48 protein-coding genes, 2 tRNA genes and 4 pseudogenes (1 of these 54 running past the window's edge) are annotated in these 57,671 nt (G+C 55.3%); 36 read left to right on the forward strand and 18 right to left on the reverse strand.

The features are described 5' to 3' along the window. On the reverse strand, positions 1 to 264 hold a 264-nt coding region (locus tag AC2FNB_RS05935), incomplete at its 3' end, for a thiamine phosphate synthase (protein WP_496745070.1). A 160-nt stretch (positions 265 to 424) separates the two neighbouring features. Here AC2FNB_RS05935 and AC2FNB_RS05940 point away from each other — a divergent pair. Genes AC2FNB_RS05940 through AC2FNB_RS05950 form a run of 3 tightly spaced genes read left to right on the forward strand, consistent with a single transcriptional unit; the run spans position 425 to position 3,849 of the window. After that, a complete protein-coding gene (locus AC2FNB_RS05940) occupies positions 425 to 1,168 on the forward strand; it encodes an RNA methyltransferase (protein ID WP_480750942.1) in 744 nt (247 codons plus the stop codon). 60 nt (positions 1,169 to 1,228) lie between these two features. Then, on the forward strand, positions 1,229 to 2,374 hold the full coding sequence (ctaA, locus tag AC2FNB_RS05945) for a heme A synthase (RefSeq protein WP_496745073.1): 1,146 nt from the start codon (positions 1,229 to 1,231) through the stop codon (positions 2,372 to 2,374). Positions 2,375 to 2,379: 5 nt separating this feature from the next. Beyond that, positions 2,380 to 3,849 carry a carboxypeptidase M32 gene (locus AC2FNB_RS05950; RefSeq protein ID WP_496745075.1) on the forward strand — a complete coding sequence of 490 codons (1,470 nt, stop codon included), beginning with the start codon at positions 2,380 to 2,382 and terminating at the stop codon, positions 3,847 to 3,849. 71 nt (positions 3,850 to 3,920) lie between these two features. On the opposite strand, the gene AC2FNB_RS05955 is transcribed toward AC2FNB_RS05950, so the two are convergent. Then, positions 3,921 to 4,325: a hypothetical protein gene (locus AC2FNB_RS05955; protein ID WP_496745076.1), complete on the reverse strand. Its 405-nt coding sequence runs from the start codon at positions 4,323 to 4,325 to the stop codon at positions 3,921 to 3,923. Next, the gene (gene gyrA, locus AC2FNB_RS05960; RefSeq protein ID WP_496745078.1) at positions 4,322 to 7,057 is read right to left on the reverse strand and encodes a DNA gyrase subunit A; all 2,736 of its coding nucleotides are present in this window, start codon (positions 7,055 to 7,057) and stop codon (positions 4,322 to 4,324) included. Before gyrA ends, AC2FNB_RS05955 begins: the two co-directional genes overlap by 4 nt. Before the next feature lie 193 nt (positions 7,058 to 7,250). Here gyrA and AC2FNB_RS05965 point away from each other — a divergent pair, with 193 nt between their 5' ends. Then, complete coding sequence (locus AC2FNB_RS05965; protein ID WP_496745080.1) at positions 7,251 to 7,520, forward strand: usg protein; 270 nt, start codon at positions 7,251 to 7,253, stop codon at positions 7,518 to 7,520. Positions 7,521 to 7,532: 12 nt separating this feature from the next. Here the strand turns inward: AC2FNB_RS05965 and AC2FNB_RS05970 are convergent, their stop codons facing one another. Next, on the reverse strand, positions 7,533 to 9,068 hold the full coding sequence (locus AC2FNB_RS05970; protein WP_496745082.1) for a caspase family protein: 1,536 nt from the start codon (positions 9,066 to 9,068) through the stop codon (positions 7,533 to 7,535). Between the two features lie 313 nt (positions 9,069 to 9,381). Here AC2FNB_RS05970 and AC2FNB_RS05975 point away from each other — a divergent pair. Further along, positions 9,382 to 9,543 (forward strand): annotated as a pseudogene (locus tag AC2FNB_RS05975) (transposase); the annotation flags it as partial. A gap of 221 nt (positions 9,544 to 9,764) precedes the next feature. Next, positions 9,765 to 9,890 (forward strand): annotated as a pseudogene (locus tag AC2FNB_RS05980) (IS6 family transposase); the annotation flags it as partial. 110 nt (positions 9,891 to 10,000) lie between these two features. On the opposite strand, the gene AC2FNB_RS05985 reads toward AC2FNB_RS05980, so the two are convergent. From AC2FNB_RS05985 to AC2FNB_RS05995, 3 genes are all read right to left on the reverse strand, one after another. Further along, complete coding sequence (locus AC2FNB_RS05985) at positions 10,001 to 11,923, reverse strand: multiheme c-type cytochrome (protein ID WP_496745127.1); 1,923 nt, start codon at positions 11,921 to 11,923, stop codon at positions 10,001 to 10,003. Positions 11,924 to 11,991: 68 nt separating this feature from the next. Beyond that, positions 11,992 to 13,671 carry an alkaline phosphatase family protein gene (locus tag AC2FNB_RS05990; protein WP_496745084.1) on the reverse strand — a complete coding sequence of 560 codons (1,680 nt, stop codon included), beginning with the start codon at positions 13,669 to 13,671 and terminating at the stop codon, positions 11,992 to 11,994. Positions 13,672 to 13,808: 137 nt separating this feature from the next. Then, positions 13,809 to 15,401, reverse strand: a complete 1,593-nt coding sequence (locus AC2FNB_RS05995) for an arylsulfatase (protein ID WP_496745086.1) — start codon at positions 15,399 to 15,401, stop codon at positions 13,809 to 13,811. Positions 15,402 to 16,207: 806 nt separating this feature from the next. Here AC2FNB_RS05995 and AC2FNB_RS06000 point away from each other — a divergent pair. From AC2FNB_RS06000 to AC2FNB_RS06025, 6 genes are all read left to right on the forward strand, one after another. After that, the gene (locus tag AC2FNB_RS06000; protein WP_496745088.1) at positions 16,208 to 17,569 is read left to right on the forward strand and encodes a hypothetical protein; all 1,362 of its coding nucleotides are present in this window, start codon (positions 16,208 to 16,210) and stop codon (positions 17,567 to 17,569) included. Positions 17,570 to 17,677: 108 nt separating this feature from the next. Next, complete coding sequence (locus tag AC2FNB_RS06005) at positions 17,678 to 18,970, forward strand: ABC transporter substrate-binding protein (protein ID WP_480750956.1); 1,293 nt, start codon at positions 17,678 to 17,680, stop codon at positions 18,968 to 18,970. A 39-nt stretch (positions 18,971 to 19,009) separates the two neighbouring features. Beyond that, entirely contained in the window at positions 19,010 to 19,891 is an 882-nt protein-coding gene (locus tag AC2FNB_RS06010) for a branched-chain amino acid ABC transporter permease (protein WP_480750957.1), read from the forward strand. Beyond that, entirely contained in the window at positions 19,888 to 20,829 is a 942-nt protein-coding gene (locus AC2FNB_RS06015) for a branched-chain amino acid ABC transporter permease (protein WP_496745089.1), read from the forward strand. The genes AC2FNB_RS06010 and AC2FNB_RS06015 overlap by 4 nt, the downstream gene beginning before the upstream one ends. Further along, complete coding sequence (locus AC2FNB_RS06020) at positions 20,817 to 21,527, forward strand: ABC transporter ATP-binding protein (RefSeq protein WP_496745091.1); 711 nt, start codon at positions 20,817 to 20,819, stop codon at positions 21,525 to 21,527. Before AC2FNB_RS06015 ends, AC2FNB_RS06020 begins: the two co-directional genes overlap by 13 nt. After that, a complete protein-coding gene (locus AC2FNB_RS06025) occupies positions 21,528 to 22,223 on the forward strand; it encodes an ABC transporter ATP-binding protein (protein ID WP_480750962.1) in 696 nt (231 codons plus the stop codon). 70 nt (positions 22,224 to 22,293) lie between these two features. Here AC2FNB_RS06025 and AC2FNB_RS06030 read toward each other — a convergent pair. The 3 genes from AC2FNB_RS06030 to AC2FNB_RS06040 form a co-directional block, all read right to left on the reverse strand. After that, a tRNA-Asn gene (locus tag AC2FNB_RS06030) sits at positions 22,294 to 22,368 on the reverse strand. Between the two features lie 90 nt (positions 22,369 to 22,458). Beyond that, entirely contained in the window at positions 22,459 to 23,211 is a 753-nt protein-coding gene (locus tag AC2FNB_RS06035) for a porin family protein (protein WP_496745093.1), read from the reverse strand. A 413-nt stretch (positions 23,212 to 23,624) separates the two neighbouring features. Next, positions 23,625 to 25,676 carry an ASKHA domain-containing protein gene (locus tag AC2FNB_RS06040; protein ID WP_480750965.1) on the reverse strand — a complete coding sequence of 684 codons (2,052 nt, stop codon included), beginning with the start codon at positions 25,674 to 25,676 and terminating at the stop codon, positions 23,625 to 23,627. Between the two features lie 249 nt (positions 25,677 to 25,925). Between AC2FNB_RS06040 and guaB the strand changes: the two genes are divergently transcribed. The 3 genes from guaB (at position 25,926) to AC2FNB_RS06055 (ending at position 31,043) form a co-directional block, all read left to right on the forward strand. Next, positions 25,926 to 27,374: an IMP dehydrogenase gene (guaB, locus tag AC2FNB_RS06045; RefSeq protein WP_480750966.1), complete on the forward strand. Its 1,449-nt coding sequence runs from the start codon at positions 25,926 to 25,928 to the stop codon at positions 27,372 to 27,374. 105 nt (positions 27,375 to 27,479) lie between these two features. Next, positions 27,480 to 28,652 (forward strand): RsmB/NOP family class I SAM-dependent RNA methyltransferase, encoded by a 1,173-nt coding sequence (locus tag AC2FNB_RS06050; RefSeq protein WP_496745096.1) that lies wholly within the window; start codon positions 27,480 to 27,482, stop codon positions 28,650 to 28,652. Positions 28,653 to 28,763: 111 nt separating this feature from the next. Next, the gene (locus AC2FNB_RS06055; protein WP_496745129.1) at positions 28,764 to 31,043 is read left to right on the forward strand and encodes an ATP-binding protein; all 2,280 of its coding nucleotides are present in this window, start codon (positions 28,764 to 28,766) and stop codon (positions 31,041 to 31,043) included. A 21-nt stretch (positions 31,044 to 31,064) separates the two neighbouring features. On the opposite strand, the gene AC2FNB_RS06060 is transcribed toward AC2FNB_RS06055, so the two are convergent. Then, positions 31,065 to 31,499, reverse strand: coding sequence for a gamma-glutamyl kinase (locus tag AC2FNB_RS06060; RefSeq protein ID WP_496745098.1), 435 nt, complete (start codon positions 31,497 to 31,499; stop codon positions 31,065 to 31,067). Positions 31,500 to 31,851: 352 nt separating this feature from the next. Between AC2FNB_RS06060 and recA the strand changes: the two genes are divergently transcribed. The 4 genes from recA (at position 31,852) to AC2FNB_RS06080 (ending at position 36,934) form a co-directional block, all read left to right on the forward strand. Further along, positions 31,852 to 32,919, forward strand: a complete 1,068-nt coding sequence (recA, locus tag AC2FNB_RS06065) for a recombinase RecA (protein ID WP_480750969.1) — start codon at positions 31,852 to 31,854, stop codon at positions 32,917 to 32,919. 179 nt (positions 32,920 to 33,098) lie between these two features. Next, positions 33,099 to 35,771: an alanine--tRNA ligase gene (alaS, locus tag AC2FNB_RS06070; RefSeq protein ID WP_496745100.1), complete on the forward strand. Its 2,673-nt coding sequence runs from the start codon at positions 33,099 to 33,101 to the stop codon at positions 35,769 to 35,771. A gap of 1 nt (position 35,772) precedes the next feature. Then, positions 35,773 to 36,060 (forward strand): DUF1330 domain-containing protein, encoded by a 288-nt coding sequence (locus tag AC2FNB_RS06075; protein ID WP_480750971.1) that lies wholly within the window; start codon positions 35,773 to 35,775, stop codon positions 36,058 to 36,060. A 319-nt stretch (positions 36,061 to 36,379) separates the two neighbouring features. Then, positions 36,380 to 36,934, forward strand: a complete 555-nt coding sequence (locus AC2FNB_RS06080) for a transglutaminase-like cysteine peptidase (RefSeq protein WP_480750972.1) — start codon at positions 36,380 to 36,382, stop codon at positions 36,932 to 36,934. A gap of 66 nt (positions 36,935 to 37,000) precedes the next feature. On the opposite strand, the gene AC2FNB_RS06085 is transcribed toward AC2FNB_RS06080, so the two are convergent. The 7 genes and pseudogenes from AC2FNB_RS06085 to AC2FNB_RS06115 all read right to left on the reverse strand — a co-directional run bounded on the left by AC2FNB_RS06085 (position 37,001) and on the right by AC2FNB_RS06115 (position 43,000). Then, positions 37,001 to 38,038: a hypothetical protein gene (locus AC2FNB_RS06085; RefSeq protein ID WP_496745102.1), complete on the reverse strand. Its 1,038-nt coding sequence runs from the start codon at positions 38,036 to 38,038 to the stop codon at positions 37,001 to 37,003. A gap of 281 nt (positions 38,039 to 38,319) precedes the next feature. Further along, positions 38,320 to 40,137 (reverse strand): translational GTPase TypA, encoded by a 1,818-nt coding sequence (typA, locus tag AC2FNB_RS06090; RefSeq protein ID WP_496745104.1) that lies wholly within the window; start codon positions 40,135 to 40,137, stop codon positions 38,320 to 38,322. 76 nt (positions 40,138 to 40,213) lie between these two features. After that, positions 40,214 to 40,549 carry a DMT family transporter gene (locus AC2FNB_RS06095; protein ID WP_496745105.1) on the reverse strand — a complete coding sequence of 112 codons (336 nt, stop codon included), beginning with the start codon at positions 40,547 to 40,549 and terminating at the stop codon, positions 40,214 to 40,216. Positions 40,550 to 40,941: 392 nt separating this feature from the next. Then, complete coding sequence (locus AC2FNB_RS06100) at positions 40,942 to 41,562, reverse strand: HD domain-containing protein (protein ID WP_496745131.1); 621 nt, start codon at positions 41,560 to 41,562, stop codon at positions 40,942 to 40,944. Between the two features lie 75 nt (positions 41,563 to 41,637). Beyond that, positions 41,638 to 42,105, reverse strand: a pseudogene (locus AC2FNB_RS06105) (HD domain-containing protein); the annotation flags it as partial. Then, positions 42,102 to 42,347 carry a hypothetical protein gene (locus AC2FNB_RS06110; protein WP_480750980.1) on the reverse strand — a complete coding sequence of 82 codons (246 nt, stop codon included), beginning with the start codon at positions 42,345 to 42,347 and terminating at the stop codon, positions 42,102 to 42,104. The pseudogene AC2FNB_RS06105 and the gene AC2FNB_RS06110, both read right to left, overlap by 4 nt. Continuing rightward, positions 42,347 to 43,000: an alpha/beta hydrolase gene (locus AC2FNB_RS06115; protein ID WP_480750982.1), complete on the reverse strand. Its 654-nt coding sequence runs from the start codon at positions 42,998 to 43,000 to the stop codon at positions 42,347 to 42,349. Before AC2FNB_RS06115 ends, AC2FNB_RS06110 begins: the two co-directional genes overlap by 1 nt. Before the next feature lie 177 nt (positions 43,001 to 43,177). On the opposite strand from AC2FNB_RS06115, the gene iscR reads away from it, so the two are divergent. The 17 genes and pseudogenes from iscR to AC2FNB_RS06200 all read left to right on the forward strand — a co-directional run. After that, on the forward strand, positions 43,178 to 43,636 hold the full coding sequence (gene iscR / locus AC2FNB_RS06120) for a Fe-S cluster assembly transcriptional regulator IscR (RefSeq protein WP_480750984.1): 459 nt from the start codon (positions 43,178 to 43,180) through the stop codon (positions 43,634 to 43,636). 91 nt (positions 43,637 to 43,727) lie between these two features. Continuing rightward, the gene (locus AC2FNB_RS06125) at positions 43,728 to 44,807 is read left to right on the forward strand and encodes a cysteine desulfurase family protein (RefSeq protein WP_496745108.1); all 1,080 of its coding nucleotides are present in this window, start codon (positions 43,728 to 43,730) and stop codon (positions 44,805 to 44,807) included. Positions 44,808 to 44,825: 18 nt separating this feature from the next. Beyond that, positions 44,826 to 46,346: a Fe-S cluster assembly protein SufB gene (sufB, locus tag AC2FNB_RS06130; protein ID WP_480750986.1), complete on the forward strand. Its 1,521-nt coding sequence runs from the start codon at positions 44,826 to 44,828 to the stop codon at positions 46,344 to 46,346. Positions 46,347 to 46,397: 51 nt separating this feature from the next. Continuing rightward, positions 46,398 to 47,003: a hypothetical protein gene (locus AC2FNB_RS06135; protein WP_496745110.1), complete on the forward strand. Its 606-nt coding sequence runs from the start codon at positions 46,398 to 46,400 to the stop codon at positions 47,001 to 47,003. Positions 47,004 to 47,062: 59 nt separating this feature from the next. Next, a complete protein-coding gene (gene sufC / locus AC2FNB_RS06140; protein WP_496745112.1) occupies positions 47,063 to 47,818 on the forward strand; it encodes a Fe-S cluster assembly ATPase SufC in 756 nt (251 codons plus the stop codon). Then, positions 47,818 to 49,098 (forward strand): Fe-S cluster assembly protein SufD, encoded by a 1,281-nt coding sequence (gene sufD / locus AC2FNB_RS06145; RefSeq protein ID WP_496745113.1) that lies wholly within the window; start codon positions 47,818 to 47,820, stop codon positions 49,096 to 49,098. The genes sufC and sufD overlap by 1 nt, the downstream gene beginning before the upstream one ends. Further along, entirely contained in the window at positions 49,098 to 49,583 is a 486-nt protein-coding gene (locus AC2FNB_RS06150; protein ID WP_496745115.1) for a YIP1 family protein, read from the forward strand. The genes sufD and AC2FNB_RS06150 overlap by 1 nt, the downstream gene beginning before the upstream one ends. Next, positions 49,580 to 50,173 (forward strand): YIP1 family protein, encoded by a 594-nt coding sequence (locus AC2FNB_RS06155; RefSeq protein WP_480750994.1) that lies wholly within the window; start codon positions 49,580 to 49,582, stop codon positions 50,171 to 50,173. Before AC2FNB_RS06150 ends, AC2FNB_RS06155 begins: the two co-directional genes overlap by 4 nt. Beyond that, positions 50,166 to 51,386 (forward strand): cysteine desulfurase, encoded by a 1,221-nt coding sequence (locus AC2FNB_RS06160; RefSeq protein ID WP_496745117.1) that lies wholly within the window; start codon positions 50,166 to 50,168, stop codon positions 51,384 to 51,386. The genes AC2FNB_RS06155 and AC2FNB_RS06160 overlap by 8 nt, the downstream gene beginning before the upstream one ends. A gap of 65 nt (positions 51,387 to 51,451) precedes the next feature. Continuing rightward, positions 51,452 to 51,528 (forward strand) — tRNA-Arg (locus AC2FNB_RS06165). A gap of 311 nt (positions 51,529 to 51,839) precedes the next feature. Beyond that, positions 51,840 to 52,597, forward strand: a protein-coding gene (locus tag AC2FNB_RS06170) for an IS5 family transposase (protein WP_496745133.1) whose coding sequence is annotated in 2 segments (ribosomal slippage) — positions 51,840 to 52,155 and positions 52,155 to 52,597 — 759 coding nt in all. Because the reading frame shifts where the segments join, the coding sequence is not laid out codon by codon here. A 68-nt stretch (positions 52,598 to 52,665) separates the two neighbouring features. Beyond that, on the forward strand, positions 52,666 to 52,806 hold the full coding sequence (locus tag AC2FNB_RS06175) for a hypothetical protein (RefSeq protein ID WP_480751326.1): 141 nt from the start codon (positions 52,666 to 52,668) through the stop codon (positions 52,804 to 52,806). A 66-nt stretch (positions 52,807 to 52,872) separates the two neighbouring features. Beyond that, positions 52,873 to 52,980 (forward strand): annotated as a pseudogene (locus tag AC2FNB_RS06180) (IS6 family transposase); the annotation flags it as partial. A gap of 305 nt (positions 52,981 to 53,285) precedes the next feature. Then, entirely contained in the window at positions 53,286 to 54,245 is a 960-nt protein-coding gene (locus AC2FNB_RS06185) for an ABC transporter substrate-binding protein (protein WP_480751327.1), read from the forward strand. A gap of 80 nt (positions 54,246 to 54,325) precedes the next feature. Then, on the forward strand, positions 54,326 to 55,363 hold the full coding sequence (locus AC2FNB_RS06190; protein WP_480751328.1) for a quaternary amine ABC transporter ATP-binding protein: 1,038 nt from the start codon (positions 54,326 to 54,328) through the stop codon (positions 55,361 to 55,363). Further along, a complete protein-coding gene (locus AC2FNB_RS06195; RefSeq protein WP_480751330.1) occupies positions 55,356 to 56,945 on the forward strand; it encodes an ABC transporter permease in 1,590 nt (529 codons plus the stop codon). The genes AC2FNB_RS06190 and AC2FNB_RS06195 overlap by 8 nt, the downstream gene beginning before the upstream one ends. A gap of 57 nt (positions 56,946 to 57,002) precedes the next feature. Continuing rightward, positions 57,003 to 57,671: the 5' portion of an arginase family protein gene (locus tag AC2FNB_RS06200; RefSeq protein ID WP_480751331.1), read on the forward strand. It continues 312 nt past the right edge of the window; the window shows 669 of its 981 coding nt (coding positions 1-669); it begins with the start codon at positions 57,003 to 57,005; its stop codon lies off the right edge, out of view.

Raw genomic sequence — 57,671 nt, forward strand, 5'->3', positions numbered from 1 at the left:
GTCCAGATGAACGCCGTCTAACCCCAGTCTTTGCGCCAACAGGACATGGTTCGAAATCACCAAAGCGACGTCGCGCGCATGCGCGACTTCACGGCAAGCGTCAGCCGCTCGGGCAATCTGGTCTTCATCTTTTCCTGCGAGAGCCAGTCGGATGCACGCGACTTCCACACCGTCCAGAACCCGCGCAAGCGTATCAGGAAAACCGCGCAACTCGATTGACGGCGGAGTGATCAGATAGATTTGCGGCTGCTCGGGGGTGTCCATCGCTGCGTCCTTGGCTGGGGCTTTTGCGCGGTTTAGCGGATTGCGCGAGGGAAGCAAACTTTTATGGATGAATAGATCTGTTTTCCACGACGGAAGAGAGGCCACGCCTTGCCCTGCGAATTCAGGAGCATTAGAGCGGTGTGGACTTTCGGAGTATCAGATGCCCAGCGACAGATCACAGCCTTCATTTGTTCTCGTGCGCCCGCAAATGGGCGAAAATATCGGTGCAGCTGCCAGAGCCATGTGGAACTTCGGGCTGGATCGAATGCGGATCGTTGCCCCGCGCGACGGTTGGCCGAATCCAAAGGCGGTGGCCATGTCCAGCGGGGCAGGACGCTTGTTGGACGAAGCGCAGCTATTCGAGGATCTGTCAATCGCGCTGTCCGATCGATCTTTTGTCTTCGCGACAACCGCCCGCCAGCGTGGGTTGACGAAACCAGTCTACAGCCCTGAGCGTGCGATGCAGATTGCGGCTGAGAAAGTTGCGGCCGGAGAGCAGGTCGCGGTGTTATTCGGCCCAGAGCGGGCGGGGCTGGAAAACGAAGATATAGCAAAGGCGAACGCAATTATTTCCGTTCCGGTAAATCCGGAATATGCCTCTCTTAATCTGGGACAATGCGTCTTGTTGGTTGCATACGAGTGGATGCGCCAAAGCGGAGAAGTCGTGCACGAGGCAACCGATCTGGGCAAGGGCGACTGGGCGACCGGGATAGAGGTCGAAAAACTGGTCGAACACTATGAAGAACGGCTTGATGAGGCCGGTTTTTTTTATCCCCCGGAAAAGGCTGAGGGTATGAAAGTCAACCTGCGCAATCTTTGGTCACGGATGCGGATGACGCGGGCGGATGTGCAGATGCTACACGGGATCATGCGTCAGATGGTCCGGTGGAAAGAAAATAGCTGACACTGGACCAATGCGACAGACGGCCCTAGCTTGCGTTGAAATTCAGAACAAGAGGATGGAATGAGCGGTAAGCGCAGCATCTTTGAGGAAGTTTCGGGTGACAAAAAGCAGGCGGCCCTCAAGCCCGGCGTGATTGATCGCGACCAAGGTGGTGCGCGGCGTGCTATCCGTTTGTGGCTTATGGTGCTGTTTGCCATGGTCGTCGCCACGATCGTGGTTGGCGGTCTGACGCGCCTGACTGACAGCGGGCTTTCGATTACCGAATGGCGTCCTCTGACTGGGGCGGTACCACCTTTGAGCGAAGCCGAATGGCAATCTGAATTCCAGAAATACCAGCAGATTGATCAGTGGCGGATTCAGAACCAGTGGATGGATCTGGAAGATTTCAAGTCGATCTATTGGTGGGAATGGGGACACCGGCAATTGGGCCGTGCTATAGGTCTTGTTTGGGCCATGGGGTTCCTCGGCTTTCTGATGGCACGAAAGGTCCCAACAGGCTGGGCTGGTCGGTTGCTGCTGCCGGGCATCCTCGGCGGAATACAAGGCGCGGTCGGTTGGTGGATGGTGGCGTCGGGCGTGACGCAGGGCGAGGGGATGACATCGGTAGACAGCTATCGACTTGCCACCCACTTGGGGTTGGCATTTGTCATTCTGGGTTTCCTGGCGTGGTACGTTTATATGCTCGGGCGAACGGAGCGCGACTTGATGCAAGCGCGTCGGGTCAAAGAGGCAAAACTGTTTTCTCTGTCCACAGGGTTGATTCATTTCGCATTTTTGCAAATCCTGATCGGTGCGCTTGTGGCTGGTATCGACGCAGGTCGATCCTTTACAGACTGGCCTCTGATTGGGGGGCAAGTTTTGCCGCCTGATGCCACTGTGCTGGAACCCGTGTGGCGAAACTTTTTCGAAAGTCCCGGGCTGGTTCAGTTCATTCATCGCTGTGCAGGGTATCTTCTTTGGGTGTTTGCCCTGTTCGTTTGGCTGCAAGGGAGGTCGAGCGCTCATCCCAACACGAGGTTTGCCTTCAACGCGACCTTTGCGGCCCTTTCGTTTCAGGTTGTCTTGGGAATTGTCACGGTTCTTTATGGCGCCCCATGGCAGATCGCGATTTTACATCAGCTTTTGGCCGTGATCGTCTGGGCACTCATCCTGAAAGCCCGTTTTTTGTCCGCCTATCCCATTGCAACCTCACTTCGTGGAGCCTGACCAGCATGACTGCCTATGATGAATTGATGGCGTTTGAGCGGGAAACTTCGGCCCTGGGTCAGATCGCCGGACGGCTGGGCTGGGATCAGGAGACGATGATGCCGCGTGGAGCCGCGGTTCAACGGGGAGAAGAAATGGCGGCGATCGAGGCGGTTCTTCATGCCCGTCGTTCTGATCCGCGGGTTGGTGACTGGCTGGAACGGGCTGAAGCGACCTGCGACGTCAGCGCCGCGCAATTACGTGAAATCCGTCGCGCATTTGACCGCGCCGGCAAGGTGCCTGCCGATCTGGCCAAGGCGATTGCACGCGTGACGTCTCAGGCTCAGGGGAAATGGGCTCAGGCGCGCGCAGACGAAGATGTTGCAGCGTTCATCCCGGTGCTGGAAGAAGTCGTTTCGTTAAAACGTGAAGAAGGCGCAGCCCTTGCGCAGGGTAACGACGTGTACGACGCGCTGATCGAGGATTATGAACCCTACACGACAAGTGGTCAGATCGCCGAGACTTTTGATGCGATGCGGCCCAGACTCGTCGCCTTGCGGGCGACGGTGTTGGCTCAGCCAATGCCCACGGGCGTTTCCGGAAAATTTGACGAGCAGAAGCAGATGGAAATGTCGCAGAAACTAGCGGTAGCCTTTGGCTATGACCTCAGTCGTGGCCGTGTTGACAAGGCAGTGCACCCTTTCAGTTCCGGAAGCGGATCGGACGTTCGGATAACGACCCGCACATCTGTAACCGACCCGTTCAACTGTTTCTATTCCACCATTCACGAGGTTGGTCACGCCGCATATGAACAAGGGATCGACGACTCTTATGCGTTAACACCACTGGGACGCGGCGTTTCAATGGGGGTGCATGAAAGTCAGAGTCGGATTTATGAAAATCAACTCGGCCGCAGTCGCGCCTTCACTGGTTGGTTGTTTCCACAGATGACCAAAGTATTTGGCGATTTTGGCATTGGTTCTGCAGATGAATTCTATGCGGCCGTAAACCGGGTCCACAACGGGTATATTCGCACTGAAGCCGATGAGGTTCAGTATAACCTGCATATCATGATGCGATTTGACCTAGAGCGCGCGTTGATGCGAGGGGATCTGCATGTGGCTGATCTGGAAGCCGCTTGGAATGATCGGTTCAAGGCGGATTTCGGATTTGCCGTCGATAAACCCTCGAATGGATGTTTGCAGGATGTCCATTGGTCAGTCGGCCTGTTCGGGTATTTCCCAACCTATTCTTTGGGCAACGTATATGCCGGATGCCTTCATGAGGCTTTGAGAAGTGCAGTGCCCGAGTTGGACACCCAACTGGAACAAGGCGATACCAGTGGCGCAACCGGTTGGCTGCGAGACAATTTGCAACGTCACGGCGGTCTTTATGCGCCACGGGAAATCATTGAACATGCCAGTGGCCAAAAGCCGGGGCCGGAACCATTGTTGGGATATCTGGAAGCAAAGTTCTCAGAGCTTTATGGTCTATGAGGGCATTTCCGTGAAGTAAAATTGTCGACCGGAAATGATGGAGTTGACTTTTTGATACAATGTATTCCGTTTCAGCGTGCCACACAGTCCATGACGCGCCCATCCGAACGGGCAAGGCTCAGTTTTCCATCGTCTGTTCTGGTAACCCAACGCTCATCGCCATATCCATCAGATGTCAGTCGCCCATCTGCGTTGATCTCGTACTCTGCATTGACTATCTTGCCGCGTACAATGGCTGAATACGGAATTGTTTTGGAGTCCGTTTCGATGTCTTGAACAATCCATTCAAGTGGCGTTAAACCCATCATGCAGTCAAAGTGCTGACCGCTGATTGCGTCGATCAACTCTTCTCCAAGCAATTCGTCGGCCATCAGGGGCGATGCGGCAAGAACGAAAATAGTGCCCATTAGAAAGGTTAAGTGGTTCATTGTGCCCTCGGGAAAAGAGCGGCATGTCTGCCGCTCTTTGGTGGTCAACTTCCGGTGTCCGCTTCGTCCTCGTCGCCCTGATCTGCAATCCAGGCGACACTGACGACTTCTTCACCTTTTCCTGTGTTGAATACGCGCACGCCACCTGCGCTGCGTGACCGGAAGGAAATGCCATCAACCGGAACACGGATCGATTGGCCCCTAGATGTCGCCAGCATGATCTGATCGTCGATCTCAACCGGGAAAGAGGCAACCAAATCGCCGCCTCGCATGGCTTTGTCCATTGCCGCGACTCCCATGCCGCCACGTCCCCGGACTGGGTAGTCGTGGCTGGAACTGAGCTTGCCCGCCCCGCCTGTCGTGATGGTCAGGATCAAGTTTTCGGCGGCGGACATCTCGGCGTACCGTTCTTGCGGCAGCACGCTGTCCGCGTTGCCTTCGTCCTCGTCATTCTCGGTGTCTTCTGTTACACCAGCCATTAAGCGGCGCATTTTTAGATATGCGGCTCGTTCATCGGGACCGGCTTCGAAATGCCGAATAACCGACATTGAAACAACGCGATCTCCGTTAGTCAGTTTGATTCCCCGAACACCAGTGGATTCGCGTGAATTGAAGACCCGCACGTCAGTGGTGCGGAAGCGGATCGCGCGACCGGAATTGGTGACCAGCATTACGTCCTCGTCTTCAGAACAGATGCGTGCATTTACCAGTTCGACGCTTTCGGGCAATTTCATCGCAATCTTTCCGTTCCGCCGGACATTGGTGAAGTCCGACAACCGGTTGCGGCGAACATCGCCCGCGCTGGTGGCGAAAATGATCTGGAGGTTTTCCCATTCCTCATCCGGCACATCGACCGGCATGATTGCCGCAATGGAAACACCGGTCGGGATCGGCAAGATATTGACGATGGCCTTACCCTTGCCGGTGCGTCCTGACTGAGGCAAGCGCCAAGTCTTGAGCTTGTAGACCATTCCGTCGGTAGTGAAGAACAATAGTTGTGTATGTGTATTAGCCACAAAAAGGGTGGTGACCACATCCTCTTCCTTGGTCTGCATCCCTGACAGCCCCTTGCCGCCACGCTTTTGAGCACGGAAATCGGCCAATGGGGTGCGCTTGATGTAGCCGCCCGAGGTCACAGTGACGACCATGTCTTCACGTTCGATTAGGTCCTCGTCTTCCATGTCTCCGGACCAGTCGACTATCTCGGTACGGCGCGGCACGGCAAAATTCTCGCGCACTTCGCGAAGTTCGTCTGCGATGATTTCCATGATACGCTCGCGCGAGCCGAGAATTTCCAGGAATTCTTTGATCTTGGCGGCCAGGTTTTCCAGTTCGTCCGTGACTTCCTTGACGCCAAGTTGGGTTAGGCGTTGCAGACGCAGGTCGAGAATTGCGCGGGCCTGTGCTTCGGACAGGTTATAGGTCCCGTCCTCGTTCATGGTGTGGGTCGGGTCATCAATCAGCCGAATGTAGCTTGCGATGTCTGAGGCCGGCCAGCGGCGCGTCATCAGCTTTTCGCGCGCTTCAGAAGCGTCGGCAGAGCTTCGAATTGTCGCGACGACCTCGTCCACGTTGGAAACGGCGACAGCCAATCCGCACAGAATATGGCTGCGTTCGCGCGCTTTTCGCAAGTCGTAAGCAGTACGACGCGCCACCACGTCTTCACGGAAATCAATGAAGCATGTTAGAAACCGGCGCAGAGTCAGTTGCTCGGGCCGACCGCCATTCAGCGCCAGCATGTTGCAGCCGAAGGAGGTCTGCATTGGTGTAAAGCGGTAGAGTTGGTTCAGAACGACCTCGGGTGTGGCGTCGCGTTTCAACTCGACCACAACGCGCACGCCATTGCGGTCGGATTCGTCCTGAACATGGGCGACTCCTTCAATCCGCTTTTCGCGAACTGCTTCGGCGACTTTTTCGATCATCGCGGCCTTGTTCACCTGATAGGGAATTTCGTCCACAATAATGGCATAGCGGTCTTTGCGCAGTTCTTCGACCCGCGTCTTGGCGCGGATAATGACGCTGCCGCGCCCTTCCAGATAGGCTTTGCGAGCCCCCGAGCGACCCAGCATCAAACCACCTGTCGGAAAGTCGGGGCCGGGCACGTATTGGATCAGTTGCTCGCTTGTCAGATCCGGGTCATCGATCAGTGCCAGAGTGGCATCAACCACTTCACCCAGATTGTGCGGAGGAATGTTGGTTGCCATGCCGACGGCGATACCGCCAGCGCCGTTGACCAGCATGTTCGGGAATCGGGCCGGCAAAACAGTCGGTTCACGGTCCTTGCCGTCGTAGTTGTCCTGAAAATCGACTGTTTCTTTTTCGATGTCCGCCAGCAAGGCGCTCGCGGGTTTGTCCATCCGGACTTCTGTGTAACGCATAGCCGCGGGGTTGTCGCCATCCATCGAGCCAAAGTTGCCCTGGCCATCAAGCAAAGGCAGCGACATCGAGAAATCCTGAGCCATCCGTACCAGAGCATCATAGATGGCGCTGTCACCATGCGGGTGGTACTTACCCATAACGTCACCAACCGGTCGGGCCGATTTGCGATATGACTTGTCATGGGTATTTCCAGTCTCGTGCATCGCATAAAGGATGCGGCGATGTACAGGTTTCAGTCCGTCGCGCAGATCTGGGATCGCGCGGCTTACTATGACCGACATCGCATAGTCGAGATACGAATTGCGCATCTCGGATTCGATGGAAACCGTCGGGCCATCATACGCTGGGCGTTGAGGGGGATTTTCGTCGGTGTTTTCAGGGGTTTCTGGCGTATCGCTCACGTAAACTGCCCGTTCCTTGTGAAGGGTCTATATCTTGTGGCTGCATCTTATCAGAACCTGCATATAGGGTGCAAGCAAACAGCATCTGCGGCTGAAAACTCTCGATGTCGTAATGTTAACACATTGTTTTTATGAGCGTTTGAAGGAGTTTGTGTTATCATATTGTGACCGAGGTTTTTTACCGGAGGTCTGTATGGGAAAAAACGAAACTGAATTGATGCTTAAAGGCTACGGCCTGACAACGGCTGAAATCTTCTATCACATGCCTGACTATATCCATGTCCTGAACACCTTTGTGTGGCAGGACTATGATCTTGCGCCCGATCATCCAAAACTGTTCGGTTTCATCGAGTTCTGGCAACGCGAGATTGAAGGGCCGCTCCATTCTGTCCGCTTTACACATCGCAAGATGTTGTCATCCGGAGAGTGGCGAAACATTGTCGGGGAATACCGGCTCAATTGACGCCGGGAGTCGCTACTGAAGCCTTCTCGCCTGAACATTGCAGGTAGACGTGCCAACGGTTGTGTAGCTGTTTCCATCGGGTGCTAAACGCCCGGAAAAGACATTTGTTTTGCCCGGAAAGAAACTTTTCCCACTGATATCCTGTCCTGACAGATACACTTCGGCCGATCCAGTCTGTCCAAGGGAATCCGAAATCTGCCCACGAAAGAAGTTTGGCCCTGCTTGAGTATAGCTGGCTGATCCAGTGACTTTCAGAAAAGCCGCGCAGGTTGCGGAAAACGACCATGTCCCGGCCAGAGTAGGGGCAATCGATTTGCGTTCTGGAGTCGGAATAGCAACACAAACCGGCCCCGGTTTGCCCGCCAGTTCCTTAAGGGCTTTTTTACTGCCGAGATCACTTGGTTTTAGAGAAGAACCGGTGGCAGTTAAATATGCCCGAAAGCCCGTTTTGGTTCTGGGTCCTGCGATGCCGTCCGGTGACCCTACTGAGCATCCTAGTCTATTGAGTTCTACCTGGCTTTGTTCAATCAGGACCTCGATCTCAGTTTCCTTTCTTTGTGGTGAATGAGCCGCGACCGTTTTGTCGGGACTACTATCTTCCAGCGAATCCCTCAACTTCAACGCAACCTGAAAGGCGAACGCGTCGGATCGATCTGAGTATTTATCTAGAAATGCGTCATAGGCTTGGACCGTTCCGATAGCGCGGGTCAGTTCCAGATCAAGCCGAATGTCGTTAGAATTCTTGAAATCCGCCACCCCTTCCGACTGATTTCGAGGTGCAATCGCAAAGTAGAACTCACCGATCAGTTCATCATAATACGCGGGTATCTGTCGGTGCTGCACTGTGCTGGCGAGATCACGGACGCTGACCCTAAGATCCGACATCAAAGCGCGAATCTCCAGCCCCGGCTGTGAGATGAGCGGCAGCAGCGCCCGCGTGAAAACCGAGTTTTCTGCAGTGTCATCGTCGTCAAGCCGGTCCAGCGCCAGTTGGCCTGCACCGGCAGAGAAGATGACGAATGTGCCTTGTGGCGCAATGATCCGTCCCAAGCCTCTTGTTTTTCCAATGCTTCTGCCATTTGTCACCTCAAACGGGTTGTTTCGGCAAGCGTCGATAATCGCGATGGAGGCGCGTGCGCCCGTGGTGCGAATACGATCCAGCAGATCCGATAGGGCAATCGCCTCGGATCTGACGAAATCGCTTTCTCCGTTTGAGGGAACAATGATGTCGGTCGGTAACAAATAGTTCTCACCGTCGATCTCGACGCCGTGCCCGGCAAAGAACAAAAGCGCAATGTCACCCGGATTCAATCGAGACGTGAACTGCGAGATTTGGCGGTTCATCCCGCGCCGCCCCAAATCGGTGGCTAAATGAGTGTCAAACCCGAGAACATCAAGCGTCTGGGACAGTGACAGCGCGTCGGCAACTGCCTTATCCAGCTTTTCGACTTCTTCATAATCGTTGTTCCCGATTATCAGGGCACGGCGTTCCTGTGCCCAAACCGGTTCGGTTGAAATTAGTAGTGCAAGTATCATCAACCAACGCATGAAGACCCTCGACACCAATTTGATCTCGCAAATTTATTGAGATTTTGCATGTCATCGCAACAATGCCAATTTTAAGCCGGTTTGGCTATCGTTTGTATTTTGTCGAGCTACAGAGGGATCCTATGCTGAGTATCTTTGTGATTTTGGCGGTTGTGTCTGATCACTCAGCTGACGTGTCCAAAAGATGGTTGTTTCTGCCCCGTAGGTTCGTCAAGCCGACGAAATGCCCGCGCAGTGACGAGGTGCGCAGTGACCTAGCCCCCTGAAATCAGGCCACCGGGGTGTTGCAATCCGTCCAAGCAAAGGATGGACTGTGAAATGCAGATTTAGCGACGAACTGATCATTGGAATAATTAAGGGATACGAGGCTGGGGTCAAAGCTCAGGAGCTGTGCCGTAAATACAGGATCAGCGATGCGACGTTTTACAAATACAAAGTCAAGTTTGGCGGGATGGGCGTGGCGAACGCGAAAAAGTCGCGAGCGCGACTTTCGCCTTGAACTCGGGCGAGAGGTTCTTCCGTTTCGACATCTCTGATCTCCTCTTCGTGGAAGACCAGTGACAACTAATCATAGCTTACTTCAGTGTCCGAATTTCAGGAGATAGCTCACAAGATCACGCGACTCGACGGACTCATGCCAGGGCGTTGCGCTGCTTAAGCAGCATAACAGAAGTCCCTTCAACCGTGCCATAGCGCTCTGACCGAACGGCTACTGCGCTTCGCAATCTGGGGCGTGATGGACTGCCGGCGTGTGGTCGCTGTCTCGACAACCGGGTAGAGAATTCGCACCTGCCATTTCGACGACGAGAACGGGTAATGCAGCACCTCTGATGAATGCGAAGTTTGCAGAAGTTGGGACCGCACCTGGGTTGCCGGAAAGATTGTAGTTCAATGAACAAAATTAGTTGGATCGCCCCTGTGGCCGATGGCTATTATTCTTGAGGGGGCGGCAAAAGATCCAGTTGGTCTTGAGTGAGTTGGGAATGCATCAGTTGCAGCGAAAGTGATCCGGGATTATACCTCAGCGCTCGGGCCAACACACTAGTTGCTGCTGCTACATCCCCCAGTGCCAGTTCCAAGCGTGCCTGCATGATCCAGGCGTCTATGAGTTGGGGGTCAAGCCGTGCAGCTTCGGTAAAGGCGTTTGCTGCGGCGGGCAGGTTCCGCATCACAAGGGCGGTTCCACCTAGTTGCAAATGCGTTTCGGGAAAATCCAGCCTGCTTGCCATCGCGCTCTGCCACTCATCGAACGCGCGGCGCATGTTTTTGGCGTCTTGCGACGGCAATCGGGCTATCGGCGCCTGTAGCATCGCCTTGGCCGCAGCCATACGTACGGAACGCGACGGATCAGCCAACGCACCTATTGTGCGCTGCACGCGGTCGATCGCTGATGCAATCCTTTGCAGGCCAACTGCTGCGCTACGCACCACCGGGTCGGGATCCTGGATCAACTTGACCAGCGATTCGGCCTCTTCAGGGTCTTGCGTCTGCTCCAGTAGATAAAGCGCTGTTGCCCGAACCAACCCTGGCATCTCGTCATTCAGCGCCAGATCGCGCAGGTCGGTCGCAGCGGTCACAGGATCGTTTCGACCTCGGGCGATCACCTCTCCATAATGAGGGCCGCGCTTGTCGCTGTCCGGGAACCACTCCTCAAGTTTGGAGGCGGCCCAATCCGATGTCTCATCGGTGTGGCATGTGGTGCAGGCATCGGGTGCACCTGTTCTTTTCGAAAGGTCGGGGCGCGGAATGCGAAATGAATGATCGGCGCGCCAATCGTTGCCCATATAGACACGTTTGACCATATGGCAGTTTTTGCACTGTGCGCCCGATGATCCTTTGGGGTGGTGAGTGTGATCAGAGGAGTCGAAATCCAGTAAAGGAAGGCTTGGATACTCCGGATTTCCTGCCAGGCTGTGACACGTTGTACAGATACCGTTCTCTTCGGCAATTAATTTGGCCTCATGCGGCAAATGGCAATCACCACATGCCACGCCCTTGGCATACATCTTGGATTGAAGAAAAGAGCCATAGACATAGACCTCGCCCTGAATCTGACCGTCTGCGTGGTAGAGACCTTCACGCAACAATGACAGGCCATAGGCATCGTCATAAGGCGTTCCCGGAACCGGATTACCGTCAAAATGGGCCTCGCGACGAGAATGGCATCCGGCGCATTGCTGTATCATTTGACGACGATCAGACAGATCTACCGGGAATCCGTAAGCCAGAGGAGGGGGCTCTCGCATCGTCTCTGGCTTGCTGGCCCAATCCACGTGGCTTGATCCCGGCCCATGGCAAGCCTCACACCCGACGCCGATTTCGATTTGTGAAGACGCAAAGCTGCGGCTCGGTAAATCATAATTCGCGTTATATCCGGTTGCATGGCAGGCAGCGCAGCGGCTGTTCCATGTTTTGTAAGGTCCTGTCCAGTGCAGCCCATCGTCGGGTCCAAAACTCTGCTCCGGATAAAGATGAAACCAACCGCCCTTTTCCGTGTCCCAAACCACGTCAAAGCTTTGCAGCCGTCCCTTTTCGGTTTCGATTAGATATTGCTGCAGCGGTTCAACCCCGACAACCGAATGGATCGCGTAGTCAGTCGTGCTCCCGTCTAACTCTCGGACCGACACATTATAGCGACCGTCTGGCGTCACGCGAAACCGTGCTGTCATCCCGTCCAGTGTGAATTCGGTTTCATTGAAATCCGCCAGTACGTTTTCTGGTGTGGCGGTCGTCCAGGCTCTGGCGTGATGAGATCCCTTCCATGCGGCGGCAGACTCTGTATGGCAATCGGTGCATTCGTCTGATCCCACATAGTCAGGTTCCGAAGCTGCAGGTTGCGTAAGCAGGTATACCATCGCCAAGAATTGCCCCAACCATAAGATCGAGCCGCGAGTTGTTTGCACATCTGGCAGGGCCGTGAACTTCACCGCAAAAACTCGAACAATGGTTCCCCCACCGAACCGGATGGCATTTTTGTGCCAAGATAAGTCGCGATGGTGGCAGCTACGTCGACGGTTGAGACGCGATGCAAGAAACGCCCTGGCGAGATGTACGGACCGGCAAGGATGATGGGAACGTGAGTGTCGTAAGTCCAAGGCGAGCCATGTGCCGAAGCAACGGTAAGACCGTCAAAATCGGCGATAAACCAATGCGGTTCAAACACAACATAGATGTCCCCCGATCGTTCCGGGTGGAAATTGGCAAGCACGGCATTGGTGATTTTCCCCGGGGCAACCGCGCCGGTTCGAAGGTCGTCGCTGGCAATTGCATGGGCGATGCCGTCCAGACGGTCGAGTTCTTCGGCTACCGCGCGCGCTACTTCGGCGCGATCCAGTCCGCGCGCCTCGATTTCCTGATGGTCAAGGTACAGATATGGGTTCGAGAAGTTGCGGATCAACGGGCGGCTTTCCCCGAAATCCGCAGAGAGGCGAACGAAACCCGGTTCCGTGTCGACGCGTTCGAAATCGAATGTTCCCGCTTCAATACCCAGCGTTTCAAGATATCCTGGATGTTCTGGTGCACCGTGATCGGCAGACAAAATGACGAGCGTCTTATCCAGCTCGACGTGCTCATCGACGAAAGCCAGCAGGTCGGACAGCGTGCCGTCCAAGCGGCGCAGATTGTCCTCTGCTTCCAAGCTCGACGGGCCAAATATGTGCCCCACATAATCAGTCGATGAAAAGCTGACCGCCAGGTAATCGGGCACATCATCCTGCCCCAATCCCTCGCCAATCAGCAAGGCCTTTGCAAAATCTGCGGTAATCTCGTCCCCGGCCGGGCTGAGTGTCAGGCGTGTCGTGAAATACTTGTCATCTGCTGAGCCCCAGTCATGCGGGAACGTGCGGCCAAAACCAGGAAAATCAGTTTCCCACAACTGATCGTCCCTGTAACCAAAGGCATAACTTTCAGGGTCACCCTGCAAGGTCCAGCTTTGTCCAGCATAGCTTTGAACGAGATCTTGATGTTCCCACTCATGAACCCAATCCGGGTAGTTGTCGCGATAGAACGTGCTGGTTACGAAACGTCCTTCGCTTTTCGAGAACCAGAAAGCCTGGCCCGCGTGACCTGCCATGGAAATCGCCCCGCGATCCTTGACCGACACGCCAAAAACCTTTGCCTCAGGCCCGAAGTGAAGGGCGATTTCATCGGAAATGGTCGATGTCAGAATGGCACGAGGGGATCGGCCATCCGTGGTCGCCGCCCTTTGTGTCGGATCGATCTCGGCACTCTCATCCACTCCTCGCGCGCCGATCAGCGGGTAGTCGGGATCCTGTACATTGTAGAATTGCGTTCCCGACACTCGGTCAAACCAAAGATTCGCTACCATGCCGTGAATCGACGGGGTGGTGCCGGTCGCGAGTGTTGTGTGTCCGACAATCGTCTCGGTGTTTGCATGGTCGTGATGGGCGTTGGCAAACACTGCGCCGTTTTCAAGAAGGTAGGTAAAACCGCCCGATCCGAAACCCGAACCAAATCGGTCGATCAGATCGCCGCGCAACTGGTCCACCGTGATCTGCAGGACCAGTCGCGGCTTCTCCTGTGCGGCAAGCGATGTTGCTGCGGCGCATGCGGCAAATAGAGGCAACATCTTCTGCAATCGCATATCCATGATCCTCGCGGCTAATGTTTGATCCAATCCGGCTTGTTGATGCCCCACAAAATTGGTTGGAGACCGGATCTGTCGCTGGCTTTTACTGAAAACGAAGAGCCGCCCGGCATGGGCCGGGCGGTCTAACCATCCTATCGTGATCCGGGATCCTGCAGCGTTTCCATAACCTTGTCGAGGCTGAAAGATGCTGCTTCCTGGCGGGGTGGATATTCCTGGAATGTTGCTAGGAATTGTCCGACGTATTGCTGTGCGGGCACCAGCAGGTATGCACGATCCAGAACCCAATCATAATAGGTGTTCGATGTGCGATAGGCTCTCTCGTACGGATCGCGACGCAGGTTCGTGATCAGTGGTACGCGCAGGGGGGTTAATGGCTCCATCCATGCCCGGAAAGTCGCCCACGCGGTTTGTTCTAGGAACGTGATCTTCCAGTCGGAAAACCGTAGCGCCGCCAGATCACCATCATCGGTGAAATAGAACACCTCCTTGCGCGGACTTTGGTCTGTTTCGCCCGTCAGTAGCGGCAGGATGTTGTAGCCGTCCAAATGCACACGGTACTCGCGCCCCGCCATCGCGTCGACGGTAACTCCCTCTAGCAAATCGTCCTTGACCGTTTCATTCCCGGCTACTGCAAGGAAAGTCGGGAGCCAATCCATGTGGTGAACGATTTCGTTCGTGATCGAGCCCGGCTCGATCTTCCCTGGCCAGCGCACCATTGCGGGAACGCGCCAACCGCCTTCCCATTGGGTGTTCTTTTCGCCCCAGAAAGGTGTCATCGCCGCGTCGGGCCAAGTGTTCATGTGCGGGCCATTGTCTGTGGAGTAGAATACGATGGTGTTGTCCGCGATTCCAAGCTCGTCTAACTTTTCGAGGAACAGGCCGATATGCATGTCATGCTCGACCATCCCGTCGGCGTACTCATCCTGACCAGAGATTCCGCGGTTTTCGTCTTTGACATGCGTGCGGAAGTGCATTCGGGTGCCGTTCCACCAAACGAACCATGGCGTGCCTTCGGCTGTCTTCTCTTCGATGAACGCCAAAGCTGCAGCAGAGGTTTCATCGTCGACAGTTTCCATGCGCTTCTTGGTCAGTGCACCGGTATCTTCGATGGTTTGTGAGATCTCACTCTCACCATAGTTAGCCGATGATCGGATTACGCCGCGCGGGCCATAGCGATCCAGAAAAGTCTCTCCGTTCGGCAGAACCAGATCACGCGGATAGTCTTCGTTCTCAGGTTCCTCCTCGGCGTTCAGGTGATACAGATTGCCAAAGAACTGATCGAAGCCGTGGTTGGTTGGCAGGTGCTCGTCCCGGTCGCCCAAGTGGTTCTTTCCGAATTGGCCGGTTGCGTAACCCTCGGCCTTCAGCAAAGCGGCAATCGTCGGATCCTCTGTCTGCATGCCTTCTTCTGCTCCCGGCAAGCCGACCTTGGACAGGCCGGTTCGAAACACCGATTGCCCCATGATAAAAGATGCTCGACCAGCGGTGCAGGATTGTTCTGCATAATAGTCGGTGAACATGATCCCTTCGTCTGCAATCCGGTCGATGTTGGGTGTTTGATACCCCATTAGTCCAAACGTATAGGCCGAAATGTTGGACTGGCCGATATCGTCCCCCCAGATCACAAGAATATTCGGTTTTCCTTCCTGTGCCGACACGGACGTTGCAAGGGCAACGCTCGCAACCGCCAACTGCGCTACAAAAACTGCCTGTCGAAATCGCATGCAATTCTCCTCCCTTTTGCGTGCTTTCTTCTGTGGTAACTATTTCGTTATCAAGTCTTAGCCACTTTTGCGTAAAACGAATCGGAAGGGAAGTGAGTATTCCTAGATTGGCATGAGAAAGCTTTTCGCGACCTCGGTGTCAGATTCAGGGCCCAAGAATCATAGTTGGCTGTTGGCTAATTAGGTTGAACAGCCCCCCAAGCAGCAATGATACTTTGCCGTTCGAGGGCATCATAAAGCGCGGATTTGGAAGTGTGTGGGTCAGAAGGAGCCGGACGCGTATCGCAGTGCCGGGAGGGCAATCATCGACCCGAAAACGAGTAGCGCCGATTGACGGCCTCCGTTTCGGTTCGATTGTTACTACGTAGAAAAACGGAGGACGGCAGAAACCGATCTTGTCGACAGCACAACGGCGGCTCTTGAGCGTGGGTCGGTAGGTATGTGGCGACCGCATTCGCGGTTCGATGTAAAACGCTGTTTCGGCTACCTCAATTTCTTGCCAAAAAACCGCGATACCGCGAATGACCTAGGGAATGAACCTTTTGAGCAGAGGGAAGAACTATCAACTTGGGAAGCACGAAATCGTTGGCAACAGAGTCCAATTGCCTGATGTCGCGAGCCACCCTTGGAGACTACAGTAAGGTTTGGCTTTCTTCATCGCGAGCGAAAGGGCGATTTCAAAGGAAATCAGCTCGGTTTTCCTTGATCGGCTTTTTGCTTGAGACAGTGGAACATGGCAAAAAGGGGCACTTGTTGCCATTAGAATTGATTGTACCGTGTCATCGAACACGCGCGAAGGGGCTTCAATGATACGCTTGGTTGCAGTGTTCCTCGTGGTACTTCCCGGCATGGCCTATGCTCATGCCTCCGAGCGCATGGTTATCCTGACGCTGCCGACCGGGTGGTACATGGTCGGTGCCGCAATTGCCGTAGTGCTGACGGCACTCCTGAGCGCATTCGCTGCCCGGCCACCGAAATTTCCTGCTTTCGAATTGTTTTTCCGTCCGGCTTTTCTCGCTCGCACCGCACTAAATTGGATTGGTACAGCAGTTTTCGCTGTCCTCATCGGGACAGGTGTCTGGGGAACACACGACCCGGCAGAAAACTTGTTACCTTTGATGCTGTGGACCATGCTCTGGGTCGGGCTTACGCTTTTGGCTGTCCTGTTCGGCGATCTGTGGCGTAAAATCGAACCATGGAGTGGCCCGGTACGATTGCTGCGCCACCTTTTGGGCAGGAAGAAGAGAATTGGTCTTTCCAGGCTTGGATACTGGCCTGCCGTGCTGGGTTATCTGGGATTTGCCTGGTTCGAGATCGTGTCACTGGCCCCCGCGGACCCACCGCATCTCGCCCGGGTCGCGGTCATATACTATGTTGCCATTCTCGTTCTCGCCGTCACAGAAGGAGAGGAATGGTTGAGGCGAGGTGAGTTTCTGTCGGTCTATTTTGGGTTTGTTTCCAAAATCGCGCCCTTATGGGGCGAAGTGCGTAGCGGTGGTATCATGGTCATGGCTGGACCACCCGGTGCTCAGGTTCTGCGGATCGAACCGCTGGCACCTTCAGCTATTGCCTTCGTCACTCTTGTGCTCGCCTCGGTAAGCTTCGATGGACTGTCCGAAACCTTTTGGTGGCTCGCCCGCCTCGACATCAATCCCTTGGAGTTTCCTGGTCGTTCAGCTGTTTTGAAGGTGAATTCTGTCTCTCTTATCATTTTCTGGGGGATAAGCACGGCCCTCATACTCGGCGCGGTCCGTTTGGGTCTTCCACGGGGAAAGTTTCGGGAGGCAATCGGACCAATGATGCTGGCGTTTCTACCAATTGCAGCAGGGTATCATGTCGCGCACTATCTCGTTGCTTTCCTGACAGATGGGCAATATCTGATTGCCGCGATCAATGATCCGCTTGGAAAAGGCTGGCATCTGCTTGGACTTTCAGATCATTGGGTTTCTTTCGGCTTTCTGTCGACCCGTACGGGCGTACTGGCGATTTGGACTGCCCAGTTCTCGGTTATCCTCGCGGCTCATCTACTTGCAGTGATCCTTGGCTTTCGGTTGGGTGAACGGGCAGGCGTCGGGCCGAGTCTTTGGGCTCATTTGCCGGTCACGATATTGATGGTGGGCTATACGGTCTTCGGGTTGTGGTTGCTTTCCGCGCCAACGGCGGGATGAGAAAGGGTTTGCATTTCGCACTGACTCCGTGTTCCGTGACCAAGGGGAAACAAAAGACGCAGTCAGGAATTCAATGAAATTGCGTCGTTACAACAGCGGAGGTGTTTGATGACAAACAAGCCAATCCTCTCAAATCTCAATCGTCGATCTTTCGTCAAAGGGCTTGCGGGCACGGGCGCGCTTCTGTCCGGTGGTCTTGCAGCGCGCTATGCGCAAGCACAATCGTCTGAGCCAATTCGCTTTGGGTTCCAACTTCATCGCACCGGGATCGGGGCATCCTACGGACGTTGGTATGAACGCACGGCATCTGCTGCACTTCAGGTTCTCAATGACTCAGGTGGCATTAACGGGCGACCTGTAGAGATCATATTCGAAGACGACGGCACTGACCCCAAGCGCGGTGCCGAGGTGGTCGAAAAGCTGACGACCCAATCGAACTGTGACCTGGTGATGGGTACACTCTTTTCCCATGTGGTCATCGGATCCGCCCCGCGAGCGGGTGAATTGAAGGTGCCGTATCTTGTCTGTTCCGAAGGGCATCACGTTGCGAGCGGGATGCTGAATCGCTGGACCATGCAACCGGGCATAACGGACGTGAAAAGCCAGGTGCAGGGCATGGCGCCATTCGTGACCTCGAACCTCGGCAAGAAGGTCACGATGATTTTCCCCGATTTTGCATTCGGTCACGATCACCGCGACTATTTCACCGCAGCGGTGGCAGAGCAGGGCGGCGAGGTGATCAAGCATATTGCGATCCCGCCGACCGAAACCTCGTTCACTCGCTATTTCCCACAGATTCCTTCGGATACGGATGTCATCTATCACGTCATGGTAGGTCCCGCCGTTCTGACCTTTGTTAAAGAACTGGGCGAGTTTTATGGCTCGGGAGATCGGCCGCAGCTGTTCGGTTTCATCGACTCGCTTGAGGCGGTTGATATCAACTCGCCCGGCCTCGAATTTCTCGACGGTTCGCATTTCTGGGAAGGCCACCCACGCTATAAGCAGGCGGATGCATCGGATCATGAGACCTTCTATCGCGAAGCGGTTGGGGTGGACGATAACGGTGCTTCGGTTTCGGATTCGGCTGATGTCGCGACCTACGCGCACATGTTTTCGACATGGGAGACCCTGTTTGTTGCCAGACAGGCGATGGAGGCATCTGGATACCAAGGACCGGCGGACCGGCAGAAGGTCGTCGAGGCTATCGAAGAGATGACCGATTTCACCGAAAGCCGAGAACATCCGCAAGGACCAAAGACGTTCAATGGCAAAACCCACCAGGCCTTCGGGCTTCAATCCATCACCAAGGTTGAGGGTGGCAAATTGATACGTGTGCACCAGACCTCAATGGAAGACGGGTTCTATCCTGACGAGGTCGACTATACGACACTAAGTTTCTGACTTAGGGCGGGCGGGGCGCCAGCCCCTCCCGGATAATGAGTGGATTTCGGACCGTTCCTGCTTCTTGCCCTGATGGAGGGCCTCGTGACCGCCGCAGTCCTTGCGCTAACGGCGGTTGGGTTGTCGCTTGTGTTCGGCATCATGCGGGTTGTTAACGTCGCGCATGGTGAATTTTTTATGCTGGGCGCAGTGCTTGCTTGGTTCACTACTCAATGGATACCGGGACCACCAGCGATTGCTTTTGCGGCAGCGCTGGTCTTCTGCCCTTTGATCGTCGGCGCAATCGCGGCCCTTTCCGATGTGTTGGTTTTGAAAAGGTTGAATTATGAGCCCGAGGCCACGATCGTCGCAACGATCGGACTTTTGTACATTCTTCAGCAGGCGGCCTTGAGTTTTTTCGGTCCGGATGCGCGCCCGGTTCCGGCACCAATCAACTTCCGCATCCAACTGCCCTGGTTCGGCTACTCCGGCTATAAGCTGTTGGTTGTCGCAGCAGCGATCATGCTGTTGCTTGCGGTCTGGCTGATCCTCAAACATACGCGCATCGGATTAGTGATGCGGGCAACACAGGAAGACCGGGACACTGCGCGTGCTTTCGGGATAAATGTTGACAGGGTCTATGCCGGAGTATTCGCGATGGGGGCAGGGCTTGCCGCCATAGCCGCAGTTCTGATCGTTCCGATCCAGCAGGCTCACTACCTGATGGGGGGTGATCCACTTCTTTTGTCGTTCATCGTCGTAATCATTGGTGGTCTGGGAAGTTTGCGTGGCACACTGGTTGCGGCTATCGTCATTGGGTTGTCAGACGGCGTTCTTTCCACGTTCTTCGCCCCGACGTTGGCCAAAATAGTCGCAACGCTGGCCGTCGCGTTGATTCTTGTTTTCCGGCCTCAGGGCCTTTATGGAAAGCGCGCCGTATGAAAATCGATCGTGCGCTCTGGCTCCACTTCGGCCTTATCATTGTATTGCTTGCGTTCCATTTCTATGCGCCAGCGTATCATCACACAAATATCGCTCGGATCATGGTGCTGGCGATTTATGCGATGGGTTATAATATTGCGTTCGGCTACACCGGCCTTCTAAGCCTCGGCCATTCACTTTTCTTTGGCGCAGGGCTTTATGCTGCGGGGCTTCTTGCCTATTACGCGAACGGAGGTGCAACAGTAGGCCTTGTCGCAGGACTTGCCGCAGGCGGCAGCGTGGCCTTTGCCTTAGGCCTTTTTGCGCTCCGCACAGCAGGCGTTGCCTTCATGATCGTGACCCTGATGTTTGCACAGGCGGGATACCTGACGGTGCTGTATCTCGGCAGCTATACACGTGGGGACGAGGGCATTGTTGTTCCAAAATCCACTCGGATGCTCGGGGCTCTCGACCTTTCCGACGATGGCACCCGCTATTTGGTTGCTTTCGCGTTGTTTTCTGTGGCGCTTTTGATCAATCTCTGGCTTGCCCGCTCGCCACGCGGGCGGATTATGGTGGCGATACGCGAGAACGAGGAGCGCAGCCGCATGCTCGGTTACAACCCATTCGCGGTCAAGCTTTTTGCACTGACGGTTTCCGGTGTCTATGCAGGGGTCAGTGGCGCAGCATATGCATTGATGTTCGGTTATGTGGGTGCCAGCCTAGTTTCTGTACAGTATTCGATTTTGCCGCTTCTTTATGTCCTTCTTGGTGGTGCGGGTACGGTCATTGGTCCTTTCCTCGGCGCACTGCTGATGTTTTATCTGGTCGACTATGCCAGTTCTTTGACCGACGCTCACCAATTCGTGACCGGGGCCGTGTTGGTCCTCCTCATCCTATTTGCGCCAAGAGGCATACTTGGCACACTGCGTGAACGGGGGATGAGATGGTTGCCGTAACTCTTCTTGAAGCCCGAGAGCTTACCCGGCACTTCGGCGGATTGAAGGCAGTGGACAAGGTGGATTTCGATGTTTCTGAAGGTGAAATTCACGCGATCATCGGCCCGAACGGCGCTGGCAAGACAACGTTTGTCAGTTTGCTGTCGGGCCGAATTCCGGTGCAGTCCGGATCGATCCATCTATCTGGCCATGACATAACACGATTACCTGCGCATGCCCGCGTGCGGGCCGGCATCGCCTATACCTTTCAGATCACACAGATCTACGGCGCGCTGAGTGCCTTTGACAACGTAGCGCTTGCAGTCCAGAGTCGCCATTCTCAACACATAATCGACGATGCAATGTCCGCACTGGAACGGGTGGGTTTGGCGGATCGAGCCGATCAGATTTCTGGGACGCTGAGTTATGGCCATCAACGCTTACTGGAGATCGCAATGGGACTTGGCTTGGAGCCAAAGCTTCTGATTCTCGACGAACCGACACAGGGATTGGCGCAAGGAGAGATCGAAATCTTCAAATCAATTGTTCGAAGCATAGTCCCTGAGGCCACCGTTCTTCTTATAGAGCATAACATGGACGTGGTCATGGACCTGGCCGATCGCATCACGGTGCTAAACTTTGGCCAGATCTTGGCGACCGGGTCACCACTGTCGATCCGGGCGAACAGTGCGGTTCAGGCTGCCTATCTAGGGGGGTGAATGCTAAAACTCGATGGTATCGACGCAGGTTACGGCGCGGTTCAGGTTCTGCATGGCTTGTCGCTTGCGGTTGCCTCTGGTGAGGTGCTTTGCTTGATGGGGAGGAATGGCGCCGGGAAGTCTACTTCACTCAAGACTATCATCGGTCAGGTACGTTCGAGTGCTGGCAAAGTGGAACTTGACGGCACCCGCTTGGAGGCGCTTCCTGCCCATGAAGTGCCACGCCATGGCGTCGGTTACGTCCCGCAAGGGCGTCGACTGTTCGGAAACCTGACCGTCTCTGAGAATATTGAAATCGGATTGATGACCCGAGATCGGAGCGCACAGGTGCGAGAAAAGGTACTGGACCTCTTTCCGAGGCTCCGAGAACGCATGGGGCAGGTGTCGCGTACGCTGTCGGGTGGTGAACAGCAGATGCTTGCCATCGCTCGGGCACTTTGCCTTGAACCAAAAGTGCTGCTGCTCGATGAACCGACCGAAGGGTTGCAGCCTTCGATGATTGCGCTGATCCGTGACACGATTATTGGTCTGAAAGCGACAGGTGTCGCGACGATTCTCGTGGAACAACGGGTCGATGCTGCGCTGTCGATTTCCGATCGAATTGCATTCGTCGTTGGGGGCAGGATCGTAGAAACTGCTTTTGCCCGAGATCTGGTTCCCCATGCTCACCAGTTCAGGAAACATGTCGGGATATAATGCATGGTTCGAAACAAGTGAATTGGATACTTCTTCGAAAAAAACGCGTTCTCGATAGCTTATTGATTATTGGCTCCGGCGGTAGGGATCGAACCTACGACCAATTGATTAACAGTCAACTGCTCTACCGCTGAGCTACGCCGGAACGGTGCGCGCCGTATAGCAACACCGGTTTTCGGCGTCCAGAGGGTTCGGCGCATTTTTTGCGGATTTCGGCCGTGACGAAATTCAGGCTTCAGAACAGAAAGGTTGCACCGAAAATCGGCCCGGATTGGTCAAAGGTATAGTCTGCGCCGTTGACCTCGTGATCTACTTCGATATGGCGGTAACCGCCTCTGAGCAGCCATCGATCGTTGAGGGCATAGTCTGCCGTCAGTAAAACCTGCCAGGTTTCGCTGCCACTACGGAAACCGCCATAATCAAGAAACGCGGTGCCCGACCATCTGTCGGAAAACTGAACCCGGGCGCGCATGGCGATCAAAGGATCGAACCAGTCTTCGTCGACGGTATTTGTTCGGTCCGGAAGTGCGCCCTGAGTCAGAGTGAAGACGGTATCAGTGCTGTACCATCTAAATCCCGCACCGGCATCGAGTGAGACGTTGCTATCCTCGTAGACCCGATAGGCGGCATAGGCGTTGAAGACCTGGGTTTTGACGGAAGTGTTGAGTTCTCCGAACGCCCCTCCGGGAGTTGCCGTACCGAAGGAGATGTCGGTCAGCATGTAGTCAGCAAGAAGACTCCAACGCCCGTTGGATGCGCCGAATGCGCCCATGAATGCAAAATCCAAGTTATCCAGCGCGTCGCTGAACGACAGGGTGGCGTCCACTGTTCCGAAAGCCGTTTCAGTGGAGGTGTTGGTTTCGGGTGTGAACAGATAGATCGAGGCCGAATAGCTCCAATCCCGGTCCTGGGCATATGACGGGCCGGAGACGAAAATCGCAAGCGAAGCTGCCAGAAGGATCAAGTTTACAATGCCGGAGCGGATCATTTTCAGTCCTTTAGAATGGGGCCGGTTTGTGTCGGTTCATGGCGAGTGAAATCACACCAAAGTCACAAGGCAGTTTCAGCTGAAGTTAACACAAAAATCACATTCAAATACGTTTATTTTGTAGTGACCCACGGCCCAACACAAATCTCGGCTTTTGTTCGGTAGGCAACGCGGGTGATGGGGATCAACGTAACTGTATTCCGATCTGGAAAGGTTTTGGGACCCATGGGGTCCGTCAAATGGCCTCGAAGGTTAAAGACGCCAGCAAATTGAAAACCCCGGACAAAAGACTGCAAATTTGGTGCATCGCTGCCTTGGCCGCGCAAGTCCCGCCATTGCCTCAACCAGCTTCTCCTTATGTCTGCAAAGAGAAGTTGACCAACGGAATGGCAAGGACTTGACCAAGGCCGGGGCTAGCCCCGGCGCCGACGGCGCCGCCCGCTCGATGCATCGGCATCACTGTTCGAATGGGTGTTGAACGACGGTGCGGGCAAAGTCACAACTTGGCTGAGTTCCGGGAACCGATCGGTCTTGTGCGGGATTGCGTTTGCAGCGACGAAATGTTCCTGAAATTTCGGCTCGATCGCTGTTTCAACCTTGGTGATCTCCCGCACGACGCGTTCAATCTCGGCCCTTGAAGAGATATTGCACAACGCGATGCGAGCACCCGTGCCTGCGGCGTTGCCTGCACTTGTTACTTTTTCCAGCGGCGCGTCGGGGATCATTCCCAGAACCATGGCGTGTTTGGTCGAGATATGCGCGCCAAAAGCACCCGCCAGGACGACACGGTCAACCTTGTCGACATTCATTTCATCCATCAGCAGGCGCGCGCCCGCATAGAGGGCCGACTTGGCAAGCTGGATAGCCCGAATATCGCCCTGCGTCACGGTTATGCGCGGACCACCCTCGGGGCTGGCGTCGTGGATCAGATAGGCATGCGTCCGGCCTTCGGGAACGCAGCGGGTGGTACCGGTCTGTACGGCCGACCCGATCAGGCCGCTTTCGTCCAGCAGGCCGGCCATGCGCATTTCGGCCACTGCCTCGATGATGCCCGAACCGCAAATGCCGGTGATGCCGGTCGTGGCGATTTCGGCATCAAATCCTTCCTCGTCCGACCATTTGTCAGAGCCGATAACGCGGAAGCGCGGCTCTTTCGTTTCGGCGTTGATCTCGATCCGTTCGATGGCGCCGGGAGCAGCGCGTTGACCGGAGCTGATCTGCGCGCCCTCAAAGGCAGGGCCGGTGGGTGAAGAGCAGGCCAGCACCCGGGACTTGTTGCCAAGCAAAATTTCCGCGTTGGTTCCCACATCGACGATCAGAACCAGGTCGTCGGACTTGCCGGGTTCTTCGGAGAGGGCCACCGCCGCGCAATCCGCCCCAACATGACCAGCGATACAGGGCAGCACATAGACCTGCGCACGTGGATTCATGGCGGTCAGATCCATCTCGCGGGCTGGCAGGGAGAGGCTTTCGGATGTCGCCAGCGCGAAGGGAGCTTGGCCAAGCTCGACCGGGTCGATGCCTAGCAGCAGATGGTGCATCACCGGGTTGCAGACGAAAACCGTTTCCAGGATCAATTCGGGCGAAATGCCGGCGTCTTCGGCGATGGCTTTGGTAATATCATTGATCGCGTCACGTACGGCAGTTGTCATTTCCCTGTCGCCGCCGGGGTTCATCATCGAATAGCTGACCCGGCTCATCAGGTCTTCGCCAAAACGGATCTGCGGGTTCATGAGCCCGGATGACGCTTTGACCTCGCCATTGCGAAGATCGGTCAAATGGGCGGCAATCGTCGTTGAACCAAGGTCAATTGCAAGCCCATAGATACGTTCTTCGGAGTATCCGGGCCAGATTTCCAGAATTTGGTGAGCGGTGTCACGGTGTCCCTTGTGCAGCGCAACAGTGGCCTTCCAGCCTCCTTTGCGCAGGGCCGGTTGCAGCTTGGACAAGAGCGAAAGATCGGCGGTAACCTTATCGACGCCCCACTGCGCCTTGAGTGCGCGTTCCAGTCGTTCCAGATCGCCGGTGGGCTCGTGCATATCTGGCTCATCAACCTCTACGAAATAGAGATGGGTCGCCGGGTCCATGACGATGGCGCGTGCGGTGGCTGCCTTGCGTACCACCTGGCGATGTACCTGGCTTTCTGGAGGAACATCGATCACGACGTTTCCCTGAACGGTGGCCTGGCACCCCAATCGGCGTCCGGACTTAAGACCGCGTTTATCATCATAGCGCTGTTCGACCGCGTTCCAATCGCTGAGCGCGCCTTCTTTGACCGTCACGCCATGCTTGGGAAATTCGCCATAAGACGGTGTGATCTGACATTTGGAGCAGATACCGCGCCCGCCACAGACAGAGTCGAGATCCACACCAAGCTGTCGGGCAGCCGTCAGGATCGGGGTTCCGACCGGGAAGTGGCCGCGTTTGCCAGATGGGGTGAAGACAACAAGTGGATCGCTGGTCATGACTGGCCTGCCTCTGGAATTCATACGTTTGACGCGCAACATATGGGTTTGCACGAAAAGAGAAAGGCGCCGAACGGCAGGTTTCGGGCGTGTTGCGTCGTTTTCGCACCTTACCGTCAAAAATGATGCGCGTAGGACTCGCCTTTTTCTGTACCCCAATTTCCGCGGATCTGTGAGCTGGGGCTTTCCCTTGCCCGGAAACCATGCAATAGGGTCACCGCCAAACGGGGTTTTGCATGGGGTTAGCAAATGCAGATTCGTGAGGCTCTCACCTTTGACGACGTTCTTCTGGTTCCGGCGGCTTCTTCCGTGCTGCCATCCACCGCCAATACGGCAACGCGCGTGACACGCGAGATCAGCATGAATATTCCGCTGCTCAGTTCCGCCATGGACACGGTGACCGAATCGCGAATGGCGATTGCCATGGCCCAGGCGGGCGGCATTGGCGTGATTCACAAGAATCTGGGCGTCGAGGAACAAGCGCGCGAAGTAAGACGGGTCAAGCGGTTCGAATCGGGCATCGTATACAACCCTGTCACGCTTCGGCCGGATCAGACATTGGCAGATGCCAAGGCCTTGGTGCAGCGTTACAATTTCACGGGTTTTCCGGTGGTTGACGAAAAAGGCCGCGTAGTTGGCATTGTCACCAACCGGGACATGCGTTTTGCCACGTCCGATGACACGCCAATTCGGGTGATGATGACCTCGGACAACCTGGCGATGCTGCGCGAGCCGGCGGATCTGGAAGAAGCCAAGAGTCTGATGAAGGCGCGGCGGATCGAGAAATTGCTGGTCGTGGACGGCAATGGCAAACTCACGGGTCTTTTGACCCTGAAAGACACGGAACAAGCGGTTCTGAACCCTACCGCCTGCAAGGACCGTCTGGGGCGGCTTCGGGTTGCTGCAGCCTCGTCTGTAGGAGACACGGGATTCGAGCGATCCGAAGCGCTGGTCGACTCGGGCGTCGACATTATCGTGGTGGACACCGCGCATGGCCATTCGGCGGGCGTGATCGATGCGGTCAAACGCGCCAAGACCTTGTCGAACGAAGTTCAGATCATTGCCGGGAACGTTGCGACGGCGGATGCGGTGAAAGCGCTGATTGATGCGGGCGCCGATGCTGTCAAGGTTGGCATCGGGCCGGGATCCATCTGCACCACGCGTATGGTGGCCGGTGTGGGCGTTCCGCAGCTGACGGCCATCATGGATTGTGCCGAAGCAGCCGGAGACGTGCCTGTCATCGCTGATGGTGGTATCAAGTTTTCCGGGGATTTTGCCAAGGCCATTGCGGCCGGTGCATCCTGTGCCATGGTCGGATCGATGATCGCGGGCACTGACGAAAGCCCCGGCGAGGTGATCCTGTATCAGGGCCGATCGTTCAAATCCTATCGCGGTATGGGAAGCTTGGGCGCCATGGCGCGCGGTTCGGCCGACCGGTATTTCCAAAAGGACGCAGCTAGCGACAAACTGGTACCTGAAGGGATCGAGGGTCAAGTGCCCTACAAAGGATCGGCGAGCGCGGTCATTCACCAACTTGTAGGCGGGTTGCGGGCCGCCATGGGGTACACGGGCTGCGCCAATGTCGAGGAAATGCGCAGCAATTGCCAGTTCGTCAAGATCACCGGTGCGGGCCTCAAGGAAAGCCATGTTCACGACGTGCAGATCACCCGCGAGAGCCCGAACTATCGTATAGGTTAATCGTTTGGCGGGACTTGGCCTTGCGGCAGCCCTGCCATGTTCGGCTTTTGAAGGTGGACCAGTTGAGGCAATGCGTATCAACGCGAAAACAAACCGGACTTTGTTATGACACCTGCCGCCCGTATTCAGGCCTCCATCGAAATTCTTGACGAGATTCTGGCCGGAACACCGGCCGAGAAGTCTCTGACAGGATGGGCGCGGCGCAGTCGGTTTGCAGGATCGAAGGACCGAGCAGCGATCCGCGACCATGTTTTCGATGCACTGCGCTGCAAAAGATCCTTTGCAGCGTTAGGAGGGGCTGAGACAGGGCGTGGACTTATGATCGGCCTGATCCGGGCCGCCAGTGAAGACCCGACAGACCTTTTTACTGGCGCGCGGCATGCTCCACTGCCTGTCGGTGAAAATGAAACCGGGTGTACACCTGCCTCGGGTGGCGAGGAAAACGACCTGCCCGACTGGTTGTGGTCGCGGTTTCAGGACAGTCTGGGTGACGAAGCACAGGCCGCTGCACAGGCGCTGCGCCATCGCGCGCCGGTTCATCTGCGAGTGAATCGCCTAAAGTCCGATTTGCCACAAGCGGTCGAAGTACTGGCCAGGGACGGGATCGAAGCTCGTTCGCATTCCGCGTGCGACACCGCGCTGGAAATTGTCTCGGGTGCACGGCTAGTCGCAAAAAGCCGCGCTTTTCTGGATGGCCTGGTCGAGCTTCAGGATGCCGCCAGCCAAGCGGTTGTGGCGTCTCTTCCTCTGCGCCCAGGACTGAAGGTGCTGGATTATTGCGCCGGGGGGGGCGGCAAGTCGCTTGCCCTAGCTGCGTCTCGCGGCGTTTCGGTATTCGCCCATGATATCTCACCAGTCCGAATGAGCGATATCCCCGCGCGCGCGCAACGCGCTGGCGTTGATATCACCTTGCTGGATGGCGTGAGTGTCGCCGCCAATTCACCTTATGATATCGTTCTGGTTGATGCTCCGTGCTCGGGCAGCGGATCGTGGCGTCGTGCACCCGCCGGGAAATGGGCCTTGACACCAGAACGACTGACCGAACTGTGTTCTATTCAACAAAGCATCCTGTCGAAGGCTTCGGTGCTTGTTTCAAATGGTGGACTGCTGGCCTATGCAACCTGCTCCATGTTGCGTGAAGAAAATCAAGAGGCGGTGGGCGCCTTGGTCAGGCAAAACCCACAGTGGTCCAGTGTGTTCGAAAAACTATGGTTGGTTTCCGAGGGCACTGATGGGTTCTACACTGCGCACTTGACGCAGAATAGCGCCTCCAGATAACAACTACAGGCGGAGTAACGCATTAAGTTGGGATTAACCCCGGTTGCGCGTAATACCCGGACCAATGACATCAAACGGAGTGTCTCAGTGTCTGCAACCGCCAATCCGGCAATGCCGGTCCGTCACCGGAGTGTCACGAAACCATGGCGTCGTATGGCGTTGTTCGCCTGTATCGTCGTTGTGCTTGTTTCGGCTTTGGCTGGCGACATGACTGATGGCGTAACTCGAGGTTTGTATGCTGTGGGCCTGTCGCTGTCTGCGGTTTTGGTTCTGTCTACCATTCGAGAGTGGAGCCTTGATCGTCGCGCAAAGCTGGTTGACGAACTCGTTTCCTCCTATCTGCACAGCGATACGTCTCCTGGCATTATCACAGATTCCCGAGGATGCGTGCGTTTCGCGAATGCCGCTGCAAAGGCAAGTTTCAATGTTGACGATCATGGTAGTCTCGATGTTTTGCTGCGAAGTTTTTTTCCGTCTCCGGCGGCCGTTCTGTTACGGCTGCAATCTGTTGCGCAAAGGAAGGGAGTGGCACACGATGAGCTCGTAACTGGTCGCGGAATTATCAAAATATCGGCCCAGCTTCTTGGAAAAGACACGTATTTGTGGAGGTTGACCAGTGTTCCGGGGAGTGACAGTTTTAACGGCGATGATGTTGAGGGTCTGCCGATGGTAACGGTAGGGAGATCAAACAGGATCCAGTTTGCAAATGAAGCCGCACACAATCTATTTGGATTCGCACCCGGCAATCTGAAGCAAGTTATTGCCGAGCAAGACATCCGACCCGGGTCCATTGTCAAAGTTCAAAGCAAAACTGGAATGGTACCGGTGGCCATCGCTGAAATTCGCAAAACAGTTGGCAGCAGAAAAATCGCACTCTGCCCGTTAGGACCTGAAGTGTTCATGGCTCCGGCGCCATCATTCAATGATCTGCCCGTTCCGCTGATGCGTCTTTCAGCCCAGGGAGAAGTGCTTGAGACGAACCCACTTGCCGATGAATTGCTTGGTTGCACGCCCCAAGACGGGACCACTGTTGAGCAGATCATGCATGGGCTTGGTCGCCCGATCAGGGACTGGCTGCGCGAAACAATCGAGGGATCGGTCAAACCTCGGTCAGAATTCTTGCGCCTGAGTCGACCGGACAGGGAAACGTTTGTGCAAGTCACGCTTAGCAAGGTGGTTCGCTTCGGTGAAACAAGCTTGATTGCGGTTCTCAACGATGCAACTGAACTCAAGACACTTGAGGCGCAGTTTGTTCAAAGCCAGAAAATGCAGGCGGTCGGGCAATTGGCCGGCGGGGTCGCGCATGACTTCAATAACTTGCTGACTGCGATTTCGGGGCATTGCGACCTTCTGCTTCTGCGCCACGATCAGGGCGATCCCGACTATGGTGACCTTATTCAGATCAACCAGAACGCCAATAGGGCCGCTGCTCTGATCGGCCAATTGCTGGCGTTTTCGCGAAAGCAGACCTTGCGGCCCGAGACGCTGGACATGCGCGATACACTGTCCGATTTGATCCATTTGCTGAATCGGCTTGTCGGCGAAAAGATCACGCTGACCCTCAGTCATGACCCGGTTCTGAAGCCCGTTCGTGCGGACAAACGCCAGTTGGAACAGGTCTTGATGAATCTGGTGGTGAATGCGCGCGATGCCATGCCGAAAGGTGGGGAGATTCGGATTGAAACCGAAGTTGTCGCGTTCGATCAACCACTGAAACGCGACAGGGCAGAGATGCCGATTGGTGAATACGTATCCGTCAAGGTTATAGATGAAGGCGTCGGGATAGCCGCGGACAAGCTGCCAAAAGTATTCGAGCCGTTTTATACCACAAAGCGAACTGGCGAAGGTACTGGCCTGGGCCTTTCAACGGTATATGGGATCGTCAAGCAAACTGGCGGTTTCATATTTGTTGACAGCGTTGAGGGCAGGGGATCCGAGTTTACTTTGTATCTGCCGGTTTGGCATGAGGTTGAAGTTATTGAACCTAGAGTGTCGGATTCCAACACCGTTCCCATTCCAAAACATGGGGAAGGCGTGGTTTTGCTGGTGGAGGACGAAGCGTCGGTCCGCGCTTTTGCGTCACGCGCACTAAGAATGAGAGGTTATACCGTACTTGAAGCGGAAACGGGTGAAGAGGCGCTTGACGTGCTGGCAGAGGGGGAAGTCCTCGTGGACATCATCGTCACGGATGTGGTGATGCCCGGGATGGACGGTCCGACCTGGGTGAAAAAAGCATTGAAAAACCGGCCGGGTGTCAGGGTCATCTTTGTTTCGGGATATGCTGAAGGTGCATTTGGCGAAACAGAGCCGGAGTTTGCACATTCCGTGTTCCTGCCAAAACCGTTCTCGTTAAATCAGTTGACTGAAACGGTTTTTCAGCAGCTGAACTAGGTTTTGTGGCGACAAGGTTTGTCAAAGTGCCGATTGGTAAAGGTCGAAATCATCTGCGTACCTGTGGCGTAGTTGCCGTTCAGTCTCTTCGGTAAGAACCAATGGCATTGGAGGGGACGCGTTCTCGCGCGGCAACTCCAACCTGATCTTAAGCCGGTTCTCCAGAAACTCGATAATCTGGCTCTGGTGATCGTATTTGAACACATGAGAAACAGTGACGCCACCCGCCCGGGGAGTGAGGAATTTGGCCTGGCTGCCAACTTGGGCGAAGGCCGGCTGATCATTACTTCTCAGGTAGCCGCGGACGAAACTGTCGAAATCGATTCCACTGGTCGAGGTGGGTTTGCCGTCTAGAAATGGGCGGCGGCGGTATCGGTACCAGCTTCCCAGCCAGTCGACCGGCTCGCGAACGACCGCCATGACTTCAAGGTCGACGTCGAAAAGCTTCGCAAACATGCTGTTAAAAAAACGATCATACCTGCGAAGGGGGGCGTGCTTCAACTCGGGAGGTCCCGAAACGACGATATCCGCGTGATCCTTCAAAGCCGCGTGGTATGCTGTGGTCCCCGTTTTCGGAACCGACAAAAGGACAAGGCGTTCTTTATAGAAAACAATCATTTATCTTGCGTTCTTCTTTTGGATTTCACGGTCAGAGTGCCGTAAAGGGTTCTTTAATACAATTGGATAAAGCTTCAATTAAGAGATTTGAGTTGAAATGTTCTCTTTTTGGTCCCATAAGGAACAAGAGGCGAACAAAGCAGCGATTGCCGCCCGCTCAAGGGTGTGACAAAAGGAAAGCGACAGGACAATGGCGGATCTTCTGACGATGAGCAGCAAGCAAAACGCGGACAAGCAAAAAGCGCTGGACAGCGCCCTGGCCCAGATCGAGCGTCAATTCGGTAAAGGATCGATTATGAAACTGGGCGGCGACAATGCGTTGCCGGAAATCGAGGCCAGCTCAACCGGCTCTCTGGGTCTGGATATTGCGCTTGGTATTGGTGGCCTGCCGATGGGCCGTATCGTGGAAATCTACGGCCCGGAAAGCTCGGGCAAGACAACTCTCACGCTGCACTGCATTGCCGAACAACAAAAGCGGGGAGGGGTGTGCGCCTTCGTGGATGCTGAACACGCGCTTGATCCGCAATATGCCCGCAAATTGGGCGTTGATCTGGATGAGTTACTGATTTCGCAACCCGACACAGGTGAACAAGCGCTGGAAATAACCGATACATTGGTGCGCTCGGGCGCGGTCAACATGGTTGTTGTCGACTCGGTTGCGGCCCTGACGCCGAAATCTGAACTGGAAGGCGACATGGGTGACAGCAGCGTGGGCGTTCAGGCCCGGTTGATGAGCCAAGCCATGCGCAAGTTGACAGCGTCAATCAGTCGGTCAAATTGCATGGTGATCTTCATCAACCAAATCCGGATGAAGATCGGCGTTATGTTTGGCAGCCCGGAGACCACGACAGGTGGTAACGCCCTGAAATTCTACAGCTCGGTGCGCCTGGACATTCGCCGTATTGGTGCCATCAAGGACCGGGATGAAGTTGTCGGCAACCAGACCCGGGTGAAAGTCGTCAAGAACAAGGTTGCGCCGCCCTTCAAGCAGGTTGAATTCGACATCATGTATGGCGAAGGCATTTCGAAGATGGGCGAATTGCTGGATCTGGGCGTCAAGGCCGGGGTGGTTGAGAAATCCGGGTCGTGGTTTAGCTATGGCGACGAACGGATCGGCCAGGGGCGGGAGAATGCCAAAACCTATCTGCGTGAGAATACCCGCGTTGCTCTGGAGATCGAGGACAAGATTCGTGCGGCCCACGGCCTGGAGTTCGACATGGCGTCCGATGGGGACGAGGACGATATTCTCGAAGCGTGACGATAGCCTGCGAAACAGCAAGAGTATCACTTTCGCGTCGGTCTGGATAAAGTGAAACATGGCAAGGCGATCCGATCGGGTCGCCTTGTTTCGTTTGCCGCATCCTTGCGCTGTGGACTATCGTTCGGGACGTCGCTAAACCATCACAGAACCAAACAAATGCGCGTCGAGAGAGCCACATGCCCACGCTGAACGAGATCCGCTCAACCTTTCTGAACTACTTCGCCAAACAGGGACACGAAGTCGTGGCATCAAGCCCGTTGGTTCCGCGAAACGATCCGACCCTGATGTTTGTCAATTCGGGCATGGTACAGTTCAAGAACCTGTTCACCGGCGTCGAATCCCGAGACTACAAGCGCGCCACGACAGCACAAAAATGTGTACGGGCCGGGGGCAAGCACAATGACCTCGACAACGTAGGGTATACTGCACGGCACCACACGTTTTTCGAGATGCTGGGCAACTTTTCCTTTGGTGACTATTTCAAGGCCGAGGCAATTCCTTTTGCCTGGGACCTGATCACCAAGGATTTCGGTATCGATAAAAACCGGTTGTTGACTACGGTCTATCACACCGATGATGAAGCTTTTGAAATCTGGAAAAAAGTCGGTGTTTCCGAGGATCGGATCATTCGCATCGCGACCTCTGACAACTTCTGGCAGATGGGGCCGACCGGCCCCTGCGGTCCGTGCACCGAGATATTTTATGACCACGGCGATCATATCTGGGGTGGCCCGCCGGGCAGCGCCGACGAAGACGGGGACCGCTTCATCGAGATCTGGAACATCGTGTTCATGCAAAATGAGCAGTTCGAGGACGGCTCGATGCGCGAACTCGACATGCAGTCCATCGATACTGGAATGGGGCTGGAACGGATTGGGGCACTGCTGCAAGGCAGCCACGACAACTATGACACCGACCTGTTCAAAACCCTCATCGAAGCCTCCGCACATGCCACCAATGTCGACCCCTATGGGGATCAGAACGTGCACCATCGGGTTGTCGCGGATCACTTGCGTTCCACCTCTTTCCTGATTGCCGATGGCGTGATGCCCTCAAACGACGGTCGGGGGTATGTGCTGCGCCGTATCATGCGCCGGGCCATGCGCCATGCGCATCTATTAGGGGCGAAGGATCCGGTCATGCACCGCCTGGTACCGACGCTGGTCCAATTGATGGGTGCGCAATACGGTGAACTTGGTCGCGCGCAGGCCTTGATCGAAGAGACTCTGCTTTTGGAAGAGACGCGGTTCAAGCAGACGCTTGATCGCGGCTTGAAACTGCTGGACGATGAGTTGGCTAGTTTAGCGGCGGATCAGCCGTTGCCCGGACAGGCGGCATTCAAACTTTATGATACTTATGGCTTTCCGCTCGACCTGACGCAGGATGCGTTGCGTGAAAAAGGCCGTGCGGTGGATACCGAAGGCTTTGACGCAGCCATGGCAGAGCAGAAGGCCAAGGCGCGCGCGGCCTGGGCCGGTTCGGGTGAATCTGCGGATAATGCAGTGTGGTTCGACGTTCTGGATTCTGTCGGAGCCACGGATTTCCTTGGGTATGAGACTGAAATTGCTGAAGGCCAAATCATGGCCTTGGTCGTGGATGGTGCGCTGGTCGGAAAGATCAACGCAGGCGAGTCCGGTTGGATCATTGTCAACCAAACGCCCTTTTATGGCGAGGCCGGGGGGCAGATTGGGGACACCGGTATCATTCGCAAGATCGATGACCGAATTCAGGCTGCGACAGTCAAGGACACAAGGAAATTCGCTGATGCGAAGGTCTATGCACATCTTGTGACGGTCGACGGGGGCATGATGGCAAAAGGCGATGCTGTGGAACTGGAAGTCGACCATGCTCGCCGCACGGCAATACGCGCCAACCACTCGGCCACGCACCTGCTGCATGAAGCGCTTCGGGAAACACTTGGCGATCATGTGGCACAACGAGGCTCTTTGAATGCGGATGACCGTCTGCGGTTCGATTTCAGCCATTCCAAGGCGTTGACCGATGCAGAGTTGACCAAGGTCGCTGCCGAGGTGAACAGCTTTATCCGGCAAAACACCAAGGTCGAAACCCGTATTATGACACCTGACGATGCCCGCGGGATCGGAGCCCAGGCATTGTTCGGCGAAAAGTATGGTGACGAGGTTCGCGTGGTGTCGATGGGACGAGCGGAAACCGGCAAAGGCCAGGACGGGCAGACTTATTCCATCGAGCTTTGTGGCGGCACGCATGTCAAACAAACCGGCGATATTGGCACATTCGTGCTGCTTGGTGATAGTGCATCATCGGCGGGCGTGCGGCGAATCGAGGCTCTGACCGGAGCGGTCGCTTTTGAGCATCTGACCCGGGAGGCCACCACGCTTGCCGAAGTGTCGGGAATGTTGAAAGCGCAGTCGGCGGAAGTTGCCGATCGGGTCAAGTCCCTGATGGATGAACGCAAGGCGCTACAGAACGAGGTTGCCCAATTGCGCCGGGAACTGGCTATGGCCGGTGGCGCAGGTCAGGGCGGTGGTCAGGAGGCGCGCATTGTCAACGGCATCCGTTTCGTTTCACAAGTTCTGTCTGGTGTGTCAGGCAAGGACCTGCCGTCATTGATAGACGAGCATAAACAGCGGATTGAGACCGGTGCCGTGTTGCTGATCGCAGATGCCGGTGACAAGGCGGCGGTGGCTGCCGGGGTGACCAATGATCTAATCGGTAAAGTGTCAGCGGTGGATCTGGTGCGCGCGGCGGTTGCTGAACTGGGCGGCAAGGGTGGCGGCGGTCGTCCGGACATGGCGCAGGGTGGCGGCAAGGACACCACAAACGCGGATGCGGCCATAAAGGCAGCTGAACAGGTAATTGGAGGATAGGATGGGAGCTCTCTGGATTGCGCATGTCACGGTGACAGACACCGAAGCCTACGGCAAATACGCGGAACTTGCGGGTCCTGCGATCGCCAAGCATGGTGGCAAGTTCATTGCCCGCGGCAGCCGATATGTACAACTGGAAGGAAAGGAAAGACCACGGAATGTTGTGGCGACCTTTCCGTCGCTTGAGGCTGCTGTGGAGTGTTACAACTCGACAGAGTACCAACAGGCGTTGAGCCACGCGCGGGATGCATCCGAGCGTGAGTTGCTGGTTGTCGAGACGACCGAGTAACAAAGGAAGCAATCAATTTTCCTGAGAAAAGCCCGGCCGTACGCCGGGTTTTTTTGTTTTCGGACTAGGACCGGCGGGTTTCTGCCTGTCCAGAAATCACCCCATATCAGCCACATTCCGTTTCGGATTTCCGCCTTTTTTCGGGTTCAGCACTAGGGGCAGTCGTATCGACACTGTCCAAGGGCGCCACATGCATTGCTAAAACCCTTGGATAGAGCTGTTGCGACTACACCGTTCTGACTTAATCCGAGGTGTCGCCATGCTGCCATGTGGTCGAAAACCCATCATCTTTTCGTTCCGCCGCCTTCAGCAGACCGCAATGGGAGCTCTTCTTACGGTTGTTGGTATCACCACTGGGACTGGTGCCATCGCCTTGGAGAATACCTATCTCAACGTATCCGTTTCGTTTCCCGCTCCGTCGGGAGCAAAAGACTTGTGTGAAACCTACTCGTGGGCCTGCGCGACCGTCGCAAATGCAACTGTGCCGAACGGGCAAGAGTTGAGACTGGTAAGTGACGTAAACAGCCGCGTTAATCGAACGACGCGCACGATTGAAGACCAGACACAGTATCGCAAGGCTGAAGAATGGGCTCTTCCGACGTCCAGGGGAGGCGATTGTGAGGACTTTGCCCTTTTGAAAAAGCATGAACTAATCCGATTGGGTCTTGATCCAAGGAAGCTTCTTCTTGCAACGGTGCTGGACACGCGCCGAAATTCACACGCTGTGCTGGTTTATCGGTCAGTGAGCGGGGATTTGGTATTGGATAACCTGACGAACCGGATCAAACCCTGGCGCCAAACTGGATATGTGTTCCTGCGAATGCAGGACCCAAGGCAACCACAGAAATGGGTGGCAATAAACAACAGCGGATAAAAAAGCGCGCCTTGGCGCGCTTTTTCGAGTTCGGTTTGTAATTGGAATATATGAGGCCGGTGGCGATCAGCGTTTCGAGCCACCATTTCCATTGCCGCCGGCATTTCCGTTTCCGTTACCGCCAGCGTTCCCATTTCCGTTGCCGTTCCCATTTCCGTTGCCGTTGCCGTTGCCACTGCCGTCGCCAGATTCGTCGTCATTGGCTCCGTGACCTTGACCGGGGCTAGACCCTTCGCTGCCATTGCCGCCGCCGTTGTTTCCTTTGCCTCCGCCAGTGTCACCGCCGGTATCGCCACCAGTGTCACCACCGGTATCGCCACCAGTGTCACCGCCGGTATCGCCACCAGTATCACCGCCGGTATCGCCACCAGTATCGCCACCAGTATCACCGCCGGTATCGCCACCAGTGTCACCGCCGGTATCGCCACCAGTATCGCCACCAGTATCACCGCCGGTATCGCCACCAGTGTCACCGCCGGTATCGCCACCAGTGTCACCGCCGGTATCGCCACCAGTGTCACCGCCGGTATCGCCACCAGTGTCACCACCAGGGTTACCGCCGGTGTCACCACTGGGATCGCCGCCGGTGTCACCACCGGGGTTGCCGCCGGTGTCACCACCGGGATTGCCGCCGGTGTCACCACCGGGGTTGCCGCCAGTGTCACCACCGGGGTTGCCGCCGGTGTCACCACCAGGGTTGCCTCCAGTGTCACCACCGGGGTTTCCGCCCGTGTTTCCGCCAGGTGTGCCGCTGGTATCGCCACCAGATGGGGTGCCTCCGCCTCCGAACATTGATGATCCGTCGCCGTCACCACCTTCAAGGGAATTTCCTACCGACGCTGTTGGGAAGTCGACTAGCACAGCAGCGAAACTTGGGCAGGCGTTAGTGGTACGGGCAAGTATGTCTTCAAAATCAGACCGCTTTTGAAGGTAACGGAGCATCCGCGCCTCGACGACACCACACGAACACAGCGTTTCGGTGGATACCGAGTTCTTCGCGGTATTCAGTGTGCATCGTTCGCCGGCTGCGAAGCTGGTCGAAGCAATCGCTGAAATTGACGATGTCGCCAAGATCAGTGGAATAAGACGTGCCCGTGTTTTCATTTTGTACTCCAATCACTCTGTCCAAAATCAAGTCCCTTCCATCGGGCACATGATCGCCTCAAAGAGGCCAAAACATAATCTAGCTTTCGCCATAAAGTTGCCCCAAAGGCAAGGTTGAAAATTCTTAACGATCGTGTGAGGCTTTCAATTTTTCCAACAAAAATGGGCCCTGCGAGACGCGTAGATCTCGAGGGCCTTTGGTGTGAGTTGTCTTCTAATTGAATGAAATCAGAAGATTTTGAGTGGATTGTTGATTGAAGTCAGCTTGATTTTTTTAGCATTCAGGCTGATTTGGCCATCCTTTTTCGTTCATGCGGATCAAGGAAGCGTTTTCTCAGGCGAATGGCATTGGGCGTGACCTCGACCAGCTCGTCGTCGTCGACATAGGCAATGGCTTCTTCGAGCGAAAACTGAATATGGGGCGTCAGTCGTACGGCGTCATCTGAGCCAGACGCCCGGACGTTGGTCAGCTTCTTGCCCTTGAGTGGGTTAACCTCAAGATCGTTGTCGCGGGAATGCTCTCCGATGATCATGCCTTGATAGACATCCGCCTGGGGGCCAAGAAACATGCGTCCGCGTTCTTCGAGGTTCCAAAGTGCATAGGCCACCGCCTGACCATTTTCCATTGAGATCAGAACGCCTGCGCGCCGACCCGGAATCGGACCCTTGTGAGGGGTCCAGCCGTGGAAGACCCTATTTAGAACGCCCGTGCCGCGTGTGTCGGTAAGAAACTCGCCGTGGTATCCGATCAATCCGCGTGATGGAACATGCGCGATGATGCGCGTTTTGCCAACGCCCGCCGGGCGCATCTCGACCAGTTCGCCTTTGCGGGTGCCTGTCACCTTCTCGATTACGGCACCCGAGTATTCATCATCGACATCAATGGTGACTTCTTCGATCGGTTCCAGTCTCTGGCCATCTTCATGACGAAACAGGACCTGCGGGCGGGAAATGCTGAGTTCGAATCCTTCTCGACGCATGTTTTCGATCAGTACGCCCATCTGCAATTCGCCACGACCGGCTACTTCGAAGGCTTCACCGCCGTGGGTGTCGGAAACTTGAATTGCGACGTTGGATTCAGCCTCTTTCATCAGGCGGTCGCGGATCACACGGGACTGAACCTTCTTGCCGTCCCGTCCCGCCAGCGGAGAGTCGTTAATGCCAAACGTTACCGAGATTGTCGGCGGATCGATGGGCTGGGCCGGAAGTGCCTCGGTCACTTGTGGCGAGACCAGAGAGTCGGCGACGGTCGCCTTGCTCATGCCCGCAATTGTGACAATGTCACCAGCTTCGGCTACATTGATCGGTTGTTGGCTGAGGCCGCGAAAGGCGAGGATCTTGGAGGCACGGAAGTTCTCAATGAGCGCACCATTGCGGCTCAGCGCCTTCAGGGTTTCACCGGCCTTGAGTGTACCGCTTTCGACACGACCCGTCAGAATGCGCCCGATGAAGGGATCGTTGCCCAAAGTGGTTGCCAGCATGCGGAACGGCTCGCCCTTGTGCGCCGCCTGTTTCGGAGAGGGAACGTGGTGGATGATCAGATCGAACAGCGCCGACAAATCCTTGCGCGGCCCGTCCAGTTCCACATCTGCCCAGCCAGATCGTCCAGAGGCATACATGGCCGGAAAATCAAGCTGGTCGTCGTCCGCGCCAAGATTCGCAAACAGATCGAAACATTCGTCAAGCGCGCGGTCAGGTTCGGCATCGGGTTTGTCGACTTTGTTCAGAACGACGATCGGGCGCAGCCCGAGCGCAAGCGCCTTGGACGTCACGAACTTGGTCTGCGGCATTGGGCCTTCGGCAGCGTCGACCAACAGCACAACGCCATCGACCATGCTGAGGATACGCTCCACTTCGCCGCCGAAATCGGCGTGGCCAGGGGTGTCAACGATATTGATCCGGGTGCCCTTCCATTCGACCGAGGTCGCCTTGGCGAGGATAGTGATACCGCGCTCGCGCTCCAGATCGTTGCTGTCCATGGCGCGTTCGGCCACGGCCTGATTCTCCCGGAATGCGCCGGATTGTTTGAGCAGCTCGTCGACAAGAGTCGTCTTGCCATGGTCAACGTGAGCAATGATCGCGATATTGCGAAGGTCCATGAGAGGTCAGCCTTTGAACGGAAAGTTGCCGCGCGCATAGCGCGGCAGGACACAAGATACCAGCCCAAACGCGCCGTCATTGGCTTGTGGACTGCGAAAAAAGATGAATCACCAATATTCCGATGATGATCAGGCTTAGTCCAGCAAGGGCGGGCCAATCGAGTTTTTGTCCAAATGCAACGAAGCCGATCAGAGCAATGAGAACGATTCCCAAGCCAGACCAGATAGCATAAACGATTCCCACTGGCATCACCTTGAGAGTCAGCGCCAGCAAATAGAAAGCGATCCCATAGCCGACAACGACCAGAACAGAAGGCCACAGGCGCGTGAACTGCTGACTGGCTTGCAGGGCCGTCGTGCCGATTGTTTCGGCCATCACGGCCAGAAGGAGGATCAGGTAAGCTTTGGGCATCTAAACGAAACCGTTCTCGTCACGTTGGTCAGACGTTGAACACAATGAAGGTTTCCGCCGCAAGAGAAATCGAAGGTGCTGGCACGCACCCTAGGTTAACGCGGGGTCAGGGAAACCGGACTAGCGGCGAATGCCGGCAAGGTGTATCTGACGGGTTATTGGTGAGTTCAAATGTTGATGAGTTTTCAATGACTGCTTTTGCAAAAAAGATCATTTTGATTTCGGCCGTAATAGTGGCGCTTGGGTGGCTTGCAGACGGGGGGTCCGTCGACATAGATGCAGCCAGAAATGTTGAGCGAGTGGCTAGTGTGCCGGTATAGACAGCGCTATCGAGGTCAGGAAAAGGGGCTGAGAGGCCCCTTTTCCACTTGTGAAAGAACCCAGAACGGATTTTAGTTCACGGGTTCGATCACATCGAAGAACAGTTTCAGCTGAGGTTGCAGCCATTGCCACAATTCCGGCGCACCGCGCTTTACCGGATATCCGACCCGGGATTCTAGTTGATCAAAACTGACCTGATATTCGATCCACGTGCCGCCGCCGTTTTGAAGGTTTGCAATAGGGGTTTGAATTCGGTCAACCGCTTTGCCGAACAACGCGTCCTGTGTTTCGGCGTTTTCGAATTCAAGCCAGAGATCGGTAAATTCCTCTTTTTGCGCAGAAGGCAGGAGGCCAAACAGACGTGCGGCCGCGGCCATTTCTTTTTCGGCTTGGGCCGCATGATCAACCTGACCGTGAATAGGGTGGTCTCCGGCATCGATTTCGACAATGTCGTGCAGCAATAGCATGCGCAGAACCCGATCAATCCTAACTTCGGGGTGGGCATATTCTGCCAGCACCCATGCGTAGAGCATGATGTGCCACGAGTGTTCCGCAGAATTTTCGCAACGGGAGTTGTCCAAGAGCCTGGACGCCCTGTTGACCGATTTCAATTGATCAGCGTCCAAGAGAAAGGGCAGACGGCTGGAAAAAGAAGAGGAGTGATCGGGCTGTGAACCGTTCAGCAAATCCATTGCGTGCCGGTAGGCTTCGGGAAACTCGTGACGCAGATAGGCCGCTCGCCCGCCGTTCAGATTCTCCCGTACGATCCCCATGTGGTCGGGCCGCGGGACCGGAGCGCAAAGAACCTGAAACAGCGGCTGGCACCTGTCCAAGCGTTTAGCGAAGCGGGCGTCAAGCGTTTCGTCTGCCTCGAATTCGTTCCAGAGCGACAAGAACACCGCTTTTTGATCCATAGGAAGCAAACCAAACAAAGATTCGGCTGCCGCGCGTTCCTTGATTGCCACAGACTCCCAATCTGTTTCCAAATGAATGGGATGATCGCCAACTTCAACTTCCACAAGATCATGCAAAAGCAACATCCTGATGACCCTGTCTATGGACACCCCGGGTTCTGCAATTGGGGAAAAGACCAAGGCCCACAAGGCAAGGTGCCAACTATGCTCGGCAGAGTTTTCGGGACGAGACAGATCAAGGAGAGCATTCGCGCGTTCGACCGTTTTCAACCTGTCCGCTGCTTTTAGAAAGTCGATCTGCGCGGACAGGCGTTCGGTCATTGCTTTTCCTTGGCTTGCGCCTTGTCTCTGAACTTCGACAGTTTGCCGATCAGAAATTGCCGTGCCTTACGTTCAGCCATGCGTACGCGAATTTCGGTTAGAAACGCCTCTTCGAGAGTTTGGGAAGCCGCCCCCAATACCGCGCTGACCTCCATGAACAGGCGGTCCTCATTGGTTTCATCCATCACTTTCATCGTATCCTCGGCCAGTTTTGCGGCCAGCGTTTCAACGCTCGAAGACATCAGCGGGTATTTTCCGTCAGGCGGCGTTTTACGTAGTCGGACACGTCGGTGATCAACGTGTCCATATGCTGATCCTGGAAAAAGTGATCGGCACCCTCGACTTCGGTATGGGTGATGGTGATCCCTTTTTGCTCATGCAGTTTGTTCACCAGGGAAGTCGTATCTGCGGGAGGCGCCACGCGGTCCGACGTGCCGTTGATGATCAATCCGGAAGACGGGCAGGGGGCCAGGAACGAGAAATCATACATGTTCGCGGGCGGTGAGACGCTGATGAAGCCGGTAATTTCCGGGCGGCGCATCAGGAGTTGCATGCCGATCCACGCGCCGAAAGAGAATCCGGCGACCCAGCAATGTTTCGAATTGTTGTTCATGGACTGAAGATAGTCCAGCGCCGACGCCGCGTCGCTCAATTCTCCGATACCTTGATCATATTCGCCCTGGCTGCGGCCAACGCCCCGGAAATTGAAGCGCAGAACGGTGAACCCCATATTGTAAAAGGCATAGTGCAGGTTGTAGACAACCTTGTTGTTCATGGTTCCGCCAAATTGCGGATGTGGATGCAGCACGATGGCAATCGGTGCGTCTTTTTCCTTTTGCGGGTGGTAACGGCCTTCCAGGCGGCCTTCGGGTCCGGGAAAAATCACCTCGGGCATGTGTGCTTTTGTCCTGTCTGTTTTCATGCGGCGCCGGGATATTCTTGACGGTATTCGTCGGGCACCTTAGAGCGGTTCTAATTGTCGGGCGTTGCATTGCGACGCTGTCAGTGGGAGATACGCACTGGCCGCGAGAAGGTCAATGATTTCGCGCATGTCAGGCTGAGAGGAAAGCAAATGAAACTGTCGACCAAGGGTCGTTACGCGATGGTGGCGCTCGCGGATATTGCACTTCAGCCGGCAGATGCACTTGTTACGCTGGGTGAGATTTCCGACCGCCAGGACATTTCCCTGCCTTACCTCGAACAGTTGTTCGTCAAACTTCGCCGCGCCGATCTTGTCGCCTCCGTTCGCGGTCCGGGTGGGGGATACAGGTTGGCGCGTCCTGCATCGAAAATCCGGATCGTCGAAGTCCTGGCTGCCGTCGACGAAACCGTCGACGCAATGCACAAAGGGGCAGGCGCATCCGGTGCGTCTTCTGGTAGTCGGGCACAATCGCTGACGAACCGCCTGTGGGAGAGCCTGAGCGCGCATGTCTATGTCTTTCTGCACCAGACGCGGTTGTCCGACGTCATCGAAAACGAACTTGCCCCTTGTCCCGCGGTTCCGAGCCTGTTTTCAGTTGTCGATGACTAACTGGCAGTGGCGTGACTTTGGTCAATTCCCGCCGCATTGACTTTCGCTATCCGCGCCCGACATCCTATCTGCCGCTAGAAAAGATGCATCCATGAAACGTGTTTATCTCGACCACAACGCCACAACGCCGCTTCGCCCAGAAGCGCGCGAGGCAATGGTTTCGGCGATGGACGTGTGTGGCAACCCTTCTTCTGTCCATGCGGAAGGTCGCGCTGCGAAAGCAATGGTTGAAAGGGCGCGGGTGCAGGTTGCCGAGGCGGTTGGGTGTCGGCCGCAAGAGGTGGTTTTCACTTCCGGGGCGACCGAAGCAGCGCAAGTTTTGGCCCAACGTCCGCCGGAGTGTGACGTTTTTGTAGACAGCACCGCTCATGATGCTCTCTGGTCGCACTTTGACCTGTCCAACGTTCAGGAGCGGCCTTTCGGCCCTGGACATACATTGGCCATGGGGTTGGCGAATTCCGAGACGGGAATCATTACCGATCCGCTTCCAAAGGTCGAAGGGCAATGGCCTTATGGAGCGCGTCGCGCCGATTGGCTGTTGCTGGATATCACGCAAGCGGTTGGGCGAATTCCGTTTTCCTTTGCTTGGAGTGGCGCCGATATGGCTATCCTGTCGGCGCACAAGATTGGCGGGCCTAAGGGAGTAGGGGCGTTGATCCTGCGGCAAGGCCTGGATATCGAACCGATCTTGACGGGCGGAGGTCAGGAGATGGGGCGACGTTCGGGGACAGAAAATGTCATTGGAATTGCCGGTTTCGGTGCCGCAATAGAAACCGCTGTCAGGGAACTTGCCGATGGAACATGGGGGCAAGTCGAAAAACTTAGAAACATTCTAGAAACTTGCCTTGTGGAATCGGCAAAAGAGACTATTTTTGTCGGGAAAGATGAGCGGCGCTTGCCCAACACATCCTGTATAGTTACCCCCGGCTGGAAAGGGGAAACGCAAGTGATGGCATTGGACTTGGCCGGCTTTGCCATTTCGGCGGGCTCGGCGTGTTCCAGTGGCAAGGTCAAGACCAGTCGGGTTTTGGCGGCGTTGGGATACAGCGAGGTCGAATCGGCAAGTGCCATTCGGGTGTCCCTGGGCCCGCAAACGACTGAAGATGAAATAATGCGCTTTGCCGAAACCTGGCTGAAGCTGCACAAGAAATATCGCACCCGCGCGGTGTGAACAGACAAGGAGAGGGCCATGGCGGCTTTGGACCAGACGCAGGTCAAAGATGGTGTCGACCAGGAAACCGTAGATGCGGTGCGCGAGGTCGGAACCTACAAGTACGGTTGGGAAACCGAGATCGAGATGGAATACGCACCCAAGGGTGTAAATCCAGATATCGTGCGTCTGATTTCAAGCAAGAATGACGAGCCGGATTGGATGACCGACTGGCGCCTGGCTGCGTTTGAACGCTGGTCCAAACTGGAAGAACCAACCTGGGCCATGGTCAAATATCCTGAAATTGATTTTCAGGACCAGTATTACTATGCCCGCCCTAAGTCGATGGAAGTAAAGCCCAAATCGCTGGATGACGTTGATCCCAAGCTGCTGGCCACATACGAAAAACTTGGAATTCCTTTGAAAGAACAAATGATTCTTGCGGGTATTGAAGGGGCCGAAAATGCGCCGGCCGAAGGCCGCAAGGTTGCGGTGGATGCCGTTTTCGACTCGGTTTCCGTGGGTACCACTTTTCAGGATGAACTAAAAAAGCATGGAGTGATCTTTTGCTCGATTTCCGAGGCGATCCGTGAACATCCTGAATTGGTGAAGAAATACCTTGGCTCGGTTGTGCCGGTATCAGACAATTTCTATGCGACGCTGAATTCAGCCGTGTTCTCGGACGGCTCGTTCGTCTATGTGCCGCCAGGCGTCCGGTGCCCTATGGAACTGAGCACCTATTTCCGTATCAACGCAGAAAACACCGGCCAGTTCGAGCGCACGCTGATCATCGCGGACAAGGGCTCTTACGTGTCCTATCTGGAAGGCTGCACTGCTCCTCAGCGTGACACCGCACAACTGCATGCTGCAGTTGTAGAGATCATTGTGGAAGAGGACGCCGAAGTAAAATACTCGACCGTTCAAAACTGGTATCCGGGCGACGAGAATGGCAAGGGCGGCATCTACAACTTCGTGACAAAGCGCGCGGATTGTCGGGGCGATCGCTCCAAGGTGATGTGGACGCAGGTGGAAACCGGCAGTGCCGTGACGTGGAAATACCCATCTTGTATCCTTCGCGGCGATGACAGCCAGGGTGAATTCTATTCGATCGCGATCACGAATAACTATCAGCAGGCCGATACCGGAACCAAGATGGTGCATCTCGGCAAGAATACCAAATCGCGCATCGTCTCCAAGGGTATTAGCGCGGGTCATGCCCAGAACACCTATCGCGGGCTTGTTTCGATGCATCCCAAGGCAAAGAACAGCCGGAACTACACGCAGTGCGACAGTTTGCTGATTGGGGGCAAGTGCGGCGCGCACACGGTTCCCTATATCGAAGTTCGTAACAATTCCTCACGCTGCGAGCACGAGGCGACCACATCCAAGGTGGACGACGACCAGTTGTTCTATTGCCGCCAGCGCGGCATGGACGAGGAAGCAGCCGTTGCACTGGTTGTGAACGGTTTCTGCAAGGACGTCCTGCAGGCATTGCCGATGGAGTTTGCCATGGAAGCGCAGCAGCTTGTCGCGATTTCTTTGGAAGGGTCGGTGGGTTAAACGAAGTCTTCGATCCCGACGGCGCCGCTCGCTAGATCAAGGAATGGATGCGTGACACTTCAGCCGCTTCAATCAGAACGCCCGCAGCTCATCCTGCCTCGGGACGAGGCGGATGCGTTGCGGTTGGCCTATGGCGAAGCGGATGTCATCCTTGAATACGGTGCCGGCGGGTCCACGGTTATGGCATCGGAGCTTCCCGGCACCCATATCACGTCGGTTGAAAGTGACCGGGAATGGGCGCGGACCGTGCAGGACTGGATTGATCAAAACCCACCCGCATTGGGAAGCACCGTGCAAATCATCTGGTCGGATATCGGGCCGACGGGCGATTGGGGGCATCCCGTGACGGATGAGGCTTGGAGACGGTTTCCCGGTTATGCGCTGGATGTTTGGACCCGTCCAGGCTTTCGTCACCCCGACGTCGTGTTCGTCGACGGCCGGTTTCGCATTGGCTGCGCCTTGGCAACGGCGTTCAACATCGAACGGCCCGTTACCCTGATCTTTGATGATTACGCGAACCGAAAATGGCACCGACAGGTCGAGGAGTTCCTTGGCGAGCCGGAGGTCATCGGCAGGCTTGGTGTATTTGAAGTCAATCCGACGCCGATCCCGGCAAACCGGTTGAAGAAAATCTTTCATTTCATGACCAAAGCTTGAAGACAGAACGAAAATCACACGCCCCTTGAGTGCGGGCTCGAGACGAGAACGAGGAAAACATGCTTGAAATCAAAAACCTGCACGTGAAACTTGAAGAAGAGGATAAGCAAATCCTCAAAGGCGTCGACCTGACTGTCGAAGCTGGCAAGGTTCACGCGATTATGGGGCCGAATGGGTCGGGTAAGTCTACACTCAGCTATGTTTTGTCGGGGCGCGATGGATATGAAGTAACCGAAGGGTCGGCAACGTTGGGTAGCGAGGACCTTTTGGAACTTGATCCCGAAGAACGCGCTGCGTTGGGTCTGTTCCTGGCCTTTCAGTACCCGGTCGAAATTCCCGGCGTTGGTAACATGACGTTCCTGCGCACGGCTGTTAACGCGCAACGCAAGGCGCGGGGCGAAGAGGAACTATCCGCCGCCGAATTCCTCAAGGTGGTACGCGCCAAGGCCAAGACGCTCAAGATCGACGCCGATATGCTTAAGCGTCCGGTTAATGTGGGCTTTTCGGGCGGTGAGAAGAAGCGCAACGAAATCCTTCAAATGGCCATGCTTGAGCCACGCATGTGCATTCTGGACGAAACCGACTCCGGTCTGGACGTGGACGCGATGAAATTGGTAGCCGAAGGTGTGAATGCGCTGCGGGATGAGGGGCGAGGGTTCCTTGTCATCACTCACTATCAGCGCCTTTTAGATCACATTAAACCCGATGTTGTGCACATCATGGCCGATGGTCGCATTGTCAAGACCGGCGGTCCGGAGCTGGCACTTGAAGTCGAAAATAACGGATATGCCGACATCCTGGCCGAGGTGAACTGATGGCGTTGCCCGAAGTTAAACATTCCGTCACCGTGGCTCGCTTGGCCTCTATGAGCCTTCCCGAAGCGGGGTGCACACAGGAAGCGCGGGTAGATGCGTTGTCCCGTGTGCACGAAATGGGTCTTCCAAGCCGACGGGACGAGTATTGGAAATACACACGTCCTGATACTTTGATTCAAACCGACGCCCCGAAAGCTGCAGTTTTCGTCTCGGACGAAGCAATGATGTTCGACGGGTTCGAACGTCTAAAGATTGTTTTTGTCGATGGCGTATTCGACCCAGAGGCCTCGGATAATCTGGAACTTGAAGGGGTCCGGATCGAGCGGCTGAAAGACATCTGTTGCAAGGACATCCATTGGGCCAAGGAGCTATATGGCGTACTTGAAGCGCGCGGGCAGTCACCCGTTCAGCGTCCTCTGGCAGCGCTCAATACCGCTTTTGCGGCCGACGGAGTTGCCATTCACGTCATTGGCAAGCCATCCAAGCCCATCAGCTTGATTTACACCCATAATTCAGAGGCTTCCGATGTGATTCTGCATCATGTGATCCGGGTGGAATCTGGAGCGGAAGCAACCATTCTGGAAAACGGGCCAGCGGCTTCGCGATTCAACAAATGTATGGAGATCGACATCGCGGACGGTGGCACGCTGCATCACGTTCGGGCGCAGGGGCGCGATCATGAACGCCGGGCGGTGACACATATTTTCACCCGCCTAGGCGAAGGTTCTATCTACAAGTCGTTTACACTGACCGTAAATGGTGTGCTGACCCGCAATGAACAGGTTATTGAGCTGACCGGTGACGATGCTGTCGCGCATATTTCCGGCGCATGCGTGGGCGACGGTGATTTCCACCATGACGACACTGTATTCATCACCCATGACGCCGTAAATTGCAAGAGCCGCCAGGTGTTCAAGAAAGTCCTGCGCAACGGTGCGACCGGGGTGTTTCAAGGCAAGATTCTGGTTAAAGAAGGTGCGCAGAAAACAGATGGCTATCAGATCAGCCAGTCTTTGTTATTGGATGGGGACAGCCAGTTTCTTGCTAAACCCGAGCTGGAAATTTACGCCGATGACGTGGCCTGTTCGCATGGTTCGACATCAGGTGCGATCGACGAAACGGCATTGTTCTATCTGCGGTCTCGCGGCGTTCCACACAAGGAAGCGACCAACATGTTGACGCTGGCCTTTCTAGCCGAGGCAGTCGACGAGATCGAAGACAAGGCATTGGCTGGGGATATCGTCGCACGTCTCGAAGCGTGGTTGGCTCGACGCAGCTAATGCCGGTCACATCTGACATAGTCGCCACCTACCGTGGTCCTGGACGCGTCATGCGTCGCCTCTTGGCTATGGGGCAGCGCGAGGATCGCGCCTTGGCATTTGTGATGGTCTTTTGCGCGGTAGCATTTATCGCGCAAATGCCCGGGCTTGCCCGGAAAGCTCACATGGAAGGGCTGGACCTGAACGCAACTATGGGAGGGGCATTACTGGGCTCAGTCATTCTGTTGCCGTTGCTGTTCTATGGATTGGCCTGGGTGTCACACCTGATTGCGCGACTGTTCGGGGGCGGTGGCACTGGTTATGGCGCGCGACTTGCTCTGTTCTGGGCGCTTTTGGCCTCGACGCCACTCGTACTTCTCAACGGTCTTGTTGCAGGCTTTATCGGACAGGGTGCTGCTTTGAACTTTGTTGGAATTGTTTGGCTGGTAGTATTCATGATGTTTTGGTTGTCTGGTTTGGTGCAAGCCGAGAGGACAACAGAATGAGCATGGGATTCTGGAGCGATCTGGCAAAGAAAACGGTCGTGGACCCGGCGGAGGCTGCCCGAAGATTGTTGGCGCTTGACTTGGGACGCGAGGTGCTGTGGCTCGCTCTGGCACTGGCAATCGTGCTCAACGCGGCCCTTCAGGCGACATCGAATCTAATCCTATCATCCATGGGGGTCGAGGTTCCCGCGCTTGTCGGCTCGGTGATCCCTTATGCCGCCGTAGTTGGCGGCGGTTTGATCGTGACCATTGTGGCATTTCACCAGATCGGTATCCGGATGGGGGGTACCGGGACGTTTAGTGACGTGATGGTTTTGCTTGTTTGGTTGCAGTTTCTCAAGGTCTTGGTTCAGGCCGCAGGAATGATTTTTCTGCTGACCGTCCCGATCCTGTCGGCCTTGCTGTCTGCCGTGGCTTTTCTGGTCGGCATTTACATCACCGTCCATTTTATCGATCAGGCGCATCGGCTGAACTCCCTGGCGGTTGCAACCGGCGTTCTGGTGCTTTCCATCCTGGCGATTGCCGTTTTGGCTATACTTCTTCTATCCCTCGTCGGAGGGCCAATTACGGGTACCCCTGCTTATGTATGACGTTCAAAAGATCCGCGCTGACTTCCCGATCCTATCACGGAAAGTGAACGGCAAGCCGCTGACCTATCTGGACAATGGCGCATCCGCGCAGAAACCTCAGGCTGTGATCGACGCGGTGACGCGCGCTTATGCCGAAGAGTATTCCAACGTCCATCGTGGGCTACACTTTCTATCCAATCTCGCCACCGAGAAATACGAAGCCGTTCGCGGCACGATCTCGCGTTTTCTCAACACGGGAAACGAAGACGAGATCGTAATGAATTCGGGGACAACCGAAGGGATCAACCTGGTCGCATATGGCTGGGCGATGCCGCGTATGGGACCCGGTGACGAAATTGTCTTAAGTGTCATGGAGCACCATGCGAATATTGTGCCCTGGCATTTCCTGCGAGAACGCCAGGGGGTCGTCCTGAAATGGGTTGATGTAGATGCCGATGGTGGATTGGACCCGCAAGCTGTTATCGATGCGATCGGCCCAAAAACGAAGCTGGTTGCGATTACCCAGTGTTCGAACGTGTTGGGTACAGTTGTCGATGTAAAAGCCATCACAAAAGGCGCACACGCCAAGGGTGTTCCGGTTCTCGTTGATGGCAGTCAAGGCGCCGTGCACATGCCAGTGGATGTTCAGGACATCGGTTGTGATTTTTATGCAATCACTGGTCACAAGCTGTACGGGCCGTCCGGATCGGGGGCAATTTTCATCAAGTCCGATCGCATGGCCGAAATGCGCCCGTTTATCGGCGGTGGCGACATGATCAGGGAAGTCTCTAAAGATCAGGTGATCTATAACGATCCGCCGATGAAGTTCGAGGCTGGAACACCCGGAATCGTGCAGACGATCGGTTTAGGGGTCGCGCTGGATTACATGATGGACTTGGGGATGGAGAACATCGCAGCGCATGAAGCGGACCTGCGGGACTATGCCCTTCAACGTCTTACAGGCTTGAATTGGTTGCAGGTTCAGGGCACACGGCCAGACAAGGCTGCCATATTCAGTTTCACGCTTGACGGGGCCGGGCACGCTCATGATGTTTCGACAATCCTTGACAAGAAAGGGGTCGCCGTACGAGCAGGGCACCATTGTGCCGGACCACTGATGGATCACCTTGGGGTCACGGCGACATGTCGCGCTAGTTTCGGCCTGTATAATACTCGCGATGAGGTCGATACGTTAATTGAGGCCCTGGAACTCGCGCATGATTTGTTCGCTTGAGTTCCAAACCACTCGCGGATTTTGGTATTGCACACGGGCTGGAACAAGGTTAGCTAACACCGCAGGCACCTGTAGCTCAGCTGGATAGAGCGCTGCCCTCCGAAGGCAGAGGCCAGAGGTTCGAATCCTCTCAGGTGCGCCACTTTTTCACTTAATGTATAGATTTTATTAAATAAAATAAAGATTCGCATTGAAGCCACCAAAGGGATTCAAACCAATCCCGTAACGTTTCCCGCAACACAATTCACAAAATCTGGTGCGCACTCCGGTACTCTCCACTTTACCTCGTCGGCTCATTCTGATTGCTTGCAAAGCAATTCACGGAAAGGGATTTTAATGCGCATTGAAATCAACTCAGAAGAGCGCGCTTGGGAAGTATTGGCAAACCTAGGGTCTGGACCCATTGATTTCAGAGGGGTGTCGTGATTCACGGTTCGAAAACGAGCGGTGAACATGTCTGATCTTTTCTGGCTGACCGACGCCCAGATGGCGCGTCTCCAGCCCTTCTTTCCCAAGTCCCACGGCAAAACTCGCGTCGATGATAGGCGTGTGTTGAGCGGGATTATCTTCATCAATCGCAATGGCTTACGCTGGCGCGATGCGCCCAAGGAATACGGTCCGCACAAGACGCTTTATAACCGTTGGAAGCGCTGGAGCGATAAGGGCATCTTCGCAAAGATGATGATGGGACTGGCAGCCGATCACGGCGAGGAGAAGACCGTGATGATTGATGCGACCTATCTCAAAGCACACCGTACGGCGTCCAGTTCGGGCGTCAAAAAGGGGGGCGTGGCCGTCTGATCGGTCGCACCAAGGGCGGGATGAACACGAAGCTGCACGCCATCTGCGACAGCCTGGGGCGGCCGCTCAACCTGTTCGTCACCGCCGGACAAGTCAGTGACTACATTGGCGCCCGAGCGTTGCTGAGCAGCCTGCCGAAGGTCGATTGGCTACTTGCCGACAGAGGCTATGATGCCGATTGGTTCAGAGAAGCGTTGAAAGACAAAGGGATACGTCCTTGTATCCCGGGTCGAAAGCAACGCAAGAAAACTGTCAAATACGACAAGCGGCGCTACAAGCGACGCAACCGGATCGAGATTATGTTCGGCAGGTTGAAGGATTGGCGGCGCGTCGCAACCCGTTACTACAGATGCCCAAAGGTCTTCCTTTCAGCCATCGCCCTAGCGGCAACCGTCATCTATTGGCTATGAGTCCTGACCCTTGGGCGATCTTCGGATCGCCCCTTTTTCTGTCCAGTGATTGCGACTATCTTGTAGGCTTGGAAAAGGACAAATCTCAACTTGAGCGCTTCAAGGAACTCGCCCGTGAAGTCGAGGCGGATGGAGATGAAGAAACGTTCAAGCGTGCATTGAAAAAGATGCGCGAGGAGCCGAAAGAGAAAAAGCCCGCCAAAGACTGAGCGGACACATGCCTTGGCGTGATAGGGTGAGTATGCTCAGGTTATTTGCAAAGTATACAATCGCCCGCGGTTTACAACCTGTTCAATTTGGAGCGCAGCCTCAACTCCAGACCAAATCTCAAGCTCAACCGCGCCGCCGCACTTGCCAATTGGCGCAGTCTCTGCGCCGAATAAGGGGCAGTGGTCCTGCCCTTGTAGAGATTAGTTAGCATTAGTTCGCCAGCACCGCTTGCTTCGCTTGTTCCGATGACATGTCTAGTATTTCGTAAATTCGAATCTTTGTTTTCGTAAAATCGCATTGAAACCATTTTAATAACACTAAGCTTGATGGGGTTGGGTTGCACATGTTTCACTTTTAGAACCTGGCTGAATAGGCTTATGCCACGCGACGAGAAACTGGAGCTGGGACAAAAATCATCGATGAGGGCGCGCAAACTGCCAAATGCCCAACGTCTTGAAAACCAACATGGAGAAATCAAATGGACAAAAGAACAGGTTTGCTGGCAAGTGTGGCCGCGGTTATGTCGCTTGTTTCAACGCCGGTCATAGCAGCTGACATTGTCATTGGGGTTCCAAACTGGCCCTCGGTGAACGCAACAGCGCACATCCTCAAGGTGGCGATTGAGCAAAACCTGGGTCTTGAAGTTGAACTTCAAAATGGGACCAATCCGATTGTTTTCGAAGCGATGGATTCCGGTGCGATGCATGTGCACCCCGAGGTGTGGATGCCGAACCAGCAAAATCTTCATGACACTTATGTCAAGGGAAATGGTACGGTTGTGATGAACCCGAACGGTGTTGAAGCGTTCCAGGGGATGTGCGTTGACAAAGGAACCGCCGAAAAACACGCGATTTCATCGATCGATGATCTGACGAATCCAGACGTAGCAGCGATATTCGATTCCAACGGTGACGGTCAGGGCGAGATCTGGATTGGCGCTCCCGGTTGGGCTTCGACCAATGTCGAAAAGATCCGGGCAAAGTCGTATGGGTATGACCAGACCATGGAGTTGGTGGAAATCGACGAAACAGTGGCCTATGCCAATCTGGATAATGCCATCAAGGCCGGCGACCCGTGGGTCGGGTTTTGTTATACGCCTCACTACGTCTTTGCGCTGCATGACATGACGGTTTTGGAAGAGCCTGCCTATGATGCTGCGAAATGGAAGGTTGTTCAGCCGACCGACAGCCCGGACTGGTTGGAGGAATCCGAGGCGGCCGTGGCCTGGGATTCTGCGTATCTGCACCTGCACTACGCAAAGTCACTGGAAGAAGAATACCCGGAGGTGGCGAGCCTATTGGCGAACATGGCGTTGGACACGGAAACAGTTTCCGCAATGACCTATGCGCTGGTCATCGACAAGAAAGAACCCCTTGCATACGCCGAAGAATGGGTAAGCGAACACGAAGACCAGGTTCTTGGGTGGATGGCGCAATAGAACGCGCTGGCGCTCAATGAGTCCACACAGGCCGCCAGGGCACAGCCTTGGCGGCTTGCTTTGCATGATAAGGGGCGGAAATGAACGAAACGGTCGTCAAGTTGACAGACGTCTGGAAGATCTTTGGCGCCCGCGCCGAAGAAGCGATGTCTGCAGTCATGAAGGAAGGGATCGGCAAACCCGAAGTCCTTGATCGGTTCAACTGCGTCGTTGGCGTACAAGGAGCGACGTTCGAGGTCTCACGAGGCGAGATATTCTGCATCATGGGATTGTCCGGGTCAGGCAAGTCTACATTGGTGCGGCATGTCAACCGCCTGATCGAGCCTACTGCAGGCAAGATCGAGATCCTGGGCCGCGATGTTTCGCAGATAGGGGAGTCGGAACTGCGCCGTATTCGGGCGCAGCAGATCGGAATGGTCTTCCAACACATGGCACTGATGCCGCATCGGTCAGTTCGGGACAATGTTGCCTATCCGCTCGAAATCAGAAAGGTTTCAAAGTCCAAACGCTGGGCCGTTTCGGATCACGCACTGGGATTGGTGGATCTGACTGGTTACGAAGATCGGCTTCCCAAGGAGTTGTCAGGGGGAATGCAGCAGCGCGTCGGCATTGCTCGTGCGCTCGCGTCGGATCCCGAAATACTATTGATGGACGAACCGTTCTCAGCCCTGGATCCGTTGATCCGATTGCAGTTGCAGGATCAGTTCAAGGCACTTGTGGCGCAACTCAAGAAAACAACCCTGTTTATCACCCATGACCTTGATGAAGCCATCAGGATCGGCCACCGCATTGCGATCATGAAGGATGGGGTCATCGTCCAGATCGGTACGCCAGAGGATATCGTGATGAACCCGGCAGACGACTATGTTCGCGAATTTGTGCAGGGAATATCCAAGCTCAAACTCGTCAAAGCCCATTCAATTATGGAACCTTTGGACAGCTACAATGGATCGATTGATGGGGCACCGCGTGCCGACGAAAGTGCGGACCTGGACCAACTGATTGACTTAGCCGTGAATACGGAAATGCCTGTCGTCATTACCGACGCCGGAGCAGATGTCGGCTTGGTTACAAAACCTCGTCTGCTGCGCGGAATTCAGGGGGGCAAAAATGAGTGATCTGGCGTCTGATATCAAAGTCACCGCAGCATCCGACATCGAAGTCGACCGTGAAGCGCTGGACAGTTCGATCCACGAATTTGCAGAGACCAATGGTGACTACTATGTCGGTGCATTTCACAAGATCCACGATGCGGTCAACCTGTTGCCCAATACGTTCAATCTTTGGGCGGCGGTCTTGGGTCCGTTCTGGGCGGCAAGCCGTGCTATCTGGGGAATGTTCTGGACCTTTCTCATACTCGAGATCATCGCCTGGGTGCAGATTGGTCGGGGTGCTTGGGGCAATCCAGGAGCAGATCTGCTCGGCCGTGCCTCGCGTCAACAGGCTCGTGCCGACGAGTTGCTAGGCCGGGCAGCAGAAGCAACCGAGCAAGCCGACATAGATCGGTTTACCAAGTTGGCGGCAAATATCCAGAAGGCGGCGGACGCCAGTTTCGAGAAAGCGCAAGCAGCCCAATCCGAAGCACTGGGCATCTTGATCTTCGGGCTATTGATGCTCGCGGTCTTCAAACTGACGCAAGGGCTGTACGCGGACAGGGTTTATGAGAAACAATATTCGCGGTGGCGCATTGATCCTGAAGGCACCGAAAGCGGGCGCTCAACCCGGAACACCATACTTGGCGTCGTACTGATTGCGGCGATTGCTCCGCTGATCGTCTACAAATTCACGGTGAACGCATCTTTCGCCATGCTTGACGAGTTTCCGGAAAAAGAGGTTTCGGCCATCTTTCTCGGTCAGGACGGCGGGACCCTGTTTTCAACCCTTGCCACATGGATGGAGGCGCGCATCGACGGCGCTGCTGCAGCTGGAGGAGACGTCTTTGACGGCATCGTAGGTGGAGTTCGCACTGTTCTGGATGCGCTGACGGTCGCCTTGATCGGTTCACCATGGCCGGTGGTCATGCTGGTGATCTGCGTGACGGCATGGCGCGCTGCGGGACCGAGAGTGGCCATATTCACAGCTTCTTCCCTGGCCTATATCGCACTTTTGGGCTACTGGGATGTTGCGATGGAAACCGTGGCCCTTGTAGGCGCGGCGGTGATACTCTGTGTCGTTTTCGGTATCCCGCTGGGGATCTGGTTTGGCAAGTCCAAACGGGCCTATTCGGCGGCCGAACCCGTTTTGGACCTGATGCAAACCCTTCCGGCCTTCGTCTATCTGATCCCGATCATCGCATTTTTTGGTACGGGCAATCCTCCAGGAATTTTGGCGACGATCATTTTTGGCATGCCGCCTGTGATCCGCCTGACGGCATTGGGTATGCGTGGGGTTCCAGACAGTATCAAGGAAGCAGCTGTGGCTTTCGGGGCGTCGAAATGGCAACTCTTGAAGGACGTCGAAATCCCGCTGGCCCTGCCTTCGATCATGACAGGCGTGAACCAGACGATTCTCATGTGCCTATCCATGGTCGTCATCATCTCGCTGATCGGGGGGGGAGGACTTGGAAAAGAGATCCTCGAAGCACTGCAATACGCGGCCAAGGGGCCTGGTCTTTTGGGCGGCTTCGCAATTCTGTTCTGTGCTATGGTTATCGACCGGATTGTTCAGGGCGCCTTCAGACGGGAAGATGAGAAAATCTGATAGAGCAGCAGGGCCTCGGGAACATCTCGGGGTCTTTTTCAGTCAGTGAGGCCTGCGATGACCGACCGTTATGAGAAATCGATGATGGACAATCTCTACTGGTGGGGCGTGCCAACGCTTTTCAGGTGTGCTCACACTGAGCCCGAAGGGCAAGATATCGCGCTGGTTGGGGTTCCACATTCGACCGGAAACGGGACAACCGAGCGGGATCAGCATTTGGGCCCAAGGGCAGTGCGCCATGTTTCAGCAGTTCAACGCAGAGTGCATTCGGTTTTTCAGATCGACCCTTGGGCAAGTGCCCAAATTGCTGATGTGGGCGATGTCCCATTTCCCCGTGCCAATGACAATGAAGACTGCATCGAACGCATCACGGCTTTTTACCAGGATATCGACGCTGCGGGGGCTCGACCCGTTTCTGTTGGTGGAGATCATTCGATCACTGGCGGCATCGTTCAGGCGTTGGGATGCGGCAAGTTGGCCGGGGGCGAGCCTGTTAGCTTTCTGCACCTTGATGCGCATACAGATGTGTTCACAAAGGTCGACCATTTTCTTGGGGCGCACAAATCTGCCGCGCATTGGGGTGCCTATCTGGCCGATCAGGGGCAGGTGGACCCAAAACGTTCTATGCAGATCGGATTGCGGGGCCACCCACGAAGTCTGGACTGGTTACAGCCGTCATATGACTACGGGTACAACATCGTGACGATGCAAGAGTTTCGACAACGC

This window comes from Ruegeria sp. BHSB058, from assembly GCF_059613285.1.

Excerpts from the sequence above, each read along its gene's own strand:
- AC2FNB_RS05940 (WP_480750942.1), top strand. The coding sequence starts at position 425 with ATGCCCAGCGACAGATCACAGCCTTCATTTGTTCTCGTGCGCCCGCAA.
- ctaA (WP_496745073.1), top strand. The coding sequence starts at position 1,229 with ATGAGCGGTAAGCGCAGCATCTTTGAGGAAGTTTCGGGTGACAAAAAG.
- AC2FNB_RS05950 (WP_496745075.1), top strand. The coding sequence starts at position 2,380 with ATGACTGCCTATGATGAATTGATGGCGTTTGAGCGGGAAACTTCGGCC.
- AC2FNB_RS05965 (WP_496745080.1), top strand. The coding sequence starts at position 7,251 with ATGGGAAAAAACGAAACTGAATTGATGCTTAAAGGCTACGGCCTGACA.
- AC2FNB_RS05970 (WP_496745082.1), bottom strand. The coding sequence starts at position 9,068 with ATGCGTTGGTTGATGATACTTGCACTACTAATTTCAACCGAACCGGTT.
- AC2FNB_RS05985 (WP_496745127.1), bottom strand. The coding sequence starts at position 11,923 with ATGGTATACCTGCTTACGCAACCTGCAGCTTCGGAACCTGACTATGTG.
- AC2FNB_RS05990 (WP_496745084.1), bottom strand. The coding sequence starts at position 13,671 with ATGCGATTGCAGAAGATGTTGCCTCTATTTGCCGCATGCGCCGCAGCA.
- AC2FNB_RS05995 (WP_496745086.1), bottom strand. The coding sequence starts at position 15,401 with ATGCGATTTCGACAGGCAGTTTTTGTAGCGCAGTTGGCGGTTGCGAGC.
- AC2FNB_RS06000 (WP_496745088.1), top strand. The coding sequence starts at position 16,208 with ATGATACGCTTGGTTGCAGTGTTCCTCGTGGTACTTCCCGGCATGGCC.
- AC2FNB_RS06005 (WP_480750956.1), top strand. The coding sequence starts at position 17,678 with ATGACAAACAAGCCAATCCTCTCAAATCTCAATCGTCGATCTTTCGTC.
- AC2FNB_RS06015 (WP_496745089.1), top strand. The coding sequence starts at position 19,888 with ATGAAAATCGATCGTGCGCTCTGGCTCCACTTCGGCCTTATCATTGTA.
- AC2FNB_RS06020 (WP_496745091.1), top strand. The coding sequence starts at position 20,817 with ATGGTTGCCGTAACTCTTCTTGAAGCCCGAGAGCTTACCCGGCACTTC.
- AC2FNB_RS06025 (WP_480750962.1), top strand. The coding sequence starts at position 21,528 with ATGCTAAAACTCGATGGTATCGACGCAGGTTACGGCGCGGTTCAGGTT.
- AC2FNB_RS06035 (WP_496745093.1), bottom strand. The coding sequence starts at position 23,211 with ATGATCCGCTCCGGCATTGTAAACTTGATCCTTCTGGCAGCTTCGCTT.
- AC2FNB_RS06040 (WP_480750965.1), bottom strand. The coding sequence starts at position 25,676 with ATGACCAGCGATCCACTTGTTGTCTTCACCCCATCTGGCAAACGCGGC.
- guaB (WP_480750966.1), top strand. The coding sequence starts at position 25,926 with ATGCAGATTCGTGAGGCTCTCACCTTTGACGACGTTCTTCTGGTTCCG.
- AC2FNB_RS06050 (WP_496745096.1), top strand. The coding sequence starts at position 27,480 with ATGACACCTGCCGCCCGTATTCAGGCCTCCATCGAAATTCTTGACGAG.
- AC2FNB_RS06055 (WP_496745129.1), top strand. The coding sequence starts at position 28,764 with ATGCCGGTCCGTCACCGGAGTGTCACGAAACCATGGCGTCGTATGGCG.
- AC2FNB_RS06060 (WP_496745098.1), bottom strand. The coding sequence starts at position 31,499 with ATGTTTGCGAAGCTTTTCGACGTCGACCTTGAAGTCATGGCGGTCGTT.
- recA (WP_480750969.1), top strand. The coding sequence starts at position 31,852 with ATGGCGGATCTTCTGACGATGAGCAGCAAGCAAAACGCGGACAAGCAA.
- alaS (WP_496745100.1), top strand. The coding sequence starts at position 33,099 with ATGCCCACGCTGAACGAGATCCGCTCAACCTTTCTGAACTACTTCGCC.
- AC2FNB_RS06075 (WP_480750971.1), top strand. The coding sequence starts at position 35,773 with ATGGGAGCTCTCTGGATTGCGCATGTCACGGTGACAGACACCGAAGCC.
- AC2FNB_RS06080 (WP_480750972.1), top strand. The coding sequence starts at position 36,380 with ATGGGAGCTCTTCTTACGGTTGTTGGTATCACCACTGGGACTGGTGCC.
- AC2FNB_RS06085 (WP_496745102.1), bottom strand. The coding sequence starts at position 38,038 with ATGAAAACACGGGCACGTCTTATTCCACTGATCTTGGCGACATCGTCA.
- typA (WP_496745104.1), bottom strand. The coding sequence starts at position 40,137 with ATGGACCTTCGCAATATCGCGATCATTGCTCACGTTGACCATGGCAAG.
- AC2FNB_RS06095 (WP_496745105.1), bottom strand. The coding sequence starts at position 40,549 with ATGCCCAAAGCTTACCTGATCCTCCTTCTGGCCGTGATGGCCGAAACA.
- AC2FNB_RS06100 (WP_496745131.1), bottom strand. The coding sequence starts at position 41,562 with ATGGATTTGCTGAACGGTTCACAGCCCGATCACTCCTCTTCTTTTTCC.
- AC2FNB_RS06110 (WP_480750980.1), bottom strand. The coding sequence starts at position 42,347 with ATGTCTTCGAGCGTTGAAACGCTGGCCGCAAAACTGGCCGAGGATACG.
- AC2FNB_RS06115 (WP_480750982.1), bottom strand. The coding sequence starts at position 43,000 with ATGCCCGAGGTGATTTTTCCCGGACCCGAAGGCCGCCTGGAAGGCCGT.
- iscR (WP_480750984.1), top strand. The coding sequence starts at position 43,178 with ATGAAACTGTCGACCAAGGGTCGTTACGCGATGGTGGCGCTCGCGGAT.
- AC2FNB_RS06125 (WP_496745108.1), top strand. The coding sequence starts at position 43,728 with ATGAAACGTGTTTATCTCGACCACAACGCCACAACGCCGCTTCGCCCA.
- sufB (WP_480750986.1), top strand. The coding sequence starts at position 44,826 with ATGGCGGCTTTGGACCAGACGCAGGTCAAAGATGGTGTCGACCAGGAA.
- sufC (WP_496745112.1), top strand. The coding sequence starts at position 47,063 with ATGCTTGAAATCAAAAACCTGCACGTGAAACTTGAAGAAGAGGATAAG.
- sufD (WP_496745113.1), top strand. The coding sequence starts at position 47,818 with ATGGCGTTGCCCGAAGTTAAACATTCCGTCACCGTGGCTCGCTTGGCC.
- AC2FNB_RS06150 (WP_496745115.1), top strand. The coding sequence starts at position 49,098 with ATGCCGGTCACATCTGACATAGTCGCCACCTACCGTGGTCCTGGACGC.
- AC2FNB_RS06155 (WP_480750994.1), top strand. The coding sequence starts at position 49,580 with ATGAGCATGGGATTCTGGAGCGATCTGGCAAAGAAAACGGTCGTGGAC.
- AC2FNB_RS06160 (WP_496745117.1), top strand. The coding sequence starts at position 50,166 with ATGTATGACGTTCAAAAGATCCGCGCTGACTTCCCGATCCTATCACGG.
- AC2FNB_RS06185 (WP_480751327.1), top strand. The coding sequence starts at position 53,286 with ATGGACAAAAGAACAGGTTTGCTGGCAAGTGTGGCCGCGGTTATGTCG.
- AC2FNB_RS06190 (WP_480751328.1), top strand. The coding sequence starts at position 54,326 with ATGAACGAAACGGTCGTCAAGTTGACAGACGTCTGGAAGATCTTTGGC.
- AC2FNB_RS06195 (WP_480751330.1), top strand. The coding sequence starts at position 55,356 with ATGAGTGATCTGGCGTCTGATATCAAAGTCACCGCAGCATCCGACATC.